Origin of the sequence: Kitasatospora sp. NPDC101183 (assembly GCF_044767945.1) — a bacterium.
In the GTDB taxonomy this organism is placed as follows: Bacteria; Actinomycetota; Actinomycetes; order Streptomycetales; family Streptomycetaceae; genus Kitasatospora.
Map to the genome: position 1 here is coordinate 113,962 of NZ_JBIWOW010000017.1, position 57,484 is coordinate 171,445.

The 57,484-nt window shown below is 73.4% G+C and carries 48 protein-coding genes, 1 tRNA gene and 2 riboswitches (2 of these 51 running past the window's edge); of the genes, 27 read left to right on the top strand and 22 right to left on the bottom strand.

Features of this window, described 5'->3' with window-relative positions; all coding sequences use genetic code 11:
- A protein-coding gene (gene cobN / locus ACIRRS_RS24340) for a cobaltochelatase subunit CobN (RefSeq protein ID WP_402974383.1) crosses the window boundary here: on the bottom strand, window positions 1–3,597 show its 5' portion. Its footprint begins 15 nt before the window's first position; 3,597 of the gene's 3,612 nt are visible here — the first part of the coding sequence; its start codon is at window positions 3,595–3,597; its stop codon lies off the left edge, out of view.
- Window positions 3,594–3,773 carry a hypothetical protein gene (locus ACIRRS_RS24345; RefSeq protein WP_402974386.1) on the bottom strand — a complete coding sequence of 60 codons (180 nt, stop codon included), beginning with the start codon at window positions 3,771–3,773 and terminating at the stop codon, window positions 3,594–3,596. The genes cobN and ACIRRS_RS24345 overlap by 4 nt, the downstream gene beginning before the upstream one ends.
- A gap of 47 nt (window positions 3,774–3,820) precedes the next feature.
- Window positions 3,821–3,905, bottom strand: a riboswitch (cobalamin riboswitch).
- Window positions 3,906–4,084: 179 nt separating this feature from the next.
- Here ACIRRS_RS24345 and ACIRRS_RS24350 point away from each other — a divergent pair.
- The 3 genes from ACIRRS_RS24350 to ACIRRS_RS24360 are packed head-to-tail and all read left to right on the top strand — an operon-like array spanning window position 4,085 to window position 7,508.
- Window positions 4,085–5,368: a hypothetical protein gene (locus ACIRRS_RS24350; RefSeq protein WP_402974389.1), complete on the top strand. Its 1,284-nt coding sequence runs from the start codon at window positions 4,085–4,087 to the stop codon at window positions 5,366–5,368.
- Window positions 5,365–5,991 carry a precorrin-8X methylmutase gene (locus ACIRRS_RS24355; protein ID WP_402974392.1) on the top strand — a complete coding sequence of 209 codons (627 nt, stop codon included), beginning with the start codon at window positions 5,365–5,367 and terminating at the stop codon, window positions 5,989–5,991. Before ACIRRS_RS24350 ends, ACIRRS_RS24355 begins: the two co-directional genes overlap by 4 nt.
- Window positions 5,988–7,508: a precorrin-2 C(20)-methyltransferase gene (locus ACIRRS_RS24360; protein WP_402974395.1), complete on the top strand. Its 1,521-nt coding sequence runs from the start codon at window positions 5,988–5,990 to the stop codon at window positions 7,506–7,508. The genes ACIRRS_RS24355 and ACIRRS_RS24360 overlap by 4 nt, the downstream gene beginning before the upstream one ends.
- 177 nt (window positions 7,509–7,685) lie before the next feature.
- On the opposite strand, the gene ACIRRS_RS24365 is transcribed toward ACIRRS_RS24360, so the two are convergent.
- Complete coding sequence (locus ACIRRS_RS24365; RefSeq protein ID WP_402974398.1) at window positions 7,686–9,434, bottom strand: TIGR03767 family metallophosphoesterase; 1,749 nt, start codon at window positions 9,432–9,434, stop codon at window positions 7,686–7,688.
- 315 nt (window positions 9,435–9,749) lie between these two features.
- Between ACIRRS_RS24365 and ACIRRS_RS24370 the strand changes: the two genes are divergently transcribed.
- Entirely contained in the window at window positions 9,750–10,892 is a 1,143-nt protein-coding gene (locus ACIRRS_RS24370) for a cobalt-precorrin-5B (C(1))-methyltransferase (RefSeq protein WP_402974401.1), read from the top strand.
- A 161-nt stretch (window positions 10,893–11,053) separates the two neighbouring features.
- Window positions 11,054–12,583, top strand: a complete 1,530-nt coding sequence (locus tag ACIRRS_RS24375) for a UDP-N-acetylglucosamine 1-carboxyvinyltransferase (RefSeq protein ID WP_402974404.1) — start codon at window positions 11,054–11,056, stop codon at window positions 12,581–12,583.
- A 25-nt stretch (window positions 12,584–12,608) separates the two neighbouring features.
- Here ACIRRS_RS24375 and ACIRRS_RS24380 read toward each other — a convergent pair whose 3' ends face one another.
- From ACIRRS_RS24380 to ACIRRS_RS24405, 6 genes are all read right to left on the bottom strand, one after another.
- Entirely contained in the window at window positions 12,609–13,121 is a 513-nt protein-coding gene (locus ACIRRS_RS24380) for a protein phosphatase (protein WP_402974406.1), read from the bottom strand.
- Between the two features lie 256 nt (window positions 13,122–13,377).
- Window positions 13,378–14,160 (bottom strand): cobalt-precorrin-6A reductase, encoded by a 783-nt coding sequence (locus ACIRRS_RS24385; protein ID WP_402974408.1) that lies wholly within the window; start codon window positions 14,158–14,160, stop codon window positions 13,378–13,380.
- Window positions 14,157–14,936: a precorrin-4 C(11)-methyltransferase gene (gene cobM / locus ACIRRS_RS24390; protein WP_402974410.1), complete on the bottom strand. Its 780-nt coding sequence runs from the start codon at window positions 14,934–14,936 to the stop codon at window positions 14,157–14,159. Before cobM ends, ACIRRS_RS24385 begins: the two co-directional genes overlap by 4 nt.
- Window positions 14,933–16,225: a precorrin-6y C5,15-methyltransferase (decarboxylating) subunit CbiE gene (gene cbiE / locus ACIRRS_RS24395; RefSeq protein WP_402974413.1), complete on the bottom strand. Its 1,293-nt coding sequence runs from the start codon at window positions 16,223–16,225 to the stop codon at window positions 14,933–14,935. Before cbiE ends, cobM begins: the two co-directional genes overlap by 4 nt.
- 172 nt (window positions 16,226–16,397) lie before the next feature.
- Window positions 16,398–16,835 carry a gamma-glutamylcyclotransferase family protein gene (locus ACIRRS_RS24400; RefSeq protein ID WP_402974416.1) on the bottom strand — a complete coding sequence of 146 codons (438 nt, stop codon included), beginning with the start codon at window positions 16,833–16,835 and terminating at the stop codon, window positions 16,398–16,400.
- 78 nt (window positions 16,836–16,913) lie between these two features.
- Window positions 16,914–17,507, bottom strand: coding sequence for a dihydrofolate reductase family protein (locus ACIRRS_RS24405; protein WP_402974419.1), 594 nt, complete (start codon window positions 17,505–17,507; stop codon window positions 16,914–16,916).
- A 166-nt stretch (window positions 17,508–17,673) separates the two neighbouring features.
- On the opposite strand from ACIRRS_RS24405, the gene ACIRRS_RS24410 reads away from it, so the two are divergent.
- On the top strand, window positions 17,674–18,249 hold the full coding sequence (locus ACIRRS_RS24410) for a TetR/AcrR family transcriptional regulator (RefSeq protein ID WP_402974422.1): 576 nt from the start codon (window positions 17,674–17,676) through the stop codon (window positions 18,247–18,249).
- Window positions 18,250–18,321: 72 nt separating this feature from the next.
- Here the strand turns inward: ACIRRS_RS24410 and ACIRRS_RS24415 are convergent, their stop codons facing one another.
- The 6 genes from ACIRRS_RS24415 to ACIRRS_RS24440 all read right to left on the bottom strand — a co-directional run bounded on the left by ACIRRS_RS24415 (window position 18,322) and on the right by ACIRRS_RS24440 (window position 25,934).
- Complete coding sequence (locus ACIRRS_RS24415; protein ID WP_402974424.1) at window positions 18,322–19,374, bottom strand: linear amide C-N hydrolase; 1,053 nt, start codon at window positions 19,372–19,374, stop codon at window positions 18,322–18,324.
- A 165-nt stretch (window positions 19,375–19,539) separates the two neighbouring features.
- Window positions 19,540–20,103 (bottom strand): EF-hand domain-containing protein, encoded by a 564-nt coding sequence (locus ACIRRS_RS24420; protein ID WP_402974427.1) that lies wholly within the window; start codon window positions 20,101–20,103, stop codon window positions 19,540–19,542.
- A 141-nt stretch (window positions 20,104–20,244) separates the two neighbouring features.
- The gene (locus ACIRRS_RS24425) at window positions 20,245–21,909 is read right to left on the bottom strand and encodes a dipeptide ABC transporter ATP-binding protein (protein ID WP_402974430.1); all 1,665 of its coding nucleotides are present in this window, start codon (window positions 21,907–21,909) and stop codon (window positions 20,245–20,247) included.
- Between the two features lie 158 nt (window positions 21,910–22,067).
- On the bottom strand, window positions 22,068–23,060 hold the full coding sequence (locus ACIRRS_RS24430; protein WP_402974433.1) for an ABC transporter permease: 993 nt from the start codon (window positions 23,058–23,060) through the stop codon (window positions 22,068–22,070).
- Window positions 23,061–23,140: 80 nt separating this feature from the next.
- Window positions 23,141–24,889, bottom strand: a complete 1,749-nt coding sequence (locus ACIRRS_RS24435) for an ABC transporter substrate-binding protein (RefSeq protein ID WP_402974436.1) — start codon at window positions 24,887–24,889, stop codon at window positions 23,141–23,143.
- Between the two features lie 79 nt (window positions 24,890–24,968).
- Window positions 24,969–25,934 carry an ABC transporter permease gene (locus tag ACIRRS_RS24440; RefSeq protein ID WP_402974439.1) on the bottom strand — a complete coding sequence of 322 codons (966 nt, stop codon included), beginning with the start codon at window positions 25,932–25,934 and terminating at the stop codon, window positions 24,969–24,971.
- A gap of 295 nt (window positions 25,935–26,229) precedes the next feature.
- Window positions 26,230–26,328: riboswitch (ZMP/ZTP riboswitch) on the top strand.
- A 20-nt stretch (window positions 26,329–26,348) separates the two neighbouring features.
- Here ACIRRS_RS24440 and ACIRRS_RS24445 point away from each other — a divergent pair.
- Together ACIRRS_RS24445 and ACIRRS_RS24450 are read left to right on the top strand one after the other, a co-directional pair.
- Window positions 26,349–27,848 carry a glycine hydroxymethyltransferase gene (locus ACIRRS_RS24445; RefSeq protein WP_402974442.1) on the top strand — a complete coding sequence of 500 codons (1,500 nt, stop codon included), beginning with the start codon at window positions 26,349–26,351 and terminating at the stop codon, window positions 27,846–27,848.
- Between the two features lie 407 nt (window positions 27,849–28,255).
- Window positions 28,256–29,212, top strand: a complete 957-nt coding sequence (locus ACIRRS_RS24450; RefSeq protein WP_402974445.1) for a class I SAM-dependent methyltransferase — start codon at window positions 28,256–28,258, stop codon at window positions 29,210–29,212.
- 69 nt (window positions 29,213–29,281) lie between these two features.
- Here ACIRRS_RS24450 and ACIRRS_RS24455 read toward each other — a convergent pair whose 3' ends face one another.
- The gene (locus ACIRRS_RS24455; RefSeq protein WP_402974448.1) at window positions 29,282–30,946 is read right to left on the bottom strand and encodes an APC family permease; all 1,665 of its coding nucleotides are present in this window, start codon (window positions 30,944–30,946) and stop codon (window positions 29,282–29,284) included.
- Window positions 30,947–31,221: 275 nt separating this feature from the next.
- Window positions 31,222–31,306, bottom strand: a tRNA-Leu gene (locus ACIRRS_RS24460).
- 377 nt (window positions 31,307–31,683) lie between these two features.
- Here ACIRRS_RS24460 and ACIRRS_RS24465 point away from each other — a divergent pair.
- The gene (locus ACIRRS_RS24465; protein ID WP_402974618.1) at window positions 31,684–32,175 is read left to right on the top strand and encodes an ATP-binding protein; all 492 of its coding nucleotides are present in this window, start codon (window positions 31,684–31,686) and stop codon (window positions 32,173–32,175) included.
- A gap of 11 nt (window positions 32,176–32,186) precedes the next feature.
- Here ACIRRS_RS24465 and idi read toward each other — a convergent pair whose 3' ends face one another.
- Window positions 32,187–32,831, bottom strand: a complete 645-nt coding sequence (idi, locus tag ACIRRS_RS24470) for an isopentenyl-diphosphate Delta-isomerase (protein WP_402974451.1) — start codon at window positions 32,829–32,831, stop codon at window positions 32,187–32,189.
- A gap of 456 nt (window positions 32,832–33,287) precedes the next feature.
- Here idi and ACIRRS_RS24475 point away from each other — a divergent pair, with 456 nt between their 5' ends.
- From ACIRRS_RS24475 to ACIRRS_RS24545, 15 genes are all read left to right on the top strand, one after another.
- Window positions 33,288–34,043, top strand: coding sequence for a sugar phosphate nucleotidyltransferase (locus ACIRRS_RS24475; protein ID WP_402974454.1), 756 nt, complete (start codon window positions 33,288–33,290; stop codon window positions 34,041–34,043).
- Window positions 34,031–35,092, top strand: coding sequence for an iron-containing alcohol dehydrogenase family protein (locus ACIRRS_RS24480; protein WP_402974456.1), 1,062 nt, complete (start codon window positions 34,031–34,033; stop codon window positions 35,090–35,092). The genes ACIRRS_RS24475 and ACIRRS_RS24480 overlap by 13 nt, the downstream gene beginning before the upstream one ends.
- A gap of 91 nt (window positions 35,093–35,183) precedes the next feature.
- Window positions 35,184–35,921 carry a CDP-alcohol phosphatidyltransferase family protein gene (locus ACIRRS_RS24485; protein ID WP_402974621.1) on the top strand — a complete coding sequence of 246 codons (738 nt, stop codon included), beginning with the start codon at window positions 35,184–35,186 and terminating at the stop codon, window positions 35,919–35,921.
- A complete protein-coding gene (locus ACIRRS_RS24490; protein ID WP_402974459.1) occupies window positions 35,918–36,817 on the top strand; it encodes a glycosyltransferase family 2 protein in 900 nt (299 codons plus the stop codon). The genes ACIRRS_RS24485 and ACIRRS_RS24490 overlap by 4 nt, the downstream gene beginning before the upstream one ends.
- 148 nt (window positions 36,818–36,965) lie before the next feature.
- Window positions 36,966–37,907 carry an ABC transporter permease gene (locus ACIRRS_RS24495; protein WP_402974462.1) on the top strand — a complete coding sequence of 314 codons (942 nt, stop codon included), beginning with the start codon at window positions 36,966–36,968 and terminating at the stop codon, window positions 37,905–37,907.
- The gene (locus tag ACIRRS_RS24500) at window positions 37,900–38,709 is read left to right on the top strand and encodes an ABC transporter ATP-binding protein (protein ID WP_402974464.1); all 810 of its coding nucleotides are present in this window, start codon (window positions 37,900–37,902) and stop codon (window positions 38,707–38,709) included. Before ACIRRS_RS24495 ends, ACIRRS_RS24500 begins: the two co-directional genes overlap by 8 nt.
- 257 nt (window positions 38,710–38,966) lie before the next feature.
- Window positions 38,967–39,944 (top strand): squalene synthase HpnC, encoded by a 978-nt coding sequence (gene hpnC, locus ACIRRS_RS24505; protein WP_402974623.1) that lies wholly within the window; start codon window positions 38,967–38,969, stop codon window positions 39,942–39,944.
- 41 nt (window positions 39,945–39,985) lie between these two features.
- Window positions 39,986–40,843, top strand: coding sequence for a presqualene diphosphate synthase HpnD (gene hpnD, locus ACIRRS_RS24510; protein WP_402974626.1), 858 nt, complete (start codon window positions 39,986–39,988; stop codon window positions 40,841–40,843).
- Between the two features lie 142 nt (window positions 40,844–40,985).
- Window positions 40,986–42,416 (top strand): hydroxysqualene dehydroxylase HpnE, encoded by a 1,431-nt coding sequence (gene hpnE, locus ACIRRS_RS24515; protein WP_402974465.1) that lies wholly within the window; start codon window positions 40,986–40,988, stop codon window positions 42,414–42,416.
- A 200-nt stretch (window positions 42,417–42,616) separates the two neighbouring features.
- The gene (locus ACIRRS_RS24520) at window positions 42,617–43,705 is read left to right on the top strand and encodes a polyprenyl synthetase family protein (protein WP_402974468.1); all 1,089 of its coding nucleotides are present in this window, start codon (window positions 42,617–42,619) and stop codon (window positions 43,703–43,705) included.
- Window positions 43,706–43,712: 7 nt separating this feature from the next.
- Complete coding sequence (gene shc, locus ACIRRS_RS24525; protein WP_402974471.1) at window positions 43,713–45,752, top strand: squalene--hopene cyclase; 2,040 nt, start codon at window positions 43,713–43,715, stop codon at window positions 45,750–45,752.
- Window positions 45,749–46,429, top strand: a complete 681-nt coding sequence (locus ACIRRS_RS24530; protein WP_402974474.1) for a 1-hydroxy-2-methyl-2-butenyl 4-diphosphate reductase — start codon at window positions 45,749–45,751, stop codon at window positions 46,427–46,429. Before shc ends, ACIRRS_RS24530 begins: the two co-directional genes overlap by 4 nt.
- Window positions 46,430–46,431: 2 nt before the next feature.
- The gene (gene hpnH / locus ACIRRS_RS24535; RefSeq protein ID WP_402974477.1) at window positions 46,432–47,460 is read left to right on the top strand and encodes an adenosyl-hopene transferase HpnH; all 1,029 of its coding nucleotides are present in this window, start codon (window positions 46,432–46,434) and stop codon (window positions 47,458–47,460) included.
- A 79-nt stretch (window positions 47,461–47,539) separates the two neighbouring features.
- Window positions 47,540–49,447 carry a 1-deoxy-D-xylulose-5-phosphate synthase gene (dxs, locus tag ACIRRS_RS24540; RefSeq protein ID WP_402974480.1) on the top strand — a complete coding sequence of 636 codons (1,908 nt, stop codon included), beginning with the start codon at window positions 47,540–47,542 and terminating at the stop codon, window positions 49,445–49,447.
- Entirely contained in the window at window positions 49,437–50,858 is a 1,422-nt protein-coding gene (locus tag ACIRRS_RS24545; RefSeq protein ID WP_402974483.1) for an aspartate aminotransferase family protein, read from the top strand. The genes dxs and ACIRRS_RS24545 overlap by 11 nt, the downstream gene beginning before the upstream one ends.
- A 48-nt stretch (window positions 50,859–50,906) precedes the next feature.
- Here the strand turns inward: ACIRRS_RS24545 and ACIRRS_RS24550 are convergent, their stop codons facing one another.
- Entirely contained in the window at window positions 50,907–51,179 is a 273-nt protein-coding gene (locus ACIRRS_RS24550) for a DUF6343 family protein (protein WP_402974486.1), read from the bottom strand.
- Window positions 51,180–51,254: 75 nt separating this feature from the next.
- On the opposite strand from ACIRRS_RS24550, the gene ACIRRS_RS24555 reads away from it, so the two are divergent.
- The gene (locus tag ACIRRS_RS24555) at window positions 51,255–51,434 is read left to right on the top strand and encodes a proteinase inhibitor I78 (protein WP_402974489.1); all 180 of its coding nucleotides are present in this window, start codon (window positions 51,255–51,257) and stop codon (window positions 51,432–51,434) included.
- Window positions 51,435–51,602: 168 nt separating this feature from the next.
- Here the strand turns inward: ACIRRS_RS24555 and ACIRRS_RS24560 are convergent, their stop codons facing one another.
- Window positions 51,603–52,385: a phosphatase PAP2 family protein gene (locus tag ACIRRS_RS24560; RefSeq protein ID WP_402974492.1), complete on the bottom strand. Its 783-nt coding sequence runs from the start codon at window positions 52,383–52,385 to the stop codon at window positions 51,603–51,605.
- A gap of 245 nt (window positions 52,386–52,630) precedes the next feature.
- Window positions 52,631–53,398, bottom strand: a complete 768-nt coding sequence (gene fabG / locus ACIRRS_RS24565) for a 3-oxoacyl-ACP reductase FabG (RefSeq protein ID WP_402974495.1) — start codon at window positions 53,396–53,398, stop codon at window positions 52,631–52,633.
- Between the two features lie 467 nt (window positions 53,399–53,865).
- Between fabG and ACIRRS_RS24570 the strand changes: the two genes are divergently transcribed.
- Window positions 53,866–54,666 carry a MarR family winged helix-turn-helix transcriptional regulator gene (locus ACIRRS_RS24570; protein ID WP_402974498.1) on the top strand — a complete coding sequence of 267 codons (801 nt, stop codon included), beginning with the start codon at window positions 53,866–53,868 and terminating at the stop codon, window positions 54,664–54,666.
- A gap of 287 nt (window positions 54,667–54,953) precedes the next feature.
- On the opposite strand, the gene ACIRRS_RS24575 is transcribed toward ACIRRS_RS24570, so the two are convergent.
- Window positions 54,954–55,820: an aldo/keto reductase gene (locus ACIRRS_RS24575; protein WP_402974501.1), complete on the bottom strand. Its 867-nt coding sequence runs from the start codon at window positions 55,818–55,820 to the stop codon at window positions 54,954–54,956.
- 481 nt (window positions 55,821–56,301) lie between these two features.
- Here ACIRRS_RS24575 and ACIRRS_RS24580 point away from each other — a divergent pair, with 481 nt between their 5' ends.
- On the top strand, window positions 56,302–57,484 hold the 5' portion of the coding sequence (locus ACIRRS_RS24580; RefSeq protein ID WP_402974503.1) for an ABC transporter transmembrane domain-containing protein. 590 nt of this gene lie beyond the right edge of the window; the window shows 1,183 of its 1,773 coding nt (coding positions 1–1,183); it begins with the start codon at window positions 56,302–56,304; its stop codon lies off the right edge, out of view.

The following is a 57,484-nucleotide window of genomic DNA, read 5'->3' on the forward strand; positions in this document are numbered from 1 at the left end:
CTCCAGGTCGCCCTCCGTCTCCAGGAAGGCGGCCTGGAGCTGCTCGATCAGCTCCGGGTCCGGCTGCTCCCACAGCCCGCGGCTCGCCGCCTCCAGGAGGCGCTCGCTGATGCCGTGCAGCGCCCAGGGGTTGGCGCCCGCGAGGAACTCGCGGTTGACCGGGTCGAGGACGTACTCCTGCGTCAGCTTCTCGTACATCCAGTCCGCGACCACGCCCGTCGTGGCGTCGTAGCCGAACAGGTAGTCCACCGTCGCGGCCATCTCGAAGGCGCCCTTGTAGCCGTGGCGGCGCATCGCCTCGATCCAGCGCGGGTTGACGACACGGGCGCGGAAGACGCGGGCGGCCTCCTCGGTGAGGGTGCGCGTCCGGACGGTCTCGGGGCGGGTGGAGTCGCCGATGTACGCGGTGGGGGCCTTGCCGGTGAGCGCGCGGACGGTGGCGACCATGCCGCCGTGGTACTGGAAGTAGTCGTCCGAGTCGGCGATGTCGTGCTCGCGGGTGTCGGTGTTCTTCGCGGCGACGGTGATCCGCTTGTACGCGGTCTCCATCTCCTCGCGCGCCGGCCGCCCGTCGAGGCCGCGCCCGTACGCGTAGCCGCCCCAGACGGTGTAGACCTCGGCGAGGTCGGCGTCGGTGCGCCAGTCGCGGCTGTCGATCAGCTGGAGCAGGCCGGCCCCGTACGTGCCCGGGCGGGAGCCGAAGACGCGGACGGTGGCCTTGCGCTCGTCGCCGTGGACGGCGAGGTCGGCCTGGACGTGGGCGCGGACGTGGTTGTCCTCCGGCGCCTCCTCCTGGGCGGCGGCCAGGCGCACCGCGTCGTCCAGCAGGGCGACGACGTGCGGGAACGCGTCCCGGAAGAAGCCGGAGATGCGCAGCGTCACGTCGATGCGCGGGCGGCCCAGCTCCTCCAGCCCGATGGCCTCCAGGCCGGTGACCCGGCGCGAGGCGTCGTCCCAGACCGGGCGCACGCCCAGCAGGGCGAAGGCCTCGGCGATGTCGTCGCCGGCGGTGCGCATGGCGCTGGTGCCCCAGAGGGAGAGGCCGACCGAGGGCGGGTAGGCGCCGTCGTTGTCGGCGGTGTAGCGCTCGACGAGGGAGGAGGCGAGCGCCTGGCCGGTCTCCCAGGCGAGCTTGCTGGGGACGGCCTTCGGGTCGACGGAGTAGAAGTTGCGGCCGGTGGGCAGCACGTTGACCAGGCCGCGCAGCGGGGAGCCGGAGGGCCCGGCCGGGACGAACCCGCCCCGGAGGGCGTGCAGGACGGCGTCCAGCTCGTCGGTGGTGGCGGCCAGGCGCGGCACGACCTGGGCGGCGGCGAAGTCCAGGACCTCGCGGACGGCCTCCGGGTGCCCGGCGGCGACCTTCTCGACGGCCTCGGGCGCCCAGTCCTCGGCCTCCATGGCCTCGACCAGGGCGCGGGCCTTGGCCTCGGCGGCGTCGGTGGCGCCCAGGGTGAGGGCCGCCTCGTCCAGGCCGAGCGCCTCGCGCAGGCCGGGCAGGGCGCTGACGCCGCCCCAGATCTGGCGGGCGCGCAGGATGGCGAGGACGATGTTGACCCGGTCGGTGCCGGCGGGCGCCTGGCCGAGGACGTGCAGGCCGTCGCGGATCTGGGCGTCCTTGATCTCGCAGAGCCAGCCGTCGACGTGCAGCAGGAAGTCGTCGAAGCCGTCGTCCTCGGGGCGCTCGTCGAGGCCGAGGTCGTGGTCGAGCTTGGCGGCCTGGATGAGGGTCCAGATCTGGGCGCGGATGGCGGGCAGCTTGGCCGGGTCCATCGCGGCGATGTTGGAGTGCTCGTCGAGGAGCTGCTCCAGGCGCGCGATGTCGCCGTAGGAGTCGGCGCGGGCCATCGGCGGCACGAGGTGGTCGACGAGGGTGGCGTGGGCGCGGCGCTTGGCCTGGGTGCCCTCGCCCGGGTCGTTGACCAGGAAGGGGTAGACCAGCGGCAGGTCGCCGAGGACGGCGTCGGGGCCGCACTCGGCGGACAGCGCGGCGGTCTTGCCGGGCAGCCACTCCAGGTTGCCGTGCTTGCCGAGGTGGATGACGGCGTGGGCGCCGAAGCCGCCGTCCTCCTGCGCGGACTCGATCCAGCGGTAGGCGGCCAGGTAGTGGTGGCTCGGCGGGAGGTCGGGGTCGTGGTAGATGGCGACGGGGTTCTCGCCGAAGCCGCGCGGGGGCTGGATGAGGACGAGCAGGTTCCCGGAGCGGATCGCGGCGAGGACGATGTCGCCGTCCGGGTTCTGCGAGCGGTCGACGTACAGCTCGCCGGGCGCCGGGCCCCAGTGCTCCTCGACCCGCTCGCGCAGCCCCTGGGGGAGGCCGGCGTACCAGCGGCGGTAGTCGGCGGCGGGGATGCGCACGGGGTTGCGGGCGAGCTGGTCCTCGGTCAGCCAGTCCTGGTCGTAGCCGCCGGCGGCGATCAGGGCGTGGATGATGGCGTCGCCCTCGTGGCCGCCGTCCTCGTCGTAGAAGGCAGGCAGCTGGTCCCCCAGGTCCATGCCCTCCTCGCGCAGCCGCTCCAGCAGGCGCACCGCGCTGGCCGGGGTGTCCAGGCCGACGGCGTTGCCGACGCGGGCGTGCTTGGTCGGGTACGCGGACAGCACCAGCGCGAGGCGGCGCTCGGCGGCCGGGACGTGGCGCAGCCGGGCGTGGCTGACGGCGGTTCCGGCGACGCGGGCGGCGCGCTCGGGGTCGGCGGCGTAGACGGTGAGGCCGTCCTCGTCCAGCTCCTTGAAGGAGAACGGGACGGAGATCAGGCGGCCGTCGAACTCGGGGACGGCGATCTGGGTGGCGGTGTCCAGCGGGGAGAGGCCGTCGTCGCTGGCCTCCCACTGGGCGCGCGACCAGGTCAGGCACAGGGCCTGGAGGATCGGGCGGTCCAGGGCGGCGAGCGCGCCCGCGTCCCAGGCCTCCTCGTCGCCGCCGGCCTGGGCGTCGGCCGGGCGGGTGCCGCCGGCGGCGAGCACGGTGGTGACGAGGGCGTCGGCCTCGCCGAGGGCGGCCAGCAGCTCGGGCTCGGCGCCGCGCAGGGAGGCGCAGTAGTAGGCCCGGGCCCGCGCGCCCTTGTCCTCGATCGCCCGGCAGAGCGTCTCGACGAAGGCGGTGTTGCCGCTCATGTGGTGGGCGCGGTAGTAGAGCACCGCGACGACGGGGCCGTCCTCCGTACGTGCCTCGCGCTCCAGCGGGCCCCAGGCGGGTGCGGAGGCGGGCGGGGCGAAGCCGTGGCCGGTGAGCAGCACGGTGTCGGAGAGGAAGGAGCCGAGCTCGGCCAGGTTGGCCGCGCCGCCGTGGGCGAGGTAGGCGTGGGCCTCGGCGGCGATGCCGGCGGGGACGGTGGACAGCTCCATCAGCTGGGCGTCGGGGGCCTGTTCGCCGGTCAGCACGATCACCGGGCGGGGGCCGGCGAGCAGCGCGTCGAGGCCCTCCTGCCAGGCGCGGCGCCCGCCGAGGAGGCGGACCACGACCAGGTCGACGCCCTCCAGCAGTGCGGGCAGTTCCTCGGGGGAGAGCCGCGCGGGGTTGCCGAGGCGGTACGGGACGGGGCCCGCCGAGGCGCGGGCGCTCAGCAGGTCGGTGTCGGACGTCGACAGGAGCAGGATCATGCGTAGGCCCTCCCGGCCTCGGTGGTGGCCAGGGTGGCCTGGGGCATGGCCGGTTCGGCCGACGTGACGGCACGGCGGGCCGCGAAGGCGGCGGCCGGGTGTGCCGGGTCGGCGGCCGGTGCGGCCGTGGTGGTGGCCGGGGACGCGGGCGCGGGCAGGCGACGGCGATGGTGCATTGCTGCCTTCCTCGGGGTCCGCGCCCCGGGCCGGTGGAGGACGGCAGGAGTTCCTGGCTCCCACGGGCACCGGCTCTGCGGTGCGCCGCGGTCACAGTGGCGGGACCGCACCGGGTTCACACCGGTTTCCTCCCCTGCGCCGTCGCTGGCGTGCGGGCGGTCCGCCGGGACCGCCCGCCCAGCATCGTACGGGGTGCGGCTGACCTGCGGGAGAGTGCTCCGGAAGGTCGTGGGCCGGGCCGGGGGAGCGGGGCGGGGGTGTGACACGACGTACGGCGGCAACCGGTCGGATCATCTGTATGCTCGCCGCCATGCCACCGACACCCGACCCCGCCGCGACGGGCGCCGCGGTGCCCGGCCGGGGGGTGCCCGACCGGGCCCGTGCGGACGTCTGCCCCGGCGCGCTGCGCCTGCATGCCGCCGACGACGGCTTCCTGGCCCGGGTCCGGCTGCCCGGAGGCGAACTGACGGACCCTCAGGCGCTCGCCCTCGCGGAGGCCGCCGAAGTCCTGGGCGACGGCGCGCTGGAGACCACCTCGCGCGGCAACGTCCAGCTGCGGGGCCTGGGTTCGGGCTGCGCGGGCGAACTCGCCGAGCGGCTGCGGGCGGTGGGGCTGCTGCCCTCCGACACCCACGAGCGGGTGCGCAACATCGTCGCCTCGCCGCTGGCCGGCCTGAGCGGCCAGGGCGCCGCGGGCGTACGGGACTGGGTGCGGGAGCTGGACGCGCGGCTGTGCGCGAGCGACTGGGCGGCGGCCCTGTCCGGCAAGTTCCTGTTCGCGCTGGACGACGGGCGGGGCGACGTCGCCGCGCTCGACGCCGATGTGACATTGATCGCAGGCTCGGCGGTCGGCGGTCCTCACGGCGGTCCTCACGGGGGTCCTGGCGGTGCTCCGGGCGGCGGTGCGCTGCTGCGCCTCGGGCGCGAGGCGTACGGCCGGCCCGTCGAGCCCGGCCGGGAGGTGGCGGCCGTCCTCGACGCCGCCCGCGCCTTCCTGGACGCGCTGCGCGACACCGGCCGCCGCGCCTGGCACCTGCGCGAGGTGCCCGGCCTGCTGCCCGCCGGGACGGTCGCGCTGCCCGACTTCGCCGGGGAGGCGCCCGCCCTGGGCGCGCTGCCCGGCGCGCTCTCGGTGGGCCTGCGCTTCGGCCGCGCGGACGCCGCGCAGTGGCGGGCGCTGGTCGCCGCCTCGGCGGGCGGACTGCGGCTGACGCCCTGGCGCGGCGTGGTGCTGCCGGGGGCTCCGGCCCCGCACTTGGCGGACCTGGCCGGGGCCGGCTTCCGTACGGAGGCGGGCTCGGCCTGGGAGCGGGCCACCGCCTGCACCGGGCTGCCGGGCTGCGCCAAGTCGCTGGCCGATGTCCGGGCGGACGCGGCCCGGGCGCTGGAGACGGGCCCGGGCGGACTGCCCGTGCACTGGTCGGGCTGCGAGCGGCGCTGCGGACACCCGGCCGGACGGTGGGTGGACGTGCTCGCCACGGGGCAGGGCTACCGGGTGACGGTGAACGGGACGGCGGACGCCTCGGCGCCCGTCGACGTGAGGAACGAACAGATGGCCGGGGCTGTCGCCGCGGCCAGGAGGACCACCAAGTGATCGAGTACGAGAAGGACGGCGCGTCCATCTACCGCCAGTCCTTTGCCACCATCCGCGCGGAGGCCGACCTGGCCGCCCTCCCGGCGGACGTCTCCCAGGTCGCGGTGCGGATGATCCACGCCTGCGGGATGGTCGACCTGGTCGAGGACCTGGTGTACTCGCCCGGCGTGGTCGCCTCCGCGCGCGCCGCCCTGAACGCGGGCGCGCCGATCCTGTGCGACGTCAACATGGTCGCCAGTGGCGTGACCCGCAAGCGGCTGCCCGCCGACAACGAGGTGGTCTGCACCCTCACCGACCCGTCCGTGCCCGAGCTGGCGCGGAAGACGGGCAACACCCGCAGCGCGGCGGCCATGGAGCTGTGGCTGCCCCGGCTGGAGGGCGCGGTCGTGGCCGTCGGCAACGCGCCGACCTCGCTGTTCCGCCTGCTGGAGATGATCGAGGCGGGCGCGCCGCGACCGGCCGCCGTCATCGGCGTCCCCGTCGGCTTCATTGGCGCCGCCGAGTCCAAGCAGGCCCTGGCCGAACACCCCTCGGGCCTGGAGCACCTGGTGGTGCGCGGCCGGCGCGGCGGCAGCGCGATCGCCGCCGCCGCGATCAACGCGATTGCGAGCGAAGTGGAATGACGGACCGTCAGAACACCGGTACCGGACGGATGTACGGGGTGGGCCTCGGCCCGGGCGACCCGTCGCTGGTGACCGTCCGCGCGGCCGAACTCATCGGCAAGGCCGACGTGGTGGCGTACCACAGCGCCCGCCACGGGCGGTCGATCGCGCGCTCCATCGCCGAGCGGTACCTGGCGGGCGGTCAGATCGAGGAGAAGCTCGTCTACCCGCTCACCGTCGAGACCACCGACCACCCGGGCGGCTACCGGGGCGCGCTGGACGAGTTCTACGAGGAGGCCGCCGCCCGGCTGGCCGCCCACCTGGACGCCGGGCGCGACGTCGTCGTCCTCGCCGAGGGGGACCCGCTCTTCTACGGCTCCTACCAGCACATGCACAAGCGCCTCGCGCACCGCTACCCGACCGAGGTCGTGCCCGGCGTGACCTCGGTGAGCGCGGCGGCGGCCCGGCTGGGCCAGCCGCTGACGGAGGCCGAGGAGACGCTCACCGTCATCCCCGGCACGCTGCCCGAGGAGGAGCTGACGGCGCGGATCGCCGCCGCCGACTCGGCCGTGATCATGAAGCTCGGGCGGACCTTCCCCGCCGTGCGGCGGGCGCTGGAGCGGGCGGGGCGGCTGGAGGACGCGCAGTACGTCGAGCGCGCCTTCATGGAGGGCGAGCGGATCGCGCCGCTGGCCGAGGTCGAGGGCGACAGCGTCCCGTACTTCTCGGTGGCGGTGCTGCCGAGCAAGGTCGCGCCCCTGGAGCCGGTCGTGCGGCCGGCGGACGGCATGGGCAGCGTGACCGTGGTCGGCACCGGGCCGGCCGGGCCGCTGTGGCTCACCGCCGAGGCGCGCGGCGCGCTGACCGCGGCCACCGACCTCGTCGGCTACACCACCTACCTGGACCGGGTGCCCGAGCGGCCGGGGCAGCGGCGGCACGGCTCGGACAACAAGGTGGAGTCGGAGCGGGCCGAGTACGCCCTCGACCTCGCCCGGCGCGGGCACGAGGTCTGCGTCGTCTCCTCGGGGGACCCGGGGGTGTTCGCGATGGCGACCGCCGTCCTGGAGGTCGCCTGCGAGCCGGACTACCGGGACGTGCCGGTGCGGATCGTCCCCGGGATGACCGCCGCCCACGCGGCCGCCTCCCGGGCGGGCGCCCCGCTCGGGCACGACTACGCGGTGGTGTCGCTGTCGGACCGGCTCAAGCCCTGGGACGTGGTGGCCAAGCGGCTGCGCGCCGCCGCCGAGGCGGACCTGGTGCTGGCGCTGTACAACCCGGGCTCCAAGTCCCGTACCACCCAGGTCGCCCAGGCCCGCGACCTGCTGCTGGAGTACCGCGCGCCCGGGACCCCGGTCGTCATGGCGCGGGACGTCGGCGGCCCGACCGAGCGCGTGCGGATCGTCCGGCTCGGCGAGCTGGATCCGGCACTGGTCGACATGCGGACGATCCTGCTGATCGGCTCCTCGCAGACCCGGGCGGTCGAACGGGGAGGCGGCGTGGAGGTCGTCTGGACGCCCCGGCGGTACCCGGAGGACTGACGGGCGGCGGCAGACGGCGGACGGCCGAGGGCCGAGGGCAGGCGCCGAACAGCTGACAGAAAACGGATGACAGATGTCAGCGGACAGATGATGAAATCTGCCCGCTGACATCTGTTCGCTGTCGGCTGTTATCTGTCAGTTGTTATCTGTTTTTTGTTTTCTGTCAGCCGTCCGTCGTCACCGCGTCGGCTTGGCGAGCAGCAGCTCGGTGTTGTGGTCCAGCCCCGTGCCCAGGAGCGCCGTCGGCCGGCCGTTCGGGTCGTTGTACGACAGCTCGCGGTACAGCGCCGCCAGGTTCGCGTCCGAGGTGGCGCCGAAGTCCGTGCCGTACGGTGCGGAGGACTCGATCAGCGTGGTGAACAGCGACAGCGTGCCGTCCCCGTTGTCCGCGACCTCGATGATCCGCCCGTGCTGCGGGTAGTCGATGTGCGAGGCGGTGTTGACCTCCCAGAACGCCCGCTCCGGCACGGCGTGCCCGTGCGGGGTGATCCGGTTCATGTGGGTGTGCCCGTTCACCCAGGCGACCACGTTCGGGTAGCGCTGCAGCAGGGCGACCAGCTCGTTGCCGTCGTGCCGCTTCTCGAAGACGTTGCGCGGGTCCGGCAGCAGGTTGCCCATGCTGGTGCTGGTGTGGTGGCTGAAGACCATCACCAGGTCGTCCGCGCTCCCGCCCGTGACCTTGCGGCCCGAGCCGTCGTACCAGTGCCCGCTGTGCGCCTGCAACTGCTGCTCCAGCCAGCGCAGTTGGGCGGTGCCGAGCGAACCGTCCGCGAATCCGGCCTGGTTGGTGGTGTCCAGGCTGATGCCGACGACCTTCTCCGAGACGCGGAAGGTGTAGTACAGCTTGCCGCTGCCGACCATGTCGGAGGTGAACCCGTGCCCGTACGGGCCGGCGCCGGTGACGGCCGGGTTGAGGTGGGCCTTGGCGAACTCCTTGAGCGTGAACGGCTTTCGGCGCGCGTCCGGGGTGACCTCGCGCACCGCCTCGCCGCTGACGATCAGCTTGGCGAGCAGCAGGACGGCGCCCGCCGGGTCGCGCCGCAGCGAGTCCGCCAGCTGGGCGGCCGTCGCGTCGTCGCAGCCCTCCAGCTTGTAGCGGCCGGTGTAGAGGTCGTTCAGCAGCCCGAAGTCCGGCAGCGAGCCCTCGATGCTGTCGTCGTGGTTGCCGACGGTGGTGTACCAGGGGGTGCGCAGGCCCGGCGCGTCGAAGGGCCGTCCGGCGGCGGCCAGGAGGCCGGGCACCTGAGGGAAGCCCTTGGCCTTGTAGCCGTCGGAGTAGGCGAGTTCGGGGTTCCAGTACGCGGCGTTGCCGGAGTTCTGCACGCCCTCGTAGCGGGAGGTGTCGCCGGTGTTCTGCGCGAGCCGCCCGCCGCCCATGACCGTGAGGTACCAGTCGAGTTCGGCCAGCTCGTGGTTGTCGGTGTTGTCGCCGGTGGCCATCACCATGCTGAACGGCAGGCCGGTGTACGGGCCCCCGGCCAGGGAGTTGACCCGCTCGACGAGGGAGGAGACGCCGCGCGCGTTGAGGGCCTCCTGCGGCCGGTAGGCGCTGCCGTTGAGCTTGGCCAGGTACTCGAAGCGCACCGGGGACTCGGTGTCCACCAGGTGCAGGTCGCTGAACTGGACGAAGCTGGCGAGCCCGGTGCGGCGGTCGTCCCGGCCGTCGCCCGGCGCGGCGAGCTCCCCGCGCACCACCAGCGGCCAGCCCGGCCCGGCCGTCAGCCGCTTGTAGCCGCCGGTGCCGACGGGCGTGGCCACCTGCTCCAGCGTCGTCCCGGTCACCGAGACCGCCCGCGCGGCCGTGGCCGCCAGCGCCTTCTCGCGCCCCGCCGCCGAGGCGAACTGCGCGCCGCCCAGCGACAGGGCCGACCAGGCGGCCGCCACCGAGGTGCCGGTGAGGAACGTGCGTCGTCTCATCCCTGCCATGGAGAACCCCCAACAAGCCGAAGGCCCGGCCGGGCGTCCCCGCCCACCGGACCGCGCGTCATGAACCCGCTAAGTAACGGAGCGAAAGATTACTGGCTGGTAGCCCGTACGGGGAGCCCCGTGCGCCGAACAGTTCGAGAACGTGCGGTGGCCGGTGCCCTCGGGAGCGCGCCCGGTGCCCTCCGGAAGGGGCCCGGAGCGCGCCCGGAGCGCGCCCGGGGCCGCCCCGGTCGGCGCCCGGTGGGGCGTATGGGGGAAAATCGGCGGGTGCGGCCGTGGCGGTCGCAGCGGTACGCGGTCGGAGGCGAGGCACAGGTGGCCCCAGCGGGAGCAGCAGCGGGAGGCCGGGCCGGCCAGCTGAAGAGCAGCGGCCTGCGGCCGGGCTGGACGACGGGCGCCTGCGCCACCGCCGCCACCAAGGCCGCCTACACCGCCCTGCTCACCGGCGCCTTCCCCGACCCGGTGACCATCACCCTGCCCAAGGGCCAGCGGCCCGCCTTCGCCCTCGCCGCCGAGCGGCTGGCCGTCGTCGAGGGGGAGGCCACCGCCATGGCCGGGGTGGTCAAGGACGCCGGGGACGACCCCGACGTGACCCACGGCGCGCTGATCCGCTCGACCGTACGGGCCGGGGAGCCCGGCGCGGGCGTGGTGTTCCGGGCCGGTCCGGGGGTGGGGACGGTCACCAAGGCGGGCCTGCCCCTGCCCGTCGGGGAGCCCGCGATCAACCCGGTGCCCCGGCAGATGATCCGCGACGCCGTCGCCGAGGTGGCGGCGTCGCACGGCGGGAGCGGGGACGTGGTGGTGGAGGTCTCCGTCGACCACGGCGAGGAGATCGCCCGCTCGACCTGGAACCCCCGCCTCGGCATCCTCGGCGGCCTGTCGATCCTCGGCACCACCGGCATCGTCGTCCCCTACTCCTGCTCGGCGTGGATCGACTCGATCCGGCGCGGGGTGGACGTGGCCCGCGCGGCGGGCCGTACGCACGTGGCGGGCTGCACCGGCTCGACCTCGGAGAAGGTCGCGGTGGCGGTGCACGGCCTGCCGGAGGACGCGCTGCTCGACATGGGCGACTTCGCCGGGGCCGTCCTCAAGTACCTCAAGCGCCACCCCGTGCCCCGGCTGACGATCGCGGGCGGCTTCGCCAAGCTGTCCAAGCTGGCGGCCGGCCACCTCGACCTGCACTCGGCGCGCTCCCAGGTGGACAAGGGGTACCTGGCGGAGCTGGCCCGGCGCGGCGGCGCGGACGAGGAACTGGCGCGGGCGGTCGCCGAGGCCAACACCGGCCTGGAGGCGGTGCAGTTGTGCCGGGCGGCCGGGGTGCCGCTGGGGGACCTCGTCGCCGAGGCGGCCCGGGCGACGGCGCTCGGCGTGCTGCTGGGCTCGCCGGTGGCGGTGGACGTCATCTGCATCGACCGCGCGGGCACGATCGTGGGCCGCGCGGAACCGCTGGGGCCCTGAGCGGCGTCGTCCCGGGAGTCCCGCCGGTACAGCGGAAGCTCAGTAATATCGCGCGGTGATGTGAAGATCTGACGGTCATACGGGGCGAGAAACGGACAAAAGTCGCGCCACGCCCGCCATCGATTCTGTCGTCATCTCAACCATGAGATATGGTCTGCCGAGTGACAGGCGACTACCTCACCCGTATCGGGACCCTCATCCGTACCGCTCGCCAGCACCGCGGCTGGTCCCAGGCGCAGCTCGGCGAGGCCCTCGGCACCAGCCAGAGCGCGGTCAACCGCATCGAGCAGGGCAAGCAGAACGTCAGCCTTGAGATGATCGCCCGCATCGGCGAAGCTCTCAACAGCGAGATCGTCTCCCTCGGCTACTCCGGCCCGATGCACCTGCGCGTCACCGGCGGCACCCGGCTCTCCGGCGCGATCGACGTCCGCAGCAGCAAGAACGCCTGCGTCGCGATCCTCTGCGCCTCGCTGCTGACCACCGGCCGCACCACGATCCGCAGCGTCGCCCGGATCGAGGAGGTCTACCGCATCCTCGAGGTCCTCACCAGCATCGGCGTCAAGAGCCGCTGGATCAACGAGGGCCGCGACCTCGAACTGACCCCGCCGGCCGAGCTCGACCTCGCCGCCATGGACGTCGAGGCCGCCCGCCGCACCCGCAGCGTCCTGATGTTCCTCGGCCCGCTGATGCACCGCGCCGAGCGCTTCGCCATCCCGTACGCCGGCGGCTGCGACCTCGGCACCCGCACCGTCCAGCCGCACCTGACGGCGCTGCGCCGCTTCGGCCTGGAGGTCGCCACCACCGGCGGCGCCTACCACGCCTCCGTGCAGCCCGGCGCCCCGATGGACCGGCCCATCGTGCTGACCGAGCGCGGCGACACCGTCACCGAGAACGCCCTGCTCGCCGCCGCCCGCCACGACGGCGTCAGCGTCATCCGCAACGCCTCGCCCAACTACATGGTCCAGGACCTCTGCTTCTTCCTGGAGGCGCTGGGCGTCAAGATCGAGGGCATCGGCACCACCACCCTCACCGTCCACGGCGTCCCGCAGATCACCCGCGACGTCGACTACACCCCGGCCGAGGACCCGGTGGAGGCGATGAGCCTGCTCGCCGCCGCCGTCGTCACCTCCTCCGAGCTGACCATCCGCCGGGTGCCGATCGAGTTCCTGGAGATCGAACTCGCGGTGCTCGAGGGCATGGGCCTCGACTACGACCGCACCCCCGAGTACCGCGCCCACAACGGGCACACCCGGCTCGTCGACCTCACCGTGCGCCCGTCCAAGCTGGCCGCGCCGATCGACACCATCCACCCGATGCCCTTCCCCGGCATCAACATCGACAACGTGCCGTTCTTCGCCGCCATCGCCGCGGCCGCGCACGGCACCACGATGATCCACGACTGGGTCTACGACAACCGCGCCATCTACCTGACCGAGCTCACCCGGCTCGGCGCGGACGTCAAGCTCCTCGACCCGCACCGCGTCCTCGTCCAGGGCCCCACCCGTTGGCGCGCCGCCGAGATGATGTGCCCGCCCGCGCTGCGCCCGGCCGTGGTCATCCTGCTCGCGATGCTCGCCGCGCAGGGCACCTCGGTGCTGCGCAACGTGTACGTCATCAACCGCGGTTACGAGGACCTCGCCGAGCGCCTCAACTCCATCGGCGCGCAGATCGAGACCTTCCGCGACATCTGACGGTTGATCAGGAATCCCTCCGGCCTCAGGTGGTGGAGCCGAGGCCGGAGAGCAGCTCGGACACGTCCAGCCCGGTGTTCAGGTAGTCCACGAACACCGGGTTGTTCAGCGCCCAGGGCGAACGCCGCTCCCGCACCAGGCGCACCGCCTCCCCGGCGTCGCGGCCCAGCGTCATCAGCGCCTGCGCGACGACCAGCCCCGAGCGGTTGTAGCCCGAGTGGCAGCGCACCAGGGTCCGCCGCCCGCGCCGTACGGCCTCGGCCGTCGCCTCGGCGGCCTCGCGGACGGCGCGCAGCTGGGCGGGGGTGAGCAGGTCGTCCGGCACCTCGCGCACCAGGTGCTCCACGCCAGGGGCCGGGCCGTGCCCGGGAAGGGTGAACAGGCTCACCACCAGGTCGAACTCCCCGCCGACGACGGCGAGTTCAAGCTCCCCGCCGGGTGGGGTGTAGTAGTGCCCGCCCATCCACAGGCCCGGAGCGATCCGGCTCCACGGCTCGGACGGACCCTCGGGCTTCGGCTCCTCGCGACGCGTACGCATGGCGGGCCTGCTCCTTGTCGGTGACGTGTCGGTGATGTGTCCGTGTCCCGGTGTGTCCAACGGCCGGGCCGCGGGGCGGGCTCCGCCGCTCTCGGGTCGGCGGCGGTTCGGGCTGGGCGTGGGCGATCCTGTCGAGCCGGGGGCGGTCGTCGCGGTGCCGCCGGACGGCCTCGGCGGCGAGGGCCGTCCGCTTGTCCGCCACTCGTCCCCCGAGCCGAACGGCCTTGCCCCGTACGTGACTCCGTCCGCGCAGGCGTCATCCCCGGGCGGGCGCGGCGGGAAACCAGCCCGAGAGCCCCAGCCAGTGCAGCGCGCCCTCGACGTCCGGGGTGACGGGCACGCCCTGTGGGACCGGCGGGCGGTCCACGATCACGACGGGCAGGGCGAGTTCGCGGGCGGCGGTGAGCTTGGGGCTGGTGGCGGCGCCGCCGCTGTCCTTGGTGACGAGGACGTCCACGCGATGGGCGCGCAGCAGGGCGCGTTCGTCGTCGAGGGTGAACGGGCCGCGGTCGAGCAGGACTTCGAGGGAGGGCGGCAGCGGCGGCTCGGGCGGGTCGACGCAGCGGGCGAGGACGTGAGGGCCGTCGAGGTGGGCGAAGGCGGCGATGCCCTGGCGGCCGGTGGTGAGCAGGACGCGGCCATCCGCGTGCGGAAGGAGCGCCGGCAGGAGGTCGGCGGCCTCGGCGAGGGAGGCGGCGTGGTGCCAGCGGTCGCCGGGGACGGCGGTGAAGCCGGGGCGGCGCAGCACGAGCAGGGGGACGCCGGTGGCGGCGGCCGCGAGGGAGGCGTTGAGGGAGATGCCGGCGGCGAAGGGGTGCGTGGCGTCCACGACGGCGTCGGCCCGTTCGGCGCGCAGCCAGGCGGCCAGACCCTCGGGGCCGCCGAAGCCGCCGATCCTCACCTCCCCTGCGGGCAGCCGGGGTTGGGCGACCCGCCCGGCCAGCGAGCTGGTGACCCGCAGGCCGGGGCGGCCGTCGAGGGCGGCGGCGAGGGCGCGGCCCTCGGTGGTGCCGCCGATGAGGAGGACGTGACGGGTCATGCCCCGGAAGCCGCGGGCCGGTCGCAGGGCTCGTGCGGGCGCTCGCGGTCGGTGGAGTAGAGGTGGCTGTCGCGGAACTGCTCGGCGGCCAGGGTGCGGCCGACGAGGATGACGGCGGTGCGTACGACGCCCGCCTCCTTGACCTGCCCGGCGATGTCGGCGAGCGTGCCGCGCAGCACCAGCTCGTCGGGGCGGCTGGCCATCGCGACCACGGCGGCGGGGCAGTCGGCGCCGTAGTGGGGGAGCAGCTGCTCGACGACGTCGTCCACGTACCCGGCGGCCAGGTGCAGCACCAGCAGGGCGCCGCTGCGGCCGAGGGTGGCGAGGTCCTCGCCCTCGGGCATGGGGGTGGCGCGCTTGGCGATCCGGGTGAGGATGACCGTCTGGCCGACGGTCGGGACCGTCAACTCCCGCTTGAGCGCTGCCGCCGCGGCGGCGAAGGCCGGCACGCCGGGGACGACCTCGTACGGGACGCCGGCCGCGTCGAGGCGGCGCATCTGCTCGGCGACGGCGGAGAACACGGACGGGTCGCCCGAGTGCAGCCGGGCGACGTCCTGGCCGGCGCGGTGGGCGGCGACGAGCTCGGCGGTGATCTGGTCGAGGTTGAGCTGGGCGGTGTCGATCAGCCGGGCACCGGGCGGGCACTCGTCCAGCAGCTCGCGCGGCACCAGGCTGCCCGCGTACAGGCAGACCTCGGCGCGGGCCAGGATGCGCTGGCCGCGCAGGGTGATGAGGTCGGCGGCGCCCGGGCCTGCTCCGATGAAGTGGACGGTCACGAGGCGTTCTCCTGAGGGGTGTTGAGCGGTGCGTCCCCGGCCGGTGGTTCGACGGCCGGGGAGGCGGTGGCGTCCGGCTTGACGACGGACCACTGGGTCACGGGCATCGCCTGGCGCCAGCCGGTGAAGCCGCCGACCGGCACGGCGTGGGCGACGGCGAGCCTGACGAGGTCCCCGCCGTGGCGCCGGTACCACTGGGCGAGCAGCGCCTCGGACTCCAGCGTCACGGTGTTGGCGACGAGCCGGCCGCCGGGGCGCAGCGCGGACCAGCAACTCTCCAGCAGTCCGGGGGCGGTGAGGCCGCCGCCGATGAACACGGCGTCGGGGGCGGGGAGTTCGGCGAGCGCGGCGGGCGCGGCGCCGGAGACGACGCGCAGGCGGGGGACGCCCAGGGCGGCGGCGTTGCGGGCGATGCGCTCGGCGCGGACGGCGTCGCGCTCGACGGTGACGGCCCGGCAGTCGCGGTGGGCGCGCAGCCACTCGACGGCGATCGAGCCGGAGCCGCCGCCGACGTCCCACAGCAGTTCGCCGGGGGAGGGGGCGAGGACGGCGAGGGTGGCGGCGCGCACGTGGCGCTTGGTGAGCTGGCCGTCGCTCTCGTACGCGTCGTCGGGCAGACCGGGGACGAGGGAGTTGTGCGGGCCGTCGCCGAGCTGGACGGCGATGAGGTTCAGCGGGTCGCCGGGCGGGTGGGGCCAGTCCTCGGCGCTGCCGAGGAGGCGGCGTTCGGAGGCGTGGCCGAGCTTCTCCAGGACGGTCAGGCGGGCGGCGCCGTGGCCCCGGGCGGTCAGCAGGGCGGCGACGGCGGCGGGGGTGGCGGCGTCGGCGCTGAGCACGAGCAGGCGGCGGCCGGGGTGGAGGGCGAGGGTGAGGGTGTCGAGGGGGCGGCCGACCAGGCTGACGACCTCGGTGGACTCCATCGGCCAGCCGAGGCGGGCGCAGGCGTAGGAGACGGAGGAGGGGTGGGGCAGGAAGCGCAGCCGGTCGGGGCCGTCGAGGACCTCGGTGAGGGTGCGGCCGATGCCGTAGAACATGGGGTCGCCGCTGGCCAGGACGGCGATGCGGCGGCCGTCGTGCTCGGCGAGCAGGCCGTGGACGGCGGGGCGCAGCGGGGAGGGCCAGGCGACGCGCTCGGCGCCGACCTCGGGCCGGGGGAGGAGGTCCAGCTGCCGGGGGCTACCGATGATCACCTCGGCCTCGCGCAGCGCGTCCCGGGGTGCGGGGGCGAGGCCGTTCCAGCCGTCGGCGCCGATCCCGACGACGGTGATCGGGAGTGGCTGCTCGGGCACCGGTGCTCCTCGTGGTTCATTGCTGCTGGCCGGGGCAGCCTACCTGGCGAACAGAGTTCAGCAAACGAAAGATGAAAGCTGTTCGCTGACATCTGTTATCTGTTTTCTGTCATCTGTTCGCTGTTCTCTGTCAGCCGTCCGCGGTCACCTGCTCACGGTCACCTGTTCGCTGTCATCTGTTCGCGGCCCAGTCCCCCGAGGCGATCGGCGCCGGCCGCTCGCGCAGCCGCGCCGCGGCCGTCGGCCCCGCGAGGTACACCCACGCGTCCCGCGCCCCGCCCTCGACCCGTACCGGGAGCCGCCGCCGCACGTACAGCCCGGTGCCGTCCGCCCGGCAGTCCTCCAACCGGTCCAGCGCGGCGAGCGCGGCCGCGTACGCGCCGGGGCGGACGGTGATCAGCTCGCCGACCACCCGGCGCCCGGGCGCGGCGTCCGGTACCGCGAACGGGTACCCGGGGCCCTCGTGCAGCGCGGCGCCGTCCAGCACGGCCGGCCGGACGTCCGCGCAGCGCCCGGCGAGGAGGGCGGCGTGGTTGTGCCCGCCGCTGCGCAGCGTGCCGTACACGAAGAACGGCAGGCGGTCAGCGGGCTCGGGCACGGGGGCGGACACGGGTGCGGACCTCCTGGGCGGGGCCGCCCACGGTACGCCCCGCCCGCGTCCGGCGGAACCGGTGGTACCCGCGGCCCGTCACTGCTCCGAGGCCGCGCGCTCGTACGTGAGCACCACGTTCCCCCGCTCGAAGATCCGGCTGTCCGTGAGCGTGAAGGCCCGCGGCTCGAAGCCCGCGCGGAACAGGGGGACGCCCTCGCCGACCACCACCGGGTACTGCTTGACGATCAGCTCGTCGATCTCGGAGAGCAGTTGCCCGGCGAGGTCGGCGCCGCCGCAGAGCCAGATCCCGAGCCCGTCCTCCTCCTGCTTGAGCCTGCGCACGACCGCGAGCGGGTCCTCGGCGGTGATCTCGACCTGCGGCTCCAGCGCCGGGGCGAGGGTGCGGGAGAACACGATCTGCCGCAGGTGCCCGTAGGGGCTGGTCATGCCGACGGCCAGCCCGGGCTCGTAGGAGCCGCGCCCCATCAGGACGGTGTCGAAACGCCTGTTGGGCGCCTCGGCGATCCCGACCGCGGCGCGCGCGGGGGTGGGGATGGTCTCCGGATACTCGGCGAACAGCGCGGGGGCGTAGTCCTCGGTGACGAAGGGGTTGAAGAAGCCGAAGTCACCGTCGGGGGCGGCGATGTAGCCGTCGATGGTGGCGCCGATGAGGTAGGTGAGCTTGCGCATCCATGTCCTTGGAGGTCGGGGGTGTGACGGGGGTGGCGGATCGGTCCGTTCCGGCCCGTCCTGCCAACCACTCCAGGTAGAGTACTCCATCCGTAGTGGTTGTCCAGTCGCAGTGATGCCCGGGGCCGGAACGAGGCCCCGAGTCCTTGGAAGAGAGAATCGGCCCATGGTCCAGAACCCCGCCCGCCGCACCGCCCTCGCCGACGCCACCATCGAGGTCCTCGCCCGCGAGGGGGCCCGCGGCCTCACCTTCCGCGCGGTCGACGTGCAGGCCGGCGTGCCCAACGGCACGGCCTCCAACTACTTCGCCAACCGCGAGGACCTGCTCAACCAGACCGCCCGGCACATCCACCACCGGCTCACGCCCGACCCGGTGATGATCGCCGAGCTGCTGCGGGCCCCCCGCGACCGCGACCTGGTCAAGGCACTGGTCCGCGACATCTTCCGCCGCATCTCCGAGGACCGCGCCGGTTACGTCGCCCTGCTGGAGCTGCGTCTGGAGGCCACCCGCCGCCCCGAACTGCGCACCCGCCTCACGGAGGCCGTCCGCGATGAGCTGGACGCCAACGTCGCCTACCACCTCGGCCAGGGCCTCCCCGGCGACCGGGAGACGGTCGTCGTGCTCTACCTCGCGATGACCGGCCTGGTCCTCGAACAGCTCACCCTCCCCGAGGTGCTGGGGACGGACGGCCTGACGGCCCTGATCGACGCCATCGTCGAGCGGATCGTCCCGGCCGCCTGACCGCGTCCGCCGCCTGACCGCGTCCACCGCCTGACCATGCCCGCCGCCCGTCAGCGGTCGCCGACGGCCCCGCTACGCCGACAGCGCCTCGAACACCTCCGCCGGTTCGAACCGCCCGCTCACGTCACCCACCAGGTCGCTCAGCCCGCCCCCGTCGGAAGCCGAGCCCCCGTCGGAGCCGGAACCTCCGTCGGAGCCGGAGGCCCCGTCGGCCAGGTCCGTCCCCGAGAGGTCGAGCCGCGCCGCCCGGGTGAAGTCCAGCGCGTCCAGCCGCACCCAGACGATGTTCGGGCTGAACGAGGACTCGAAGACGTAGACCCGGTTGGTCAGGTCGGCGAGCGTGCGCCAGATCGTCGACGAGATGTTCGGTCGCTGCGGGTCCGGGGTCCCGAACGGCTGCGCGGCGTTGCGCATCACGCTCAGCAGCGCCGCGTACGCCCGCGCCGTGCTCCCGCCCGCAGGGGGCAGGCGCTCCACGTAGTACGCGGCGCGGGCGAACCGGTCGGCGGCGGCCGTGGTGCCGGGCAGCGGCTGGTCGCCGCCGAAGCCCTCGTAGCGCCGCAGCAGCTCCAACTGCTGCTCGAACGGCGGGGAGTTGGTCATCACGGTGTACTGCCGGCCGTGGTGCACCGTCGGCGTGCCGTCCAGGAACTCGATGATCGCGCTGTCGCCGCCCGCGTCGTCCAGCCCCAGGTGCACGGTGGAGACGGTGTCCGAGTGCTCGTCGTACTGAGGGCGTACCTGGAACGGGTGCTCGGCCAGGTGCGCGACGGCCTCGGCGACGGTGGCGAAGCGGTCCAGGAACAGCTGCGCCCAGGAGGCCGCGCTCACGGCCGGCAGCGCCGGGTCCCGCTCCCCGAACTCCGACTCGGCCAGCCACAGCACGTGCACGGCCAGGCCCGCCTCGTTGATGCCGTCGGTCGTCGCCGCGTCGTACGCGGCGGCCACCACGCTGCCGTAACGGGCCGTCCACGTCAGCGGGTTGGGGTCCTGCGCCCCGATCCCGGCGCGCTCGACGCCGCGTGGGAGCACCCACAGGTTGGTGCCGAGGCTCTGCTTCCAGTCCATGTTCCGGCCGACCAGCACCGGCTGGTCGTCCCGCTGCCACAAGACGCGAGTGCACATGGCCGGAACTATAGCCACAATTCGGACATTAGGCTCAAGGGAAGCCGGGAAGCCGGGAAGCCGGGAAGCCAGGAAGCCAGGGCGCCGGTGGTGGCGGCCACCGAAGCCCGCGCAGCCGCACTCTGCGCGTTCAACGCCCCCGGGGGAACACGGCGAACCCGGCCCTCAGAGCTCCGACGGAGCCGTCCCCGTCCACCAGTTGCCGGGCGACCGCGGATCCCGGCTGGTCCAGTACTCGACGATCGCGCTCCGGAACTCCTCCGCCGAGAGCACCCCGTCCCCGTCCAGGTCCAGGCGCCGGAACGCCGCGTCCGAGTCGTCGCGGGAGAGGCCCGCGAAGTGGCCGCGCTGGAAGACGAAGAACTCCCCGGCGTCGACCGTCCCGCTGCGGTCGGAGTCCGCGACGGCGAGGAAGGCCGTCGCGAGCGCGCCGTAGCAGGCCAGGGCCGCTGCAGGATCGTCCGCGACGGATCCGGCCGTGCGCAGGAACTGCTCGCGGGTGACCACCCGCGTCCCGGCGGGCAGCCGGGACAGGTGCAGGTCCTTCCAGATGGCGAGGTAGGCCCGGACGATGACCGCCTCGGCCTCCGACCCCTGCTGGTGGCCCAGCGAGCGGGCGACCGAGTGCCCCATCAGCACGTGGTCCTGTTCGGTGATCAGTCCGTCCCCGTCGGCGTCGAGGTGGTCGAAGCCGTGGTTGATCTTCGCTATGAGCAGGTCGTCCGACAATGCGCCTCCTCGGGCGGTGGAAGCTACGTGCGCACCCTCACGCACATGTCACTCACCAGCACGCTAACGCGTGGGCCCGCCCCCGTGCAGCCGAACGAGGATTGAACGGGCGTACCCGCGCAGAACGGTCCAGGGCACCCCCTAGTGCGCCGCCGCCAGCAGCCCCCTCGTGTAGTCCGTGTGCGGGGCCGCGAAGAGGCGGTCCCGGTCCGCGGTCTCGACCAGGCGCCCCCGGTGCATCACCGCCACCCGGTCGCAGAAGTGCCGCACCACGGCCAGGTCGTGCGAGACGAACAGGAAGGCCACGCCGAGGCGTTCGCGCAGCTCCATCAGCAGGTTGAGCACCTGCGCCTGCACCGAGACGTCCAGTGCCGAGACCGGCTCGTCCGCGATGATCAGCCGCGGCTCGGCCGCCAGCGCCCGGGCGATGCCGATCCGTTGGCGCTGCCCGCCGGAGAACTCGTGCGGGTGGCGGTCCAGGTGGTCGGGGGAGAGGCCGACCTGCTCCAGCAGTTCGGCCGCCCGCTCGCGCCGCCCCGCCGCGTCGAGCGGGGTGTGCAGCCGCAGCGGGGTGTCCAGCGTGCCCCCGACGGTGCGGCGCGGGTTGAGGGAGGCGTACGGGTCCTGGAACACCAGTTGGATCTCGCGGCTGAGCCGCCGGCGCAGCTCGCGGTCCGGCCGCGTGGCGTCCAGCCCGTCGTAGCGCACCCGCCCGCCGGTGGGCGCCTGCAGCCCGGCCAGGACCCGGGCGGTGGTGGACTTCCCGGAGCCGGACTCGCCGACCAGTCCGAGCGTCTCCCCGGGCGCGATCCGCAGCCCGACCCCGTCCACCGCCCGTACGGGCTCCGCCCGCAGCGAGGGCAGGCGGCGCCGCCCGGGGAAGTGGACGGTCAGGTTCTCGACCTCCACCAGCCACCGCCCGCCCTCCGGCCGGCCCACGGGAGCCTCCCGCACCCGGAACCGCGCGGTCGGTGACGGATCGTCAACTGTCGGAAGAGCACTGCCCGGTACGGAGTCCATCCGCAGTGCCGCGCCCACCAGCGCCCGGGTGTACGGCTCGCGCGGCGCGGCCAGCAGCTCGGCGGTCGGCGCGGACTCCACCTCCGAGCCGCCGCGCAGCACGAGCGTGCGGTCCGTCCGCCCGGCGACCACGCCCAGGTCGTGGCTGACCAGCAGGACGGCCGTGCCGTGCTCGCGCCGCAACTCGTCCAGCAGATCGAGGACTTGGCTTTGCACCCGGGCGTCGAGCGCGGTGGTCGGCTCGTCGGCGATCAGCACCTGGGGGTCGTTCATCAGCGCCATGGCGATCATCACCCGCTGGCGCATGCCGCCGGAGAACCGGTGCGGGTGGTCGCCGGCCCGGGCGGCGGCGATGCCGACCCGGTCGAGCATCTCCGCCGCCCGCCGCCGGGCCTCGGCGCGCGAGGCCCTCGGGTGGTGCAGCCGGTACATCTCGGCGAGTTGGGCGCCGACGCCGTGGAACGGGCTGAGCGAGGTCAGCGCGTCCTGGAAGACCAGCGCCGCCCGCCCGCCGCGCACCTCGCGCAGCTCGGACTCGGGGGCGCCCGTCAACTCCCGCCCGCCCAGGCGGATCGAGCCGGTGACGGTCGTGGTCCGGGGGTCGTGCAGGCCGAGGACGGCCAGCCCGACCGTGGACTTGCCGGAGCCCGACTCGCCCACCAGGCCCAGCACTTCACCCGGCGCGAGGTCGAAGGAGACCCCGCGCACGGCCGTCACGGGCGCGCCGCCGCGCGGGTCGGCGAAGGCCACCGTCAGGTCGCGCACGCTCAGCACGGGCTCCACCACCCAGCCGGAACCCCCGGAACGGTCGACGGAACCAGCGATGTCAGCAGCCCCAGCAGCCCCAGCGAGATCAGCGAGATCAGCGGTGTCAGCGATACCTGCGGCATCAGCGATGCCAACGGAATCAGCGAAATCGTGCGACGTCATCGGAGTCGACTCCCTCAGTTCAGCCGGATGCGCGGGTCGAGCCAGGCCACCGCCAGGTCGGCCAGCGCGACGAACAGGACCACGAAGCAGGCCGCCAGCAGCACCGCGCCGACCACGGCCGGCAGGTCCTGCCCCTCCACGGCCTGGGCGGCGAACCGCCCGACCCCGTTCAGCCCGAACACCGTTTCGGTGATCACGGCCCCGCCCAGCAGCACCCCGGCCTCCAGCCCGAGCAGCTGCACCAGCGGCCCGGCCGCCCCGCGCGAGGTGTACTTCAGGTGGGCGCGCAGCCGCCCGAGCCCCTTGGCCCGCGCCGTGCGCACGTACTCCTCGTTCATCGTCTCCAGCAGCTGGGCGCGCGAAAGCCGTGCGAACACCGCCGAGTTGACGAACCCGAGGACGAGCCAGGGCAGCAGCATCCCGCCCGCCCAGGCCCCGAGGTCCTCGGCCGGCGGGGTGTACGAGGGCAGCGGCAGCAGGCCCGTGGAGTAGACCAGCGCCCACTGCGCGATGTACCCGAGGAAGTAGATCTGCACGCTGGCGCCGACGAGGGTGAACCCGGCGAGCAGCCGGTCGGTGCGCCGCCCGTGGCGCAGCGCGGAGACGAACCCGGTGCCCAGGCCCAGCACCAGCAGCACGGCCAGCGCCCCGGCGGTCAGCGAGAGGGTGACGGGCAGGTGGTCGGCCAGGGCGTCGGTGACGGGCTGGTGCAGCCGGTAGGAGTAGCCCAGGCACGGCGCGTCGCAGTGGATGACCGAGCCGTCGACGTCGGCGATGTCCCGCCCGGCGACGACCCCGGTCAGGTAGTGGGTGTACTGGGTGAGCAGCGGCTGGTCCAGGCCCATGCTCTGGCGCACCGCCGCGATCTGCCCGGCGTCGCAGCGCGGGCCGCAGGCGTCACGGGCCGGGTCGGCCGGTGCGGCGTAGAAGAGGGCGAAGGCGGCGGCGGAGACCGCGAGCAGGACGCCGAGCGCCTGGAGGGTCCGCCGCAGGGCGAAGGAGAGCATGTCCGGTCCGGGTTCGACGAGGGGACGGCGGAGAGTGGGGGCGCCCGCCCCCGGCGGGAGGGGAGCGGGCGCGGCGGGGGTCAGGACTTCAGGTACAGCCAGCTCAGCCCGACGGTCCCGTAGATCGGGTGGATGAACGCCCCGCCGAGGTTGGAGCCGCGCAGCTGGTTGACGCTGGGGTAGTAGAGCGGCAGCTCCGGCAGGTCCTTCATCACCTTCTGCTCCAGCGCGTACAGCTCCTTGGCCTTGGCGCGCGGTTCGCCGATCTGGTTGATCCGGTCGATCTCCTTGTCCACCTCGGGGTTGCGGTAGCGCGTCTCGTTGAAGTCCGCGCTGGTGCGGCCGTCGAAGGAGAAGGGGATGAGGGTGGAGGGCGTCGGCCAGTCGACGGAGTTGGTCGACTCGTACAGGTCGTACGGGGAGTCGGCGCGGGCGACCTCGTCCGAGAACGCCTTGGGGTCGATCGGCTTGGGCACGACGGTGATGCCCGCCTTGCCGAAGCCGTCCACCAGCACCTGGGCGACGCGCTGCCCGTCCGGGGTGTTCTTGTACGCGTAGGTGAGGCTCGCCGGGGGCTGGGCGGCCTTGGCGAGTTCGGCCTTGGCGGCCTCCGGGTCGCCCTCCGGCTTGGCCGGGTAGAGGTCGTACTTCTGCCAGTCGACCAGCGCGGGCGAGCTGAGCGTGGTGGCGAACTCGCCGGTCCGGGAGCCGCCCTGGACCTGCCGGGCCTGCTGGCGCGGGTAGGCGAGGTTGAGGGCCTTGCGCACCGCGATGTCCGGCACGCGGTCGTTGTTGATCAGCAGCCGGGTGACGTAGGCGCCCCGGCGGCCGGAGACGACGAGCTCCTTGGCCTTCGGGTCGGTGTCGGCGGCCTGGTAGAGCTCGGGGGAGAGCACGTCGGAGACCACCGTGGCGTCGGCGCCGCCGTCACGGCCGGAGAGGATCTGCTGGTTGATGTTCAGCGCCTCCCTGCCGTACGTGAACACGAACCTGTCCGGGTACTGGTTGCGGATCGGGTCGCTCTCCGCCTTCCAGGCCGGGTTGCGCTCCAGCACCATCCGGGTGTTCTGCACGTGCTCGGCGATGCGGTACGGGCCGGTGGCGAACGGCACCCGGTCGTAGTCCGTGCCGGTGTCCTTGTCCCGGCGCACCGGCGAGGAGGAGGACTGCGCGGCCATGTACGGCACGTCGGCCTGCGGCTGCGGGAAGTGGAAGACGACGGTGCGCTCGTCCGGGGTCTGGATCGCGTCGAGGTCCCCGGCCTGCGGGCCCGCGTACTTGGCGCGCGCCGCCTCGTAGCTGACCTCGCCGGTGAGCCACAGCGGCCAGTACGGCGGGCCGACCTCGTAGCCCTTGCCGAAGCTGCGCTCGATGCCGTACTTGACGTCCTGGGAGGTGATCGGCTTGCCGTCCTCCCAGGCCACGCCCTCCTTCAGCCGGTACGTCCAGGTGCGCCCGCCGTCGGCGGAGGTGCCGGTGTCGGTGGCGAGGTCGCCGACGAGCTTCGCCTTGCCGTCCACGACCTGGTACTGGGTCAGCTGGCGGCCCCAGAGCAGCGAGGCGCTGTACGCGGCGCCGGCGTAGACCTTCTGCGGGTCCAGGTGGCGGAACTCGGTGCTGTTGTACACGTTCACGGTGCCGCCGGAGCGGGCGCCGGCCACGGCGGGTGCGGGGCCGGCGCTCTCCTTCTCGGTGCCGAGGGCGGCGGTGAGCGGGGAGGTGTCCCTGGCCTGGGCGCCGCCCGAGCCGGTGTTGCTCGCGCCGGCCGAGCAGGAGGTCGCCAGCAGGGCGGTGGCGATGACGGCGAGCGACGGTTTGGTCCAGCGCATGGCGATTCTCTCCTCGGCCCCGGCGGATCGCGCCGGGGGTCGACTGACGTGGGAAAACGGAAGGGAAAACGGAGCGGCTTCAGCGGCCGGCGGAACGCGGATCGAGCGCGTCCCGGACGGCGTCGCCGAGCAGGTTGAAGGCGAGGACGAAGACCAGCAGCGCCACGCCGGGGAAGACCATGTACGTCGGGTCGGCCTGGAAGACCTCCGAGCCGCGGGCGATCATCCGCCCCCAGTCCGGCACGGGCTCGGTGACGCCGACGCCGAGGAAGGAGAGCGCGGCCTCGGAGGCGACGAAGGTCGGCACGGCCATGGTCGCGTGCACCAGCAGCTGCGAGCGGACGTTCGGCAGCAGTTCGCGCACGACGATGTGGAAGCGGCCCGCGCCCTGTGCCCGGGCGGACTGCACGAAATCCCTTTCCCGGAGCGATCGCACGGTGGCGCGCAGGGAAAGTGCGAGCGGAATCCAGCCGAACGCGGAGAACACCAGGATCAGCACCAGGAACTGCATCCATTCCGGCTCCGCGCTGCCCGGATCGACCAGGCGGGACTGGATGATCGGGCTGAGCGCGAGCAGCAGGAGCAGCGTCGGAAAGGCGAGCAGCACATTCGCCAGGAATCCGAAGAGCCGGTCGGCGATCCCGCCGAGATAGCCGATGGCGACCCCGGCGAGGACCCCGAGCGTGGTGGTCACGAGGGCGGAGGCGCCGGCGATCAGCAGGGAGGTGCGGATGCCGTGGAGCAGCTGGGTGAACACGTCCCGGCCGAGGCCGGGCTCGAGGCCGAACCAGAAGTCGCCGGAGATGCCGCCGTTGGGCGCCATCGGCAGCCCGCCGTCGCTGAGCAGGCCGGGAGTGTTCTGGCCGTAGTGCTCGACCGGGTTCTTCCCGTAGAGCGCGGCGACGAGCGGGGCCGCCGCGGCCAGCAGCAGGAACAGCAGGACGACGGCGAGGGCGGCGGCGCCGACCCGGTCGCGCAGCAGCCGGCGTAGGAGGCCGGGCGCGCGGGGTGGGGCGGGAACTGCGACGGTGTCGACCACTGCCATGAGAGGCGTACTCCCCGAATTCTCGGCCGCCCCGTGGGTGAGGGTGCGCTGATGGGTATTTCCACGGCGGCTTCCGGGGGTTTTCCCGTCCACCGCCGGGGCTCATTGGAGCGGATGTCCGGGAGGCTTCGCAAATCACCGTTCCCGCATTCCGGACGCATTGTTTCGGCTATTGTGGCGGCTTCATTTCGCTGCAACACGGCCGTCACGGAAGAACGGACAAACAGCGCCAAACCGCCCCGCTCGTCCCGCATTCTGAGACCTCCGCCACAGCGCCCGCGCGATTGGTACGATCCCGGTGGGCCGCGACTGGCGCGCACGGATGGAATCGACCATCGGGAAACGGCCCCGTGAATCCTCACGCCTGAACTTGCCGAGCGCCTGGGCCGCCCGCATCCCCGTCAGGAGACCGCCATGGCCCAGCAGCCCGCCCCGCACGCCCGGACGCAGCCCGACACCGGGGCGCACCCGCACACCGCCGCGAGCCCGGCCGCCAACGCCGCCTTCCGCAGCGCCGTCGACGTGGTCGCCGAGGTCGAGCCGCGCATCGCCGCCGCCATCGGCCGGGAGATCGAGGACCAGCGCGCCTCCCTCAAGCTCATCGCCAGCGAGAACTACGCCTCCCCGGCCGTCCTGCTCGCCATGGGCAACTGGCTCAGCGACAAGTACGCCGAGGGCGTCGCCGGCCGCCGCTTCTACGCGGGCTGCCGCAACGTCGACACCGTCGAGACGATCGCCGCCGAGCACGCCCGCGAGCTCTTCGGCGCCGACCACGCCTACGTCCAGCCGCACTCCGGCATCGACGCCAACCTGACCGCCTTCTGGGCCGTCCTCTCCCAGCGCGTGGAGAGCCCCGCCCTGGAGCGCGCCAAGGTCCGCAGCGTCAACGACCTCAGCGAGGCGGACTGGGCCGAGCTGCGCCGGGAGCTGGGCAACCAGCGCATGCTCGGCATGTCCCTGGACACCGGCGGCCACCTCACCCACGGCTTCCGGCCCAACATCTCGGGCAAGATGTTCGAGCAGCGCAGCTACGGCACCGACCCGGCCACCGGCCTGATCGACTACGACGCCCTGCGCGAGAGCGCCCGCGAGTTCCGCCCGCTCGTCCTGGTCGCCGGCTACTCGGCCTACCCGCGCCTGGTGGACTTCGCGCGGATGCGCGAGATCGCCGACGAGGTCGGCGCGACCCTGATGGTCGACATGGCGCACTTCGCCGGCCTCGTCGCGGGCAAGGTCCTCACCGGCGTCAACGACCCCGTCCCGTACGCCCACATCGTCACCACGACCACCCACAAGTCCCTGCGCGGCCCGCGCGGCGGCATGGTGCTGAGCACCGCCGAGCTGGCCGAACACGTGGACCGCGGCTGCCCGTTGGTGCTCGGCGGCCCGCTCTCCCACGTGATGGCCGCCAAGGCCGTCGCCCTCGCCGAGGCCCGCCGCCCCGAGTTCCGGGCGTACGCGCAGGCCGTGGTGGACAACGCGCGGGCGCTCGCCGAGGGCCTTCTGAGCCGCGGCACGGCGCTGGTGACCGGCGGCACCGACAACCACCTCGTCCTCGCGGACGTCTCCGGCCACGGTCTGACGGGCCGTCAGGCGGAGGCGGCGCTGCTGGACTCGGGCATCGTCACCAACCGCAACTCCGTCCCGCAGGACCCGAACGGCGCCTGGTACACCTCGGGCGTGCGCCTGGGCACCCCGGCGCTGACCACCCGGGGCCTGGGCGCCGCCGAGATGGACGAGATCGCCGCGCTGATCGACACCGTGCTGCGCGCCGCCACCCCGACCACCACCGCCAACGGCGCGCCCTCCAAGGCGGGTTACGCCCTGGACGCCGCCGTCAGCGAGGGCGTCGCCAAGCGCGCCGCCGACCTGCTCGCGCCGTTCCCGCTCTACCCGGGCGTCGACCTGGCCTGACGACGCGGGCCCGCCGGGCGAACGCGCCCGGCGGGCCGGGCGGGCCGGGCGGGCCGCCGGTCGCCGTCGATGTACCGGTCGCCGTACCGGCCGCCGCACTGCCCGGACGCCCGGGCGTACGAGCCGGTTCCGTCACCGGGGTCACCCTCCGTCATCCTTCACGGCACACTCAGGCCAACGAGTGGAACGGGTACGGAGGTTCAGTGAAAGCCATGGCCGTAAAGGCTCCACAAAACCGGGAGGTCGGCGGTAGATTGCAGCGAACTCGGCGGTCGGGGGGCGACGCGACGACGGTTCGGCGCGTGATGTGCACGCTCCGTGATCATCCGGGGCCCCCCGCGCGACGGCGAGCCGTCGCAGGCTGAGGCTTCATGTACGCGTACATCCGTGCCGTTAAGGAGTCACCCGTGACCAGTGTCAAGCCGCAGCAGACCGCCGAGCCGGCGGTGCTGGACGACGTCCCGGGGTGGTTCTGGGACCACGACCGGCACTCCTTCGACTGGTTCCTGACCCGGCAGGAGAAGGCGGGCGTCACCGGCGACCTGCTGGAGATGGGCGCCTACCTCGGCCGCAGCGCCATCGTCATAGGCGAGCACCTCCAGCCCGGCGAGACCTTCACCGTCTGCGACCTCTTCGACTCGGACGCGCCCGACGACGAGAACTCCGCCGAGATGGACCTCTCCTACCGCAAGACGCTGACCAGGTCGGCCTTCGAGGTCAACTACCTGTCCTTCTTCGAGTCCCTGCCGGAGATCATCCAGGCCCCGACCAGCGTCCTGTCCGACGGCCGTGTCGCCCCCGGCTCCTTCCGGTTCATCCACATCGACGCCTCGCACCTGTACGAGCACGTGGTCGGCGACCTCCAGGTGGCCCGCACCGCGCTCCAGGAGCAGGGCGTCGTCGTCCTGGACGACTACCGCTCCCAGCACACCCCCGGCGTGGCCGCCGCCACCTGGGAGGCCGTGTTCAACCACGGGCTCAAGCCCGTCCTGTTCACCGAGTGCAAGTTCTACGGGACGTGGGGGGACCCCGAGCCCTTCCAGCGCGACCTGCTCGACCGGGTCGGCCTCGCGCCCGGCTGCGAGCTGAGCGTGGAGACCCTCAACGGCCGCCGGGCCGTGCGCATGGCGGGCGGCAACGAGGGCATCGAGCCGTTCCGGGTCTCGCGCCACCACTCCCGCCGTGACGCCGAGGAGGCCCGCCGGGCCCGCGCCGACGCCCAGCGCGAGGCCGAGCAGGACCTCGCCGAGCGCCGCGCCCGGGCCGCCGACCGCCGCCGCCCGGTGAACGTGGCCAAGCGCGCCGTGCGCGACCTGCTCCCGCCGGTGGTCACCTCCGCCATCCGCCGCGCCCGCCGCGGCTGACGGCGGGCGCGCGGCGGATACGGGGAAGGGCCGGTCGGATCCTCCGACCGGCCCTTCCCCGTACGGGCCTCAGCCCCGCCCCGAGGACGCCTCCACCAGCGCGTCGTCCTGCGCGCCGGCCGTGAGGGCCCCCTCCTCCTCGATCTCCCGCCGGACGGCGGCCAGCGAGGGGTTCGGCCAGGCGCTGGCGACGCCCCAGAAGTAGAAGGCCAGGCCGATGCCGGCCACGATCAGCAGGTCCCAGCCCTCGGGCAGGCGCCCGTTCCCGCCGAAGTCGCGGCTGCCGGCCCAGGAGACGCCGGCCATCACGAACAGGTAGGCCACCATCCAGGCGCCCGCCTTGAGGTGCGGCTTGAGCTCGGAGAACGGCTTGCGCAGCTCGTACCAGGCCCAGATCGGCAGACCGGCGGCCATCAGCAGGATGACCTTGCCGGTCAGCGGCCAGCGGGCCCAGTAGAGCACCAGCGAGCCGAAGACCATCGCCACCGGGGCGATCACCGGCATGGCCCGCAGCCGCACCGGCCGGGGCAGGTCCGGGGCGAGGCGGCGCAGGGACATCACGGCGACCGGGCCGGTGATGTACGAGATCACGGTGGCCACCGAGACGATCTCGGCCAGCGAGCCCCAGCCGCGGAAGACGGCGAGGAAGGCGAAGGCGACGACGAGGTTGAGCACCAGCGCGGGGCGCGGGATGCCGGTCTTGGCGTCGACCCGCCCGAAGAGCCTGGGCAGGTGGCCGTTCTCCTGCACGCCGTGGATCATGCGCGAGGTGGTGGCGGCGTAGATCATGCCGGTGCCGGACGGCGAGACGAACGCGTCCGCGTAGAGCACGATCGCCAGCCAGTTGATGCCCCAGGCGATGGCCAGGTCGGCCAGCGGGGAGGTGTACGACAGGCTGCTCCAGCCGCCCGAGAGGTCGGCGGCGGGGATGGCGCCGAGGAAGGCGATCTGCAGCGCGACGTAGATCACCAGGGCGATCAGGATCGAGCCGATGACGGCCTTGGGCAGCGACTTCCCGGGGTTGCGGGCCTCGCCGGCCATGTTCAGCGGGGACTGGAAGCCGTTGAAGGCCCAGACGATGCCGGAGACGGCGACGGCGGTGAAGACCGCGCTCCACCCGTTGGGCGCGAAGCCGCCGTGGTCGGTGAAGTGCCCGGTGTCGAAGTGCGCGAACAGCAGGGCGCCGGCGGTGATCGTCGGCACGACGACCTTGAAGACGGTGATCGCGGTGTTGGTCTTGGCGAACAGCGTGATCGCGAACCAGTTCAGCGCGAAGTAGACCAGGAGCAGCACGCTGGCGAGCCCGACCCCGCTGAGGGTCAGCTCCTTGCCGTCGTACAGCCCCTTCGCCCAGTCGAAGTTCCAGGAGCTCATGTACTGGACGGAGGCGGTGGCCTCGCCGGGGATCACGGAGACGATGGCGATCCAGTTGGCCCAGGCGGCGAGGTAGCCGGCCAGCGAGCCGTGCGAGTACTGGCCGTAGCGGACCATGCCGCCGGCCTTGGGGAACATCGAGCCGAGCTCGCTGTAGGTGAGCGCGATGGTCAGCGCCACGGCCGCCCCGATCACCCAGGCCAGGATCGACGCGGGGCCGGCCAGCCTGGCGGCGCGCTCGGCGCCGAAGAGCCAGCCCGACCCGATGATCGACCCGAGCCCGACCGCGGTGAGGCTGATCGTGCCGAGGGAACGGCGGTAGTTCTTGTGTGACGCCGTCGACGTTTCGGGCTCACTCAACGTATCGGTCCTCTCGCTCGTGGTCCATCGGATGGAGTCGTGGTTTGTACCGATTCACCCGGCTATTTCGGGCAAACGGAAGGCAGCCTATGGGCGGAAATCGGGCCAATACCTCAGAGGAAGATCAAACCGCCCGATCGTTGCCATCTCGTGTCCGAACTATTCGGAGCTGTTCGGACGCCGGCGTGCAGGCGGGAAGGGGGCTGCGACAGGAGCGACGGGAAACGAAAATTCCCCGTGGATTCCTTGGGGGGAATCCACGGGGAATTCGGCTGTGTCCGAGGGGGGACTTGAACCCCCACGCCCGATAAAGGGCACTAGCACCTCAAGCTAGCGCGTCTGCCATTCCGCCACCCGGACGGGGTGTGTGCTTCGGGGATTTCTTCTCGCCCCCTCGGCGACAGAGAGAACATTACCAGGGTTCCGGGGTGCTTCTCACCAGCGTTTGCGCCGGTGGGGAGGGCCGGGCCGTCCCGGACGGGTGGGACGGCTCGCCAGTGCGCTCGAATCCGGGCCGAAGCGGTGCCGAGCGCGAAGCAAGCGGTCGACTCCGGGGGGAGCCGTGATCGGTTGTGGCCACATCCGGTCCGACACGGGCAACTTGTCGCCGGTGCCACGGCTGCGGGGGCGGCTCTCCTAGCCTCGGTGCACCGAGGGCGCCCCGAGCGGAACGCCTGGTTCCCGGACGGTCCCCGGGTCGCGGACGAGCGGACGAAGGGCGGCTGGACGTGGAGCAGATCAGCGGGGCGGCGGAGGCCGAGCCGAGACGCGGCGGCCCGCGCCGCGCGGGCGCCGGACCGGCCGAGGGCGTCTGGCGCTTCCCGGTTCCCGCCGAGCAGGCCTCGGTGCCGCTCACCCGGCACGCCGTCCGGGACAGGCTGCTCGCCCAGGGCATGACCGGGGTGCGCTACCAGGAACTGGTGGACGACCTGCTGCTGATCGTCTCGGAGCTGGTGGGCAACGCGGTGACGCACGCCGCGGAGCTGACCCCCGAGGTCACCACCGAGCTGACCGTGCGCCGCGGCTGGGTGCGGGTCTCGGTGGAGGACGGCGACCCGTACCACCCCAAGGCCCTGGAGTGCGACACCGTCCGTACGGGCGGGCGCGGCCTGCTGCTGGTCAAGAGCGTGACGCTGCAGGCGGGCGGGGTCTGCGACGTGGAGCGCACGGGGGAGGGCGGCAAGGTGATCTGGGCCTCGCTGCCCGTCCCCCCGGAGCCCGAGGACTGAGCGGGCGGCGGCTACCAGTCCCGCCCGGCGATCTCGCGGATGCCCGGCAGCGCGGCCTCGAAGACCGTCTCGAACCAGACCGAGAACGGCCGCTCCTCGCGCAGCTCCCGCAGCTCCTGCGCGGTCACGAAGGCGAAGTCGTCCACCTCCTCCGGGTCCGGCACCACCGGCGCGGTGACCAGCCCGACGAACAGGTGGTTCCACTCCCGCTCGATCAGCCCGGACGCCTCGTCCGGCAGGTCGTAGCGGACGGTGCCGGCCTCGCACAGCAGCGCGGGTGCGACGCCCAGCTCCTCCGCGGTGCGGCGGGCGGCGGCGACGAACGGCGGCTCGTCCGGGTACGGGTGGCCGCAGCAGGTGTTCGACCAGACGCCGGGGGAGTGGTACTTGCCCAGCGCCCGGCGCTGGAGCAGCAGCCGGCCCTGCCGGTCGAACAGGAACACCGAGAAGGCCCGGTGCAGCCGGCCCGGCTGCTGGTGGGCCCAGAGCTTCTCGCCGGTGCCGATCGTGACGCCCTCGTCGTCGACGAGCTCGAGCAGGATCTCGGCGCCCGTGCCGCCGGTGGCGGCCACCGAGACGTCGGTCTCCACGTCGAGACCGGTGTCGATCTCCGCTGCGAAGTGCGTCGGGTCGGTCGGCAGACTCTGGGGGGGCATGGGGCCTCTTTCGGGAGCGGGACCATTGGGGACGCGCCCGGCGGACCGGCCGGGCGCGGCGGACGAGGCGGGGGGTGCCGGCGCCGTCACCGGGGGTCAAGTGTGCCGTATGGGTGGTGCCCAGCACCGGACACACGCACAATCGGGCGGATCATGACCCGGAGGAGTTTCGGTCCGGGCACGGGCGGGCGGAAGCTTCCCCCGAAAGCCGGATTTGCCCCGAAGACACGTGCGATAACCGTTCGAATTCCGTTCGGATCACCTCCGCGCCCTCCGACGGCCACCGCGGCGCCCCCGGCCGCGTTCCGGCTGGTCGCCCGGTTCGCCTACCATCACTGGTGACACGGCGTCCGCATCCGCGCCCGTTCCGGCGCGCCGCCGCCCGGTCGGTCCCGCGGCACCCGTGCCCCTCCGGCACACCCCCTGTGCACAGCACGACGGATCAGGAGACCCCGCATGATCGGCCTCGTTCTCGCAGCCGGCGCCGGCCGCCGGCTGCGCCCGTACACCGACACCCTGCCCAAGGCTCTGGTGCCGGTCGACGGCGAGCGGACCGTCCTGGACCTCACGCTGCGCAACTTCGCCGAGGTCGGCCTGCGCGAGGCCGCCATCGTCGTCGGCTACCGCAAGGAGGCCGTGTACGACCGCAAGGACGCCCTGGAGGAGAAGTACGGCGTCCGGCTCCACCTGGTCGAGAACGACAAGGCCGAGGAGTGGAACAACGCCTACTCCCTCTGGTGCGCCCGCGAGCTCTTCGCCGAGGGCCTGCTCCTCGCCAACGGCGACACCGTCCACCCCGCCTCCGTCCAGCGCACCATGCTGGAGGGCAACCGCGCCCTGGAGGAGGCCGGCCGCGCCCCCGGCATCCTGCTCGCCCTCGACACGGTGAAGAAGCTCGCCGACGAGGAGATGAAGGTCGTCGTCGACCCGGCCGAGGGCATGCGCCGCATCACCAAGCTGATGGACCCGTCCGAGGCCACCGGCGAGTACATCGGCGTCACCGTGATCAACCCCTCCGCCGCCGCCGACCTCACCGACGCGCTGCGCGCCACCTACGAGCGCGACCCGCAGCTGTACTACGAGGACGGCTACCAGGAGATGGTCAACCGGGGCCTGCGCATCGACGTGCAGCCCATCGGCGAGGTCTCCTGGGTCGAGGTCGACAACCACGACGACCTGGCGAAGGCGCGGGAGATCGCGTGCCGGTACTGACCCGACTCGTCCCGTCGCCGCTGTTCGTCGAGATCCGCCCGGGCGCCCTGGACGCGCTCGGCGGCATCCTGGCCGACCAGCGGCTGTCGGCCTCGGGCCGGATCGCGGTGGCGATCAGCAACGGCTCCGGCGCGGCCATGCGCCGCCGCCTGGAGCCGGCCCTGCCCGGGGCGGACTGGTACAACGTCGACGACGGCAGCCTCGACAGCGCCGTGAGCCTGGCCGAGGCGATGCGCGGCGGCCACTACGACGCGATGGTGGGCCTGGGCGGCGGCAAGATCATCGACGCCGCCAAGTACGCCGCCGCCCGCGTCGGCCTGCCGCTGGTCGCCGTCGCCACCAACCTGGCCCACGACGGCATCTGCTCGCCGGTGTCGACCCTCGACAACGACGCGGGCCGCGGCTCCTACGGGGTGCCCAGCCCGATCGGCATCGTCGTCGACCTCGACGTGATCCGCCAGGCGCCGCAGCGCTTCGTCGCGGCCGGCATAGGGGACGTCGTCTCCAACATCTCGGCCTGCGCGGACTGGGAGTTGTCACACGCCGTCACCGGCGAGCCGGTGGACGGACTGGCCGTGGCGATGGCCCGCTCGGCCGGCGAGAACCTCCTGCGCCACCCGGGGAGCACACAGGACCAGGACCTCCTGACGGCCCTGGCCGAAGCCCTGGTACTGTCCGGCATCGCGATGAACATCGCGGGCAGCACCCGGCCCTCGTCGGGGGCCTGCCACGAGATCTCGCATGCCCTGGACGTGCTGCACCCCAAGCGCTCCGCCCAGCACGGCGAACAGGTCGGCCTCGGCGCGGCGTTCGCCAGCTTCCTGCGGGGCGAGCGCGAGCTGTCCGGCCTGATCGTGGAACGCCTGGCGCGCCACGGCCTGCCGGTGACCGCAGCTCAAATCGGCTTCACCGATGCGGAGTTCACCGAAGCGGTGCACTACGCTCCGAACACCCGGCCGGGGCGCTTCACCATCCTGGAACACCTCGACCTCAGCCCCTCCGCGATCAGGGACGCGTACGCCGACTATGTCCAAGCCGTCAACAGCTGACCCCTCCACCGCGGGCGCCGCACCGCCCCCGGTCGACCTGACCCGCCGGCCCTCGATCGAGGAGCTGCGCGCGGTGATCCACCCGGAGGGCATGCTCCAGCGCCGCAGCGCCGAGCACTGGGCCGGGCGCCTCTACATGCGGAGGATCTCGCTGCGGATCACCCGCGTGCTCTCCACCATGACGGCGATCACGCCCAACGGCCTCACCTACCTGATGATGCTCACCGGCGTCCTGGCGGGTGCGGCCCTGGTCGTGCCGGGCATCGGCGGGGCCGTCCTGGGCGCCGTGCTGATCCAGGTCTACCTGCTGCTGGACTGCGTGGACGGCGAGGTGGCCCGCTGGCGCCGCCAGACCTCACTCACCGGCGTCTACCTCGACCGCGTCGGCCACTACATGTCCGAGGCGGCCCTGCTCACCGGCCTCGGCCTGCGCGCCACCGACCTGTTCCACCGCGAGGGCGCCGGCTCCCACTGGGAGTGGGCCTTCCTCGGCACCCTGGCCGCGCTCGGCGCGATCCTCATCAAGTCCGAGACGGACCTGGTGGACGTGGCCCGCGCCCGCAGCGGCATGACGGCCGTCGAGGACAGCGCCTCCGTGCCCCGCTCGGCCTCGGTGGCCAGGGCCCGGAAGGCGGCCGCCTTCCTCAAGTTCCACCGGCTGGTCGGCGCCGTCGAGGCGTCCCTGCTGATCCTGGCGGCCGGAGTCGCCGACGCCGTCCACGGCGGGCTGCTGTTCACCCGCCTCGCGGTCGTGGTCCTGGCGGCGATCGCCATGCTCCAGACCGTCCTGCACCTGCTGAGCATCGTCCTGTCCAGCAGGCTGCGATGAGCGCCCCCGCGACGGCGGACGCCTTCCGCCTCGGCGCCGTGATCATCACCATGGGCAACCGGCCCGCCGAGCTCAACGCCCTGATCGAGTCCGTCCGCGCCCAGGAGGGCCCGGCCGTCGAGCTGGCCGTCGTCGCCAACGGCGCCCCGCTGCCGCCGCTGCCCGAGGGCGTGCGCACCGTCGAGCTGCCCGAGAACCTCGGCATCCCCGGCGGGCGCAACGTCGGCATCGAGCTGTTCGGCCCCGACGGCCGCGACGTGGACGCCGTCCTCTTCCTGGACGACGACGGCCGCCTGCCGCGCACCGACTCGGCCCGCCTGCTGCGCGAGGCGTTCACCGGCGACCCGGAGCTGGGCATCGTCTCCTTCCGGATCGCCGACCCGGACACCGGCGCCACCCAGCGCCGCCACGTCCCCCGGCTGCGCGCCAGCGACCCGGCGCGCTCCTCCCGGGTGACGACCTTCCTGGGCGGCGCGAGCGCCGTGCGCTGCGCGGTGTTCGAGAACGCCGGCCAGCTGCCCGGCGAGTTCTTCTACGCCCACGAGGAGACCGACCTCGCCTGGCGCGCGCTGGACGCGGGCTGGGCCATCGACTACCGGGCGGACGTCGTCCTGCACCACCCGACGACCTCCCCCGCGCGGCACGCCACGTACTTCCACAACGTGGCCCGCAACAGGGTCTGGCTCGCCAGGCGGAACCTTCCGGCCCTGTTGGTGCCTCTCTATCTGGGAACCTGGTTCCTGCTGACCCTGGCCCGACGCCCCTCCGCGGAGGCGCTCAAGGCCTGGTGGGGCGGATTCCGGGCGGGCTGGCGCGAACCTTCGGGTCCGCGCAGGCCCATGCGATGGCGTACCGTTTGGCGACTGACCAGGCTGGGACGCCCTCCGATCATCTGATCGGGTTCGTGAGCGGAGGACCGCTCGCCCCGGCCGGCGGCCCCCCGTCGGCCGTTCTCTCCCGTGATCCCAGTGGATCTCCATCGGCGCAAGGCCGGCGGACCCCCGCCGACCGGCCGCCCCGACCGATCCCGCGTGAAGGACGAATGTGTCGACAGTGAGTGAACCCGTCAGCCTCTCAGCCCCCCGGGGGGCGGACGCGGGCCTGACCCCCAAGCAGCTTGCGGACAAGTACGGCCTGTCGGTGAGCGGCGCCCGGCCCGGCCTGTTCGCCTACACCAAGCAGCTCTGGGCCCGGCGCCACTTCATCTGGGCCTTCGCCACCGCCCGCCTGGTGGCCCAGTACACCGACGCCAAGCTCGGCCAGCTCTGGCAGGTCGTGACGCCGCTGCTCAACTGCGGCGTGTTCTACCTGGTGTTCGGCGTGATCCTGGCGAGCAAGCAGGGCTTCCCCGGCCACACCTACATCGCCTGGCTCTGCATCGGCGTCTTCGTCTTCCAGTTCACCCAGAACGCGGTGCAGTCCGGCACCCGCGCGATCTCCGACAACCTCGGCCTGATCCGGGCGCTGCACTTCCCGCGCGCCAGCCTGCCGATCGCCTTCACCGTCATCCAGCTCCAGCAGCTGCTCATCTCGATGGTGGTGCTCGTCGTCACCGTCCTGGGCGCCGGCATCACCCCGGGCAAGACCTGGCTGCTGATCATCCCGGCGCTGATCCTGCAGACGCTGTTCAACACCGGCGTCTCCCTGGTCTTCGCCCGCATCGGCGCCCGGACCAGCGACATCTCCCAGCTGATCCCGTTCGTGATGCGCGCCTGGATGTTCCTGTCCGGCGTGATGTTCAGCATCCAGGACAAGATCCACTCCTGGCCGCACTACCTCCAGACGATCATGGCCCTCAACCCGGCCTCGGTCTACATGGACCTCCTGCGCTACGCCTTCGCCCCGGTGATCTACGACAAGCACCAGGTGGCGCACCAGGCCCTCCCGCCGCACCAGTGGGCCTACGGCCTCGCGTGGGGCGTCGGGATGTTCATCGTCGGATACGTCTTCTTCTGGAAGGCTGAGGAGGAGTACGGCCGTGGCTGACACCGACCTGAGCAAGCGCGACGCCAACAAGGCCCCGGAGATCGCCCGCGAGCCCACCGTCGTCGTCGACGACGTGCACATCGTCTACCGGGTGCACGGGGCCGGCTCCGGCAAGGGCAGCGCCACCTCGGCGCTCAGCCGCATCATCAGCCGCAAGCGCTCCTCCGGCGTGCGCGAGGTGCACGCCGTGCGCGGCGTCAGCTTCACCGCCTACAAGGGCGAGGCGATCGGACTGATCGGCTCCAACGGCTCCGGCAAGTCGACCATGCTGGCCGCCATCGCCGGCCTGCTGCCCACCGAGAAGGGCGGCATCTACACCAACGGCCAGCCCTCGCTGCTGGGCGTCAACGCGGCGCTGATGAACGAGCTGACCGGCGAGCGCAACGTGATCCTCGGCTGCCTGGCCATGGGCATGTCCCCGGCCGAGGTCCGGGGCCGCTACGAGCAGATCGTCGAGTTCTCGGGCATCAACGACAAGGGCGACTTCATCTCCCTGCCGATGCGCACCTACTCCTCCGGCATGGGTGCCCGCCTGCGGTTCTCCATCGCCGCCGCCAAGACCCACGACGTGCTGCTGATCGACGAGGCCCTCGCCACCGGCGACCAGGCCTTCCAGCAGCGCAGCAAGCGGCGCATCGAGGAGCTGCGGCAGTCCGCCGGTACGGTCTTCCTGGTCAGCCACGACAACAACTCGATCCGCGAGGTCTGCGAGCGCACGATCTGGATCGAGCACGGCGAGCTGATCATGGACGGCCCGACCGACGAGGTCGTCGGCCGCTACGAGCGCGGCGAGCGCCCGTAAGCCCTCACAGCCCGTGACGAGGGGCCGGCCCGGAACGCTCCGGGCCGGCCCCTCGTCGTTCCTTCCGACGCCCCCTCCGGCGTCCCCCGGGTGGCCCGCCGCCGCGGGGGTGAGCGCCACTGTGCGCCGGGCGGGGCGCCCTTCCTGCCCGCAGGGCGCGGTGCGAGGCTGGTGTGTCGGACGTGACGTCCGCGCTCGGACGCGTGTGTGATTCGGACCGCTCGTACCGAGCGGTGTAGAACGGGGGAGTGACAGCAGTGTCGGCTTCGGCCCAGCCCAGTGAGACCCCGAGGAGCCCGTCGACGGGCCGGACCCTGGAGAAGGCGGGGGCCGAGAACTTCCCGGTCGCCCCGTTCTTCCTGCCCGCGGCCTGGCGCGACGACCTGATGGCGGTCTACGGCTTCGCCCGGCTGGTCGACGACTCGGGCGACGGCGACCTCGCCGACCCTGGCGCCACCGCCGCCCTGCTCGGGGCGTCCGAGCCGCCCGTCACCCCGTCGGCCCAGTCCGGCCCGCCGAGTGCCGAGGAGACCGCGTTCAGGCTCTCCCTGCTCGACGCCCTGGAGCGCGACCTCGACCGGGTGTTCGAGGCCGCCCTGCACCCCGGGGAGGCCGAACCGCCCCGCCACCCCCTGATGGCCCCCCTCGTCCCCGTCGTCGACCGCCACGGGCTCACCCCCGAGCCGTTCCGCCGTCTGATCGAGGCCAACCGGGTGGACCAGACCACCACCCGCTACGCCACCTACGAGGACCTGATCGGCTACTGCACCCTCTCCGCCGACCCGGTGGGCCGCCTCGTCCTGGCCCTCGCCGGGGTCACCACCCCCGAGCGCACCGCCCTGTCCGACGCGATCTGCAGCGCCCTCCAGATCGCCGAACACCTCCAGGACGTGGCGGAGGACCTCGCCCACGGCCGGATCTACCTGCCGCAGGAGGACCTGGAGCGCTTCGGCGTCTCCGAGGAGGACCTCGCCGCCCCCTCCGCGAACGGGGCGGTGCGGGAACTGATCGCCTTCGAGACCGAACGGGCCCGCACCCTGCTCGACCGGGGCGCACCATTGGTAGGTACGGTTCGGGGGAGGCTTCGACTGCTCCTCGCGGGATTCACCGCAGGCGGCTACGCGGCCCTGGCGGCCGTCGAGGGCGCCGGGTACGACGTGCTCGCCCGGCAGGCGAAGCCGGACAAGCGCCGCCTCGCAGCGAAGGCGGCGGCCATCTTCGCGAAGGGAAGGTGAACGCCCGAGTGGCGGCATCACCACTGGCGTCGGCCCAGGTCATGGCGGCATACCGGTACTGCGAGGCGGTGACCGGCCTGCAGGCGCGCAACTTCAGCTACGGCATCCGGCTGCTGCCCGAACCCAAGCGACTGGCCATGTCGGCCCTGTACGCGCTGGCCCGCCGGGTGGACGACATCGGCGACGGGGACCTTCCGGACGACCGCAAGGCCGAGGCGCTCCTGCGCACCCGGGAACTGGTGGACGACGTCCGCGCCGGGACGGTCGCCGAGGACGACACCGACCCGATCAAGGTCGCCCTGGCCGACACGGCCCGGCGCTTCCCCGTCCCGCTCGGCGGATTCGACGAGCTGATCGACGGCGTCGAGATGGACCTCAAGGGCGCCGAGTACCAGACGTACGAGGAGCTGAAGGTCTACTGCCGCTGCGTGGCGGGCGCCATCGGCCGCCTCTCGCTCGGCGTGTACGGCTGCGACGACCCCGAGCGCGGGGCCGGGTACGCCGACACCCTGGGCCTGGCCCTCCAGCTCACCAACATCCTGCGCGACCTGCGCGAGGACGCCCTCAACGGGCGCACCTACCTGCCCACCGAGGACCTCGTCCGGTTCGGCTGCGAGCAGGGCTTCTCCCTGTCCAAGCCGCCGGTCGGCGCGGACTTCACGGGCCTGGTCGCCTTCGAGGCCGCCCGCGCCCAGGCCGCCTTCGAGGAGGGCCTGCGGCTGCTGCCGATGCTCGACCGCCGCAGCCGCGCCTGCACCGCCGCGATGGCCGGGATCTACCACCGGCTGCTCGGCCGGATCGCCGCCGACCCCGAGTCGGTGCTGCGCGGCCGGGTCTCCCTGCCGGGCTGGGAGAAGGCGTACGTGGCGCTTTCCGGGCTCGCCGGGGGGCGTTCTTGATTCTCGGCGCACTTCTGTCACGCTGTGTCAGCGGGGAATCACATCGGCGCGGGCCGTTGTTCACCACGACGGCCGCGCCCACGCGCGTGCCGGCCAGGGCGACCGCCCGCGGGCGGTCCACCGACTTCGAGGGGGAGGACCGATGACCGGGCGAGCCGAGGCAGCGCGCCCGGCCGTCGTGGTCGTCGGCGGCGGCCTCGCGGGGATCACCGCGGCGCTGCGCCTGGCCGAGGCCGGCCGCAGGGTCACCCTCGTCGAGGGCCGGCCCCGGCTCGGCGGCCTCGCCTTCTCCTTCAAGCGCGGTGAGCTGACCGTCGACAACGGCCAGCACGTCTACCTGCGCTGCTGCACCGCCTACCGCGGGCTGCTGGAGCGCCTCGGCGCCGCCCGGCTCACCCGTCTGCAGGAACGGCTCGACGTCCCCGTCCTGTCGGTCTCCGGCCCCGAGGGCGCGCCCGTGCGCACCCTCGGCCGGCTGCGCCGGGCCGCCCTGCCCGTCCCGCTGCACCTGGCCGGCAGTCTCGCCCGCTACCCGCACCTGTCGCCCGCCGACCGGGCGCGGGTGGTGCGCGGGGCGCTCGCCCTCAAGGGCCTGGACCTGGACGACCCCGCGCTGGACGAGGTCTCCTTCGGCGACTGGCTGCGCCGCCACGGGCAGAACGCCGCCACCCTCGCCGCCCTGTGGGACCTCGTCGGCGTGGCCACCCTGAACGCCCGCGCCGACCAGGTGTCCCTGGCGCTGGCCGCGATGGTGTTCAAGACCGGCCTGCTCTCCGACCCGGGCGCCTCCGACATCGGCGTGGCCGCCGTCCCGCTCGGCGAGATCCACCACGACCGGGCGCTGGATGAGCTGGAGCGCGCCGGGGTGAAGGTGCTGCTGCGCGCCCGCGTGGCGGAGCTCAAGCCCGGCGCCCCCCAGCACGCCCTGCGCCTGGAGGACGGCGAGCTGCTCACGGCCGACACCGTCGTCCTCGCCGGGGCCCAGGACACGGCGGCCGACCTGCTGCCGCCGGGCGCCGTCCCCCGCCAGGAGCGGCTGGCCGACTTCGGCACCGCGCCGATCCTCAACGTGCACGCGGTCTACGACCGCACGCTGCTGAGGCAGCCGTTCTTCGCCGCCCTCGGCTCGCCCGTGCAGTGGGTCTTCGACCGCACCGCGCACTCGGGCCTGGCGGACACGGAGCTCGGCCGGGCCCACCCCGGCGCCCAGTACCTGGCGCTGTCCCAGTCGGCCGTCCAGGACGAGATCGACCTGCCGGTGGCCGAACTGCGCCGGCGCTACCTGCCGGAGATCGCCCGGCTGCTGCCGGCCGCCGCCGGGGCCGAGGTGCTGGACTTCTTCGTCACCCGCGAGCGCACGGCCACCTTCGACCCGGCCCCCGGCACCGCGGCCCTGCGCCCCGGCGCCCGCACCGCCGTGCCCGGCCTGCTGCTCGCCGGCGCGTGGACGGCCACGCGCTGGCCAGCGACGATGGAGGGCGCGGTGCGCAGCGGCCACGCCGCTGCCGACGCGGCGCTCGCCGCCGGGGAGCGGGTGCCCGTGGACGGCGGCGACGGGCGGTGGCCCCGGTGACGGCGGGCCCCCCGGCCGGGGACCCCGCCAGAGCCCGAGGGCCCCGTACCGGCGGCCACCCGGGCCGGACCGGCCGCACCGGCGCCACCGGCGCCGTCCGGCCCGACACGATCACGATCCGCACCGACACCAGCCGCGCCGACGACGCCGGCATCCGGCCGCCCGGGGCGGCTCGGCAGGACGAGGGAGAGGGAACGCACGTGGAGTCTCGTACCGGTTTCGCCGCCTCAGGCACGGCGCACGCCGAACCGGTCTCCGTGCCGGAGCTGCTCGCCCGCAGCCGTACGCTGTGCGGCCCGCTGCTGCGCGGCTCGGTCGCCCGTTTGGCCGCACCGATGGACACCGTCGCGGCGTACCACTTCGGCTGGATCGACCGGGACGGCACGCCGGTGGAGGGCGACGGCGGCAAGGCCGTGCGCCCGGCGCTGGCGCTGCTGTCCGCCCGGGCCGCCGGGGCGAAGGCCGAGGCGGGGGTCCCCGGGGGCGTCGCCATTGAACTGGTGCACAACTTTTCCCTGCTCCATGATGATCTGATGGACGGTGACGAGACCCGCCGGCACCGGGCCACCGCCTGGACGGTCTTCGGCCCGGCCCAGGCGATCCTGGTCGGCGACGCCCTGGCGACGCTCGGCACGGAGGTGCTGCTCGACGCCGGGGAGACCGGCGGCGCCAGCCCCGCCGACGCCGCGCGCGCCGTACGGCTGCTCACCACGGCCACCCGCCGTCTGATCGACGGCCAGGCCAGGGACGTCTCCTTCGAACAGCGCGACAGCGTCACCGTCGCCGAGTGCCTGGAGATGGAGGGCGGCAAGACGGCGGCCCTGCTGGCCGCCGCCTCGGCGATCGGCGCCGTCCTGGCCGGGGCCGACGACGAGGTCTCCGACGCGCTCCAGCGCTACGGCCACCACCTGGGCCTGGCCTTCCAGGCGGTGGACGACCTGCTCGGGATCTGGGGCGCCACCGAGGTCACCGGCAAGCCGCACTGGGGCGACCTGCGCCAGCGCAAGAAGTCCCTGCCGGTGGCCGCCGCGTTGGCCGAGGGCGGTGCGGCCTCGCGCCGCCTCGCCGAGGAACTGGCCGACCCGGAGGGCCGCGGCGAGGAGAGCGAGCCGCAGCTCGCCGCCCGGGCCGCCCTGATCGAGGAGGCCGGAGGCCGGTCCTGGACCCAGGAGGAGGCCCGCCGCCAGCACACGACTGCCCTCGCCGCCCTGGACGAGGTGCCCATGACCGACGAGGTGCGCGAGCACTTCGTCGCACTCGCCGAATTCGTGGTGGTACGAGAGAGGTGACGTTACGTTGACAGCAACCGCGGACGGCCGGCTCGACCCTGAGTACGATTCCGAGCCGGTCGCGGTGGGCGACCGCCCTGCGGCCCTGCTGGGCGCGGGGCGGTGGCAGCCCGAAGACCCCGGCCCGCAGGCGCGGCCGGCCGACGCACGCGAGGCACTGACCCGAGCCACCACCCACCTGCTCGCCCTGCAGTCCCCCGAGGGCTGGTGGAAGGGCGACCTCGAGACCAACGTCACGATGGACGCCGAGGACTTACTGCTCAGGCAGTTCCTCGGCATCCGCACCGAGGAGCAGACCGCCGCCACCGCCGAGTGGATCCGCTCCCGGCAGCGGGAGGACGGCACCTGGGCCACCTTCCACGGCGGCCCGGCCGAACTGTCCACCACCGTCGAGGCGTACGTCGCCCTGAAACTCGCCGGGGACGACCCGAACGCCCCGCACATGCTGGCCGCCGCCCGCCACGTCCGCGCCGCCGGCGGCATCGCGGCCGCCCGGGTGTTCACCCGGATCTGGCTGGCGCTGTTCGGCTGGTGGCCCTGGGAGCGGCTGCCCGAGATCCCGCCCGAGATCATCTTCCTGCCCAAGTGGCTGCCGCTGAACATCTACGCCTTCGGCTGCTGGGCCCGCCAGACCATCGTCCCGCTGACGATCGTCTCCTCCCACCGGCCCGTGCGCCCCGCCCCCTTCTCCCTGGCCGAGCTGCACACCGACCCGGCCGACCCCTACCCGACCCGGCCGCTCGCCCCCGCCGCCAGCTGGGACGGCCTCTTCGAGCGCCTGGACAAGGTGCTGCACGCCTACCACCACCGGGCCTTCGGCCCGCTGCGCCGCCTGGCCGTGGCCCAGGCCCGCCGCTGGATCGTCGAGCGGCAGGAGGCGGACGGCTGCTGGGGCGGCATCCAGCCGCCGGCCGTCTACTCGCTGATCGCCCTGCACCTGGAGGGCTACGAGCTGGACCACCCGGTGATGAAGGCCGGGCTCTCCTCCTTCGACCGCTTCACCGTGCACACCGAGGACGGCATGCGCTGGATGGAGGCCTGCCAGTCCCCGGTCTGGGACACCTGCCTGGCCACCATCGCCCTGGTCGACGCGGGCCTGCCGGCCGACCACCCGGCGCTGGTCGCGGCGGCCGACTGGATGCTGGACGAGGAGATCACCTCCCGCGGCGACTGGTCCGTCCAGCGGCCCGGGCTGCCCGCGGGCGGATGGGCCTTCGAGTTCGAGAACGACACCTACCCCGACATCGACGACACCGCCGAGGTGGTGCTCGCCCTGCGCCGCGTCGGCCACCCCGACCCGGCCCGGCTGGACGCGGCCGTGGACCGCGCGGTGCTGTGGAACCTCGGGATGCAGTCCAAGAACGGCGCCTGGGGCGCCTTCGACGTCGACAACACCAGCAAGCTGCCCAACCGGCTGCCGTTCTGCGACTTCGGCGAGGTCGTCGACCCGCCCTCCGCCGACGTCACCGCCCACGTGGTGGAGATGCTCGCCGAGACGGGCCTGGCCGCCGACCGCCGCACCCGGCGCGGCATCGAGTGGCTGCTGCGCAACCAGGAGGCGGACGGCTCCTGGTTCGGCCGCTGGGGCACCAACTACATCTACGGGACGGGCTCGGTCCTGCCCGCCCTCGCCGCGGCCGGGGTCCCGGACGAGCACCCGGCCGTGCGCCGGGCCGTGCGCTGGCTGGAGGACAGACAGAACGCGGACGGCGGCTGGGGCGAGGACATGCGCTCCTACGAGGACCCGGCGCGCTGGGCCGGGCGCGGGGACTCCACCGCCTCGCAGACCGCCTGGGCGCTGATGGCGCTGCTCGCCGCCGGCGAGGGCCCCGGCGGGCGGGCCAACCCGGCCGTGGAGCGCGGCGTGGCCTGGCTGGTGCGCACCCAGCTGCCCGAAGGCACCTGGGACGAACCGCAGTTCACCGGCACCGGGTTCCCCTGGGACTTCTCCATCAACTACCACCTGTACCGGCTGGTCTTCCCGGTCACGGCGCTCGGCCGCTACCTGAGCGCGGCCGAGGCCCCGGCGATCGGGGCGTCACGGTGACGACCGCGCCCCTGCTGGTGCTCTGCGCGCTGGGCCCCGAGGCCTGGGCCCTGCGCGGCGGGGACTGGCGGGGCGCGGCCGGCGGGCCGCCGGTGCTGGTGCGCACCGGCGTCGGCCGGCGCCGGGCCGCGCTGACGGTGCGCCGCCTGCTGGGCTCGGCGCCCACCGGGTACGGGGCCGTGGTCGTGGCCGGTTTCGGCGCGGCCGTCGGCCCGGGCGTCCTGCCGGGGGACGTGGTCGTCGCGGACGGCGTGCGCGACGCGGAGGGCCACCTGTACCCCGTCGACTCCGGCCCGGAGCTGACCCGCTCGCTCAAGGAGTGCGGGCTCAGCGCCCACACCGGGGTGCACCACACCGCCGACCACGTGGTGCGCGGCCTGGAGCGCCGGGCGCTGCACGTCCAGGGCGCGACGGCCGTGGACATGGAGGCAGCCGGTGTCCTGGCCGCGCTGCGCGAGGTGCGCCCGGCGCTGCCGACGGCCGTGCTGCGGGTGGTGGTGGACACCCCCGAGCACGAACTGCTGCGGCCCGGCACCCTCCCGGCCGGGGTGCGCGCCTGGCGGACCCTGCGGGCGACCGTCCCCGCGCTCGTCGACTGGTACCGGCCCGATCCCGGGCCCGGCCCCGTGAACCCGAACCACCCCACATCCTCGACGCTCACCCAGGAGGCGAGCTAGCCATGGCCATGCCGTTGCGCCAGACCGTGCGGGTCGGCACCTACCTCATGCAGCAGAAGCTGCTCAAGCGGCGCGACAAGTTCCCGCTGATCGTCGAGCTGGAGCCGCTGTTCGCCTGCAACCTCGCCTGCGAGGGGTGCGGCAAGATCCAGCACCCGGCGGGCGTGCTCAAGCAGCGCATGCCCGTGGCCCAGGCCGTGGGCGCCGTCCTGGAGTCGGGGGCGCCGATGGTCTCCATCGCCGGCGGCGAGCCGCTGATGCACCCCCAGATCGACGAGATCGTGCGCCAGCTCGTCGAGCGCCGCAAGTACGTCTTCCTCTGCACCAACGCGATGCTGCTGCGCAAGAAGATCGACAAGTTCAAGCCGTCCCCGTACTTCACCTTCGCCGTGCACATCGACGGGCTGCGCGAGCGGCACGACGAGTCGGTGGCCAAGGAGGGCGTCTTCGACGAGGCGGTGGCCGCGATCAAGGAGGCCAAGCGGCGCGGCTTCCGGGTCACCACCAACAGCACCTTCTTCAACACCGACACCCCGCAGACCGTCGTGGAGGTGCTGGACTTCCTCAACGACGAGCTCAAGGTCGACGAGATGATGATCTCCCCGGCCTACGCCTACGAGAAGGCCCCCGACCAGGAGCACTTCCTCGGCGTCGAGCAGACCAGGGACCTGTTCCGCAAGGCCTTCGCCGGAGGCAACCGGCGGCGCTGGCGGCTCAACCACAGCCCGCTGTTCCTCGACTTCCTCGAGGGCAAGAAGGACTTCGAGTGCACCCCCTGGGGCATCCCCAACTACTCGCTGTTCGGCTGGCAGCGCCCCTGCTACCTGATGGCGGACGGCTACGTGCCCACCTACCGCGAGCTGGTGGAGGACACCGACTGGAGCAAGTACGGCCGCGGCAAGGACCCGCGCTGCGCCAACTGCATGGCGCACTGCGGGTACGAGCCCACCGCCGTCCTCGCCACCATGGGCTCGCTGCGCGAGTCGCTGCGCGCGATCACCGAAACGGTGAACGCGGGCAAAGGCCGCTGACACCCCGTCGGGCCCCGCCCCCGCCCCGGGGGGCGGGGCCCCGGCACCACCGCACCACCGAGCGTCGTGAGGTGTACCCATGTCACTGCTCTCCCGCGTCACCTCCCCGGCCGAGCTGCGACGGCTCCCGGCAGCCGAACTCCCGCTGCTGGCCGAGGAGATCCGCGACTTCCTGATCGACGCCGTCACCCGCACCGGCGGCCACCTGGGGCCCAACCTCGGCGTGGTGGAGCTCACCATCGCCCTGCACCGGGTCTTCGACTCGCCCCGCGACCGGATCGTCTTCGACACCGGCCACCAGAGCTACGTCCACAAACTCCTCACCGGGAGACAGGACTTCACCCGGCTGAGGATGAAGGGCGGCCTGTCCGGATACCCCTCCCGGGCCGAGTCCGAGCACGACCTCGTCGAGAACTCCCACGCCTCCACCGCGCTCTCCTACGCCGACGGCCTGGCCAAGGCCGCCCAGCTGCGCGGGGAGCACGACCGCCACACCGTGGCCGTGATCGGCGACGGTGCGCTGACCGGCGGGCTCGCCTGGGAGGCGCTCAACAACATCGCCGAGGCCGACCGCCCGCTGGTCATCGTCGTCAACGACAACGAGCGCTCCTACGCGCGGACCGTCGGCGGCCTCGCCCACCACCTCGCCACCCTGCGCACCACCCGGGGCTACGAGCGCTTCCTCGCCCTCGGCAAGGAGGCGCTGCAGCGCACCCCGCTCGTCGGCCAGCCGATCTTCGACGCGCTGCACGGCGCCAAGAAGGGCTTCAAGGACGCCTTCGCCCCGCAGGGCATGTTCGAGGACCTGGGCCTGAAGTACCTCGGGCCCATCGACGGGCACGACCTGGGCGCCGTCGAGCTGGCGCTGCGGCAGGCCAGGGGCTTCGGCGGGCCCGTCATCGTGCACTGCCTGACCGTCAAGGGGCGCGGCTACCGGCCGGCCGAGCAGGACGAGGCGGACCGCTTCCACGCCGTCAACCCGATCGACCCCTACACCTGCCTGCCGATCTCGCCCAGCGCCGGGGTCTCCTGGACCTCCGTCTTCGGGGAGGAACTGCTCGCGCTCGGCTCCGAGCGCGGCGACCTGGTGGCGATCACCGCCGCCATGCTCCAGCCGGTGGGGCTCGCGCCCTTCGCCAAGGCGTACCCGGAGCGGACCTTCGACGTCGGGATCGCCGAGCAGCACGCCGTCACCAGCGCGGCGGGCCTGGCCACCGGCGGGCTGCACCCGGTGGTCGCGGTGTACGCCACCTTCCTCAACCGGGCCTTCGACCAGGTGCTGATGGACGTGGCCCTGCACCGGCTCGGCGTCACCTTCGTCCTGGACCGGGCCGGGGTGACCGGGCCCGACGGCGCCTCGCACCACGGCATGTGGGACCTGTCCGTCCTCCAGGTCGTGCCGGGCCTGCGCCTGGCGGCCCCGCGCGACGCCGAGCAGCTGCGCGCCCAGCTGCGCGAGGCCGTCGCCGTGGACGACGCGCCGACGGTGATCCGCTTCCCCAAGGGCGTCGTCGGGCCGTCCGTCGCGGCCGTCGACCGGATCGGCGGGGTGGACGTGCTGCTGCGCACCGGGCGGGAGCCGGAGATCCTGCTGGTCGCCGTCGGCACCACCGCGCCCGCCTGCCTGGACGCGGCACGGCTGCTGCTCGCCGAGGGCTTCACCGCCACCGTCGTCGACCCGCGCTGGGTCAAGCCGGTGGACCCGGCGCTGCTCGAACTGGCCGGCGCCCACCGGCTGGTGGTCACCGTCGAGGACAACGGCCGTACGGGCGGGGTCGGTTCGGCCGTCGCGCAGGCGCTGCGCGACGCGGACCTGGACGTGCCGGTGCGGGTGCTCGGGCTGCCGCAGGAGTTCCACGGCCACGCCTCGCGCGGGGAGATCCTGGAGGAGGCCGGGCTGACCGGCACCGGGGTCGCGGCCCAGAGCGCCGTCTTCGCCAAGAACCTGCTGCCGACCCGAGGAGCGAACCCGCGCCATGCCGGCTGACCCCGCCCCCGACCGTCCCGCCTCCGCTCGTCCGGGAATCGACATCGCCGCGCTGCTCGCCGAACGCGGCGGCGAGCGCTACGAGTTGAACAGCCGCTACCTCAACCCGCAGCTGTCGCGGATGCTGCACACCATCGGCTTCGACAAGTTCTACGAGCGCGCCGAGGGCCCGTACTTCTACGACGCCGAGGGCCACGAGTACCTCGACATGCTGGCCGGGTTCGGGATCTTCGCGCTCGGCCGCCACCACCCCGCGGTGCGCTCGGCCGTCCAGCAGGTGATGGACCTCGACCTGCCGGACCTCGTGCGCTTCGACTGCTCGCCGCTGGCCGGGCTGCTGGCCGAGCGGCTGCTCTCGTACACGCCGGGGCTGGACCGGGTGTTCTTCGGCAACAGCGGCACCGAGGCCGTGGAGACGGCGCTCAAGTTCGCCCGCTACGCCACCGGCCGAAAGCGCGTCCTGTACGCCGACCACGCCTTCCACGGGCTGACCACCGGCTCGCTGTCCGTCAACGGGGAGAACGGCTTCCGCAAGGGCTTCGACCCGCTGCTGCCGGACACCGCCATCCCGCTGGGCGACATCGGGGCGCTGGCCAAGGAGCTGAAGCGCGGGGACGTCGCCGCCCTGATCGTCGAGCCGATCCAGGGCAAGGGCGTGCTCGCGCCGCCGCCGGGCTGGCTGCGGGCCGCGCAGGCGCTGCTGCACGAGCACCGGGCGCTGCTGATCTGCGACGAGGTGCAGACCGGGATCGGGCGCACCGGCGAGTTCTTCGCCTACCAGCACGAGGACGGGGTGCTGCCCGACCTGGTGTGCGCGGCCAAGGCGCTCTCCGGCGGGTACGTGCCGATCGGGGCGACGCTCGGCAAGAGCTGGATCTTCGAGAAGGTGTACTCCTCGATGGACCGGGTGCTGGTGCACTCGACCAGCTTCGGCTCCAACAACCAGGCCATGGCGGCCGGTCTGGCGACCCTGGCCGTGATGGAGGACGAGCGGGTCGTGGACAACGCCCGCAAGGTGGGCGACCAGTTCCGGGAGCGGCTGGCCGCGCTCACGGACCGGTACGAGATGCTGGCCGAGGTGCGCGGGCGCGGGTTGATGATCGGCATCGAGTTCGGCCGGCCGAAGTCCCTGAAGCTGCGCACCGGGTGGACGGCCCTGCAGGCGGCGCGCAAGGGGCTGTTCGCGCAGATGGTCGTGGTGCCGTTGCTCCAGCGCCACCGCATCCTGACCCAGGTGTCGGGGGACCACCTGGAGGTGATCAAGCTGATCCCGCCGCTGATCATCACCGAACGGGACGTGGACCGCTTCGTGGACGCGTTCACCGACGTCATGGACGACGCCCACCGGGGCGGCGGGCTGATGTGGGACTTCGGGCGGACGCTGGTGAAGCAGGCGGTGGGCAACCGCTGAGGCCGTACGGGGCGGGAGGCTCGGCTCCCGCCCCTCGGAGGCACCGCGTCAGAGTTCGGTGCGGCGGCGCCGGACCACCACCGCGAGGTCGACCGCCGCGAAGACCGTCAGCAGGCCGCAGGCCACCGCGAAGCCGGTCAGGGTGCCCCGGCTCGGCGCGCCGTAGGCGGGGGAGGCGGCCGCCCAGAGCGCGAAGCCGAGGGTGGCGAGGGCGAACAGCGGGGTGAAGACGAGCGAGAGCAGGTAGCGGAGCTTGAGGTCGCTGCGGGCGGTGGACGGCTCGGTGCCGCTGCGCCAGCGCCTCGGGGTGGTGGTGCGCATGGCCTGGCACCTCCGGCCTCGCGGGTGGGGGCTACGATTCCAGCGTACGTCCGAGGAACGGGCCGGGGAGGCGCGGTGGATGCGGAGCGGTACGTGGGGATGACGGTCGAGCGGGCCCGGGAGGCGGCCGGCCGGGACGGCTGGGCGCTGGTGCGGGAGCTGGACCCCGAGGCGCGGATCACCATGGAGTACCGGGAGGGGCGGCTCAACCTGACCGTGCGCGGGGGCGTGGTCGAGCGGGCCTGGGAGGGCTAGGGCGTGTCTTTCGGATCACGCCAGGCGGACGCCGCCGGGGCACGCACCTCGCCGGCTTCTCGTCAGTCGCCGATGCTCCGCATGGACTCCCTCCTCGGCGCCGCCGATGCACGCACCCCAACGACGCCCGCTGATCCGACGTGATCCAAAAGACACGCCCTAGCGGGGCTATCTGCCGAAGCGGTGGGAGAGCCGCAGTTCGGCGGCGGTGACCAGGGGCTCGAGCAGCGGCAGGGAGAGCAGCACCAGGGCTCCGGCGGCCCAGCCCGCGAGCACGTCGGTGACCCAGTGGGTGCCGAGGTAGACGGTGGTCAGGCCGATCGAGCAGGCGGTGGCGGCGGCGATCACCGCGCCGGTGCGCCGCCAGCGGCCGGCCAGGTAGGCGAGCACGCCCCAGGTGACCACGGCGTTGGCGGTGTGGCCGGAGGGGAAGATGGTGCCGCCGGAGAACAGTTCGGGCGAGCCCACGTACTGGGCGTAGTGGGGGCCGAGGCGGCCGGTGACGATCTTGACCGAGCCGACGGTGACGTTGAGCAGCAGCAGGGCGACTCCCATGACCAGCAGGGGGCGCAGCCGGCCGATCCGGTGGGCGCGCCAGGTCAGCCAGGCGAAGGCGGCGATCGCGGAGGGGCCGCGCTGGCCGGCGACCACCCAGGTGTCGAGCAGCGGCTCCAGGCGGGGCCAGCGCTGGTAGGGGCGCAGCAGGCGCACCGACCAGTCGAGGTCGACCAGGGAGGTGTTGAGCACCACGCCCGCCATCACCAGCAGGTAGACCGCGCAGGTGGCGGCGAGCAGGGCCGCCTGGCGGCGGCTCAGCGGCGGCCAGGCGGGCTCGCGGCCCGGGGGCCGGCCGGGGTCGGGCGCCGGGCGGGCGGGGCCGCCGGGGCGGGTGGCGGTGCGGGGTCCGGGCCCCTTCGGGGGAAACGGGGCGGGGGTAATTCTGGCGTGCACGGGGGTGACCTTACCCAGGCGGGCGGGGCCATTTCGGAGGGAATTGTCATTTTCCCGGGAAATCGACAATCGGCCTGCTCGGGGTGGAGCCCGGGGAGTGATTTCCCGGTTTTCGGGATCGAATACCAGTGTCCCCTTCGAATGGTCATGCAAAAGCCCCGGTAAAGAAAACGGAGCGGGAGGCCGGTGCGGCCGGCTCCCCACTCCGTGGTCACCCTGTGTAGGTTCCGTGCTCAGGCGAAGCCCTAGTCGAGGGGACCGCCCGCGACGTAGATCACCTGGCCGGAGACGAAGCCGGCGCCCTCGCCGGCCAGGAAGGAGATGGTGTGGGCCACGTCCTCAGGCAGACCGACCCGCTGGACCGGGATCTGCGAGGCCGCGGCCCGCTTGAAGTCTTCGAAGTCCATGCCGACGCGGGCGGCGGTGGCGGCCGTCATGTCCGTGGCGATGAAGCCGGGGGCGACGGCGTTGGCGGTGACGCCGAACTTGCCCAGCTCGATGGCCAAAGTCTTGGTGAAGCCCTGGAGGCCCGCCTTGGCGGCCGAGTAGTTGGCCTGGCCGCGGTTGCCCTGGGCCGAGGAGGAGGACAGGTTGACGATGCGGCCGAAACCGGCGTCCACCATGTACTTCTGGACCGCGCGGGTCATCAGGAAGGCGCCGCGCAGGTGGACGTTCATGACCGTGTCCCAGTCGGACTCGGACATCTTGAAGAGCAGGTTGTCGCGCAGCACGCCCGCGTTGTTGACCAGGACCACGGGGGCGCCCAGCTCGGCGGCGATCCGGTCGACGGCGGCCTGGACCTGCCCGGCGTCCGAGACGTCGGCGCCGACCGCCAGGGCCCGGCCGCCGGCGGCGGTGATCCGGTCGACGGTGTCCTCGCACGCGGCCTCGTCCAGGTCCAGCACGGCGACGGCGTAGCCGTCCCCGGCCAGGCGGACGGCGGTGGCGGCGCCGAGGCCGCGGGCGGCGCCGGTGACGACGGCGACCCGGGGGGCGGTGCTCTGGTCGGTCATGCTCGCTCTCGTCTCTCTCGGGGTTGCCCCCGGGGGAGCCCCCGGGGAGGGTGGGCACACACTACCGGCGGGTAGGGAGGGCGGCCAGGGCGGAGAGACCCGGGTGACGGTCGGTAAGGACCGACCGGTCGGCTTTCTGCTGAATCCGGGTTACCGGGGGCGGGTCGGAGCGCGTAAATATGCCAATGTTGCCGAACCTGCGTCTACTATCCGCCCCTGCCTGCCAGCAAGGCCCTGCCGTTTGTATAGTGTCCGCCAGCAGCCACCGGCTGCACGGCTGGAGCGCCCTCCCTCATAGCTGGACGCCCACTCGCCGTAACTGCCCCACCCGGGTGTCCCACACACACCGGGTGTGACATCGGGACGGATACATGGTGCTGGGGGAGATCCCGACAACCCGTGTGTCCGCGCGACTGCAGCAGTCGCCCGGACACCTCATTCGTGTTGCGCAACAGGTCCACACGCGGTTGTGGACCGAGCACGTCGGAGCCGATCTCACGGCTCCGCAGTTCGCCGTGCTGCTGGTGCTCGCCCTGGAACCGGGCGCGGACCAGCGGACCGTCGGCGAGCGGGCCTCGCTCGACAAGGCGACGATGGCCGAGATGGTCGCGCGGCTGGTCAGGCGCGGTCTGGTGCTGCGCAGACGAGACCCGGCCGACGGCCGGCGCAAACTGCTCGCTCTCTCGCAGAGCGGCGCCCAGGCGGTGCGCGAGGCCACCGGTGGTGTGGTCCGCGTGCAGCGCGTCCTGTTCGAACCGCTGACGGCGGAGGAGCAGGTCGAGATCGTGCGGGTGATGGCCAAGATAGCCAGGCTTGAGCCCGCCGCGGTCGCCGTCTTCACGGACGCGCGGCCGATACTGGACGCCCAGCGGGCGATCGGCTACCTCATCAGGGTCGGTCAGCAGGTGCACACCAAGCTCTGGTCCGAGCACGTCGGGGCCGAGCTGACCGCGCCGCAGTACGCGGTGCTGGACGCCCTGGAACAGGAACCGGGCGCCGACCAGCGCACGGTCGGCGAGCTGGCCTCGCTGGACAAGGCCACCATGGCCGAGATGGTCAGCCGGCTGGTGCGCCGCGGTCTGGTGCAGCGCCGGCGCGACCCCTCGGACGGGCGGCGCAACCTGCTCTCGCTCTCACCGGCGGGCCAGGACCTGCTCCACCGCTCGGCCGCCGGTGTGGCCGAGGTCCAGCGGCTGCTGCTCGCACCGCTGGACGAGGAGGAGCACGAGGCGGCGATGGCCCTGGTCGCCAAGGCGGCCAGACTGTAGCGGCCGCCGCTGAAATCACAGCCAAAACGATTCGCCAACTCCGTGAAGGGTTCTGATCGTTCGGAACTCCTTCGCGGACGGCGGTGGCGGCTGGGGCGACCACGGGTGTCGTTCGGCCGTCGTGACGCGATCACGGCGGCCCGCGGCGCACCGGGGAGGCTGTGAATACCGAAAGACCGCCCGCCCCCTCCGACGAGGGGGCGGGCGGTCTTTTCCGCTTTTCCCGCTTTTCCGCGGGACGGCGCGCGGTCAGGGCCGGCCGGGGCGGCGGCCGGCCCGGTCCGGCGTCAGTTCCAGTCGAAGACCTGCGGGTCCGGGCCGATCCGGGTGCCGGTGGCCACGCCCGCGATCGCGGCGAGGTCCTCGGCGTCCAGCTCGAAGCCGGCCACGTCCAGGTTCTCGCGGATGCGCGAGGGGGTGACGGACTTCGGGATGGCGATCACGCCGCTCTGCAGGTGCCAGCGCAGCACCACCTGGGCGACGCTGCGGCCGTGCTTCTCGGCGACCTTCACCAGCGCCGGCTCGGCCAGCAGCTCGCCGCCCTGGCCCAGCGGGCTCCACGCCTCGGTGGCGATGCCGTGCTCGGCGTGGAAGGCGCGCAGCTCCTCCTGCGGGAAGTACGGGTGCAGCTCGATCTGGTTCAGGACCGGGACGACGGAGGACTCGTCGAGCAGGCGGGTCAGCTGCTCGGGGCCGAAGTTGGAGACGCCGATCGAGGTGGCCCGGCCGTCCGCCTTGATCTGCTCCAGGGCCTTCCAGACGTTCGCGAAGGTGCCGTGGGCCGGGCGCGGCCAGTGGATCAGGTAGAGGTCGACGTGGTCGAGGCCGAGCTTCTCCAGCGAGGCGTCGAACTCGCGCAGCACCGCGTCGCGGCCCTGCTCGCCGGACCAGTCGCGGGTGCCGGAGTTCCAGAGCTTGGTGGTGACGTACAGGTCGCCGCGGGAGACGGTGCCGTTCGCCAGGGCCTCGGCGATGGCGCGGCCCGTGCCGGTCTCGTTCTCGTAGATCGCGGCGGTGTCGATCGAGCGGTAGCCCGCCTCGATCGCGGTGCGGACGGCGGCGGTGGCCTCGTCGTCCGCGACCTGCCACACGCCGAAGCCGAGCTGCGGGATGAGGGCGCCGTCGTTGAGGGTGATGCCGGGGATGGTGCTCACGAGGAAGCAGTGCCCTTCTGGGGTGCGTGTTCAGGGGTCCTGTCGGCGGGGCCCGCGCGCGGGGGTGCGCGGGATGCCCGTGGGGGCAAACCGGCCCTCGGTCCGGTTTGTTCCCGCCGTTCGAGCGAATCTGTTCGGGTTCTTCCGGGTTCCCCAGGGGCTTGACCTGCGCATGAGGAGAAGCCTCCCGGAGGCCTGACGCGGCGGCGGAACCGCCGGTGCGGGGCTGGTGGGGCGGAAGTGCTGTGTGGGTTTGGTGTCGATGGCTGGGAAAAAGCCCTTGCACTGATCACAATGCGGTTGGCAGGCTCGCGGTCATGGCCGCCTGAGATCCGGGCCCCTCGCGCCCTGCCCATGCTCACCCGGTGCCCCACCCCGGGATCGATGACGTGCGCCCCGACGCGCCCACGCGTCCGGCCGCCGTCCTCCGCTCTTCCCCTCCAGAGCTCCCGTACGTCCGAAACTTCCGCATCGGAGTGTCATGTTGCTCACCCCTCTGCCCCCGGCCGATCCCGGCCCGCCCGACCTGGGCTCACCCGAGGGCTTCCTGCGCCGGATCAGGCGCGACCAGAGGCGCGGCCAGGTGCTCGCCACCTGCTGGGCGCTGCTGGAGATGGGCGGCCGGGCCGCGCTGCCCCTGCCGCTCGGGCTCGGCGTCCAGGCCGCCGTCGAGGGCGACGCGGGCGGGATCTGGCGGGCCGCCGCGCTCGTGCTGCTGCTGGCCGCCCTGTCCTCCGCCGGAGCCGTCCTGCTGCACCGTCAGGCGATCTGGAACTGGATCCAGGCCGCTTGCCAGGTACGACAGTTGGTCGCCCGCAAGGCCGCCGTCCTCGGGTCCGGGCTCGCCCGCAGGGTCGCCACCGGGGAGGTGGTCGCCGTCGGCGGCGGGGACGTCGAGCGGATCGCCTGGTACGTCGAGCTGATCGCCCGCGTCCGGGGCGCGGTGATCACCTGGCTGGCCGTCAGCGCGGCCGTGATCGCCGTCCAACCCGGCCTGGGCGTCTGGGTGTTGCTCGGGGTGCCGGTGCTGTCCGTCTCGATGTGGCCGCTGGTCGGCCCCTTCGAGCGGCGCTACGAGCGCCAGCGCGCCTTCGGCGGGAAGGCCACCGAGCTGGCCGCCGACACCGTGGCCGGGCTGCGGGTGCTGCGCGGCATCGGCGGGGAGGAGCTGTTCCTCCAGCGCTACCGCGCCGCCTCGCAGGAGGTGCGCGCCGCGGCCGTCCGCTCCGCCCGGGTGCAGTCCCTGATGCAGGCTCAGCAGGTGCTGCTGCCGGGCCTGTTCGTCGTCGGCGTCACCTGGTACGGCGCCCGGCTCGTCGCCTCCGGGGAGCTGCCCGTGAGCACCCTGATCGCCGTCTACGGCGCCACCGCCTACCTCGCGGCGCCGCTGCGCGTCCTCGGCGAGGCCGCGCACGCCTGGAGCGTGGCCCGGGTCTCCGCCGGGCGGACGGTGCGGGTGCTCTCGCTCCGGCGCACCGACGCCCCCGGCGACGCCGCGCTGATACGGCCCGAGAAGGGCGACCTGCACGACCCGGAGACCGGACTCACCGCCCGCGCGGGGGAGTTGACCGCCGTGGTGTGCGGGGACCCGGACTTCGCCGGGGCCCTCGCCGAGCGCCTCGGCGGGCACGTCCCCGCGGCCGACGGCGAGGCGCCGCGCCCGT

Coding starts and splice junctions, on each gene's coding strand:
- ACIRRS_RS24345 (WP_402974386.1), bottom strand. CDS start 3,773: ATGCACCATCGCCGTCGCCTGCCCGCGCCCGCGTCCCCGGCCACCACC.
- ACIRRS_RS24440 (WP_402974439.1), bottom strand. CDS start 25,934: ATGGCAGTGGTCGACACCGTCGCAGTTCCCGCCCCACCCCGCGCGCCC.
- ACIRRS_RS24350 (WP_402974389.1), top strand. CDS start 4,085: ATGCCACCGACACCCGACCCCGCCGCGACGGGCGCCGCGGTGCCCGGC.
- ACIRRS_RS24550 (WP_402974486.1), bottom strand. CDS start 51,179: ATGCGCACCACCACCCCGAGGCGCTGGCGCAGCGGCACCGAGCCGTCC.
- ACIRRS_RS24435 (WP_402974436.1), bottom strand. CDS start 24,889: ATGCGCTGGACCAAACCGTCGCTCGCCGTCATCGCCACCGCCCTGCTG.
- dxs (WP_402974480.1), top strand. CDS start 47,540: ATGTCACTGCTCTCCCGCGTCACCTCCCCGGCCGAGCTGCGACGGCTC.
- ACIRRS_RS24485 (WP_402974621.1), top strand. CDS start 35,184: ATGCTCCAGCGCCGCAGCGCCGAGCACTGGGCCGGGCGCCTCTACATG.
- ACIRRS_RS24405 (WP_402974419.1), bottom strand. CDS start 17,507: ATGCGCAAGCTCACCTACCTCATCGGCGCCACCATCGACGGCTACATC.
- ACIRRS_RS24445 (WP_402974442.1), top strand. CDS start 26,349: ATGGCCCAGCAGCCCGCCCCGCACGCCCGGACGCAGCCCGACACCGGG.
- ACIRRS_RS24410 (WP_402974422.1), top strand. CDS start 17,674: ATGGTCCAGAACCCCGCCCGCCGCACCGCCCTCGCCGACGCCACCATC.
- ACIRRS_RS24415 (WP_402974424.1), bottom strand. CDS start 19,374: ATGTGCACTCGCGTCTTGTGGCAGCGGGACGACCAGCCGGTGCTGGTC.
- ACIRRS_RS24385 (WP_402974408.1), bottom strand. CDS start 14,160: ATGACCCGTCACGTCCTCCTCATCGGCGGCACCACCGAGGGCCGCGCC.
- ACIRRS_RS24475 (WP_402974454.1), top strand. CDS start 33,288: ATGATCGGCCTCGTTCTCGCAGCCGGCGCCGGCCGCCGGCTGCGCCCG.
- ACIRRS_RS24380 (WP_402974406.1), bottom strand. CDS start 13,121: ATGCGTACGCGTCGCGAGGAGCCGAAGCCCGAGGGTCCGTCCGAGCCG.
- hpnE (WP_402974465.1), top strand. CDS start 40,986: ATGACCGGGCGAGCCGAGGCAGCGCGCCCGGCCGTCGTGGTCGTCGGC.
- hpnH (WP_402974477.1), top strand. CDS start 46,432: ATGGCCATGCCGTTGCGCCAGACCGTGCGGGTCGGCACCTACCTCATG.
- ACIRRS_RS24430 (WP_402974433.1), bottom strand. CDS start 23,060: ATGCTCTCCTTCGCCCTGCGGCGGACCCTCCAGGCGCTCGGCGTCCTG.
- fabG (WP_402974495.1), bottom strand. CDS start 53,398: ATGACCGACCAGAGCACCGCCCCCCGGGTCGCCGTCGTCACCGGCGCC.
- ACIRRS_RS24360 (WP_402974395.1), top strand. CDS start 5,988: ATGACGGACCGTCAGAACACCGGTACCGGACGGATGTACGGGGTGGGC.
- idi (WP_402974451.1), bottom strand. CDS start 32,831: ATGCCCCCCCAGAGTCTGCCGACCGACCCGACGCACTTCGCAGCGGAG.
- ACIRRS_RS24545 (WP_402974483.1), top strand. CDS start 49,437: ATGCCGGCTGACCCCGCCCCCGACCGTCCCGCCTCCGCTCGTCCGGGA.
- ACIRRS_RS24365 (WP_402974398.1), bottom strand. CDS start 9,434: ATGGCAGGGATGAGACGACGCACGTTCCTCACCGGCACCTCGGTGGCG.
- hpnD (WP_402974626.1), top strand. CDS start 39,986: ATGGCGGCATACCGGTACTGCGAGGCGGTGACCGGCCTGCAGGCGCGC.
- ACIRRS_RS24490 (WP_402974459.1), top strand. CDS start 35,918: ATGAGCGCCCCCGCGACGGCGGACGCCTTCCGCCTCGGCGCCGTGATC.